The organism is Pseudomonas sp. CCI3.1 (genome assembly GCF_034313985.1).
GTDB lineage: Bacteria > Pseudomonadota > Gammaproteobacteria > Pseudomonadales > Pseudomonadaceae > Aquipseudomonas > Aquipseudomonas psychrophila.
On record NZ_JAVIWO010000001.1, the window covers coordinates 2017173 to 2074142 of the forward strand.

Sequence of the window (56970 nt, forward strand, 5' to 3'; positions counted from 1 at the left end):
AAGCGTTCGTAAAATCTGAACCCGCGGTGTATCAGATTCACCGCGACCACCGATTTACGACGGCTGCGCCGCCGAACGCAGCCTGCGGCAGCTGCTACAGGTTTGGCGGTTACAAACCCACTACATCTTCAGCCTGCAAGCCCTTGTCACCTGTGACCTGGGTGTACTCGACCTGCTGGCCTTCAGCCAGGCTGCGATGGCCTTCACCGCGAATGGCGCGGTAATGCACAAACACATCAGCCCCGTTTTCACACTGAATAAAGCCGTAGCCCTTGGCGTCGTTGAACCATTTCACACTGCCTGTTACGCGCGTTGTCATGGATACTTTCCCCCTTTTTATTATTGATCGGGCTCGTTAATTGGCCCTTTGAGAACTATCGTTTGAACCTGATGCTTCAATACTGGCTCTTGCGCGGTACCGCGAAAGACCTCCGAGTATAAGTCAGGCAAAAAAACACTCAATCAATATTAGTTCGTCGCTTTTTTGCCGATTTTCGGGAGATACGGCACACTACCCGGCCGAGTAAACGCTCGTTTAATCCACTAACGCAGAAGCCGTATGACCCCCTCCCCATTCCGCCGCCTTGTATTTGGTGCCCTGCGTCGCTTGCTGTACCTGTGGGTGCGCTCGGAGACCATTAATCAGTCTTCCCTGACCCTGAACCTGGATCGCAGCCGACCCGTGTTCTATGTACTGCAATCGCCCTCGCTGACCGAACTGGCCGTGGTCGATGCCGAATGCTCAAAGGCCGGCCTGCCGCGCCCGGTATTGCCGGTTGCAGTGGGAGAGATGATTGAGCCTGCCGCCTTCTTCTACCTGACCCCCGAGCCCGACTGGCTGGGTCGTCAGGACAAGCGTGGTGCTCCGCCAACCTTGACTCGTCTGGTCGACGGCCTTACCCACAACCCGGCCGAGGATGCGCAAATCATTCCGGTCAGCGTGTTTTGGGGGCAGTCACCCGACAGCGAATCCAGCCCCTGGAAACTGCTGTTTGCTGACAGCTGGGCTGTCACCGGGCGCTTGCGCCGCCTGCTGCGCATCCTGATTCTGGGCCGCAAAACCCGCGTGCAGTTCTCGGAGCCGATTCACCTGCGCGAACTGGTCGATCTCAACAAGGGTCATGAACGCACCGTGCGCATGGCCCAACGTATTTTGCGCGTGCACTTTCGCAACCTGAAAACCGCCACCATCGGCCCGGATCTGTCGCACCGTCGTAACCTGGTCAAGGGACTGGTCAACGAACCCGCCGTGCGTCAGGCGATCCTTGATGAAGCCGAACGCGAAAACATCTCGCCGGACAAGGCCCGTGCCCAGGCACTGCGCTACGCCAATGAAATTGCCTCGGACTACACCTACACCGCGATCCGTTTTTTTGAAGTGCTCCTGAGCTGGTTCTGGAACAAGATCTACGACGGGGTCAAGGTCAACCATATCGAGAGCGTGCAAAAGGTCGCCCAAGGTCACGAGATCATTTACGTGCCGTGCCACCGTAGCCATATCGACTACTTGCTGCTGTCCTACCTGCTGTTTCGCAACGGCCTGACCCCGCCGCACATCGCCGCCGGGATCAACCTCAACATGCCGGTGCTCGGCCGCCTGCTGCGCCGTGGCGGGGCGTTTTTCATGCGCCGCACGTTCAAGGGCAACCCGCTGTACACCTCGGTGTTCAACGAGTACATGCACACCCTGTTCACCAAGGGCTTCCCGGTGGAGTACTTCGTCGAGGGTGGCCGCTCGCGCACCGGGCGCATGTTGCAACCGAAAACCGGGATGCTGGCCATTACCGTGCGCAGTTTCTTGCGTTCTTCCCGTACGCCGATCGTGTTTGTCCCGGTCTATATCGGTTACGAGCGTGTGCTCGAAGGCCGCACCTACCTGGGCGAACTGCGCGGCGCCAGCAAGAAGAAAGAGTCGATTTTCGACATCTTCAAAGTGATCGGCGCCCTTAAAAAGCAGAAGTTCGGTCAGGTGGCGGTCAACTTTGGTGAACCGATCAAACTCGCCGAGTTTCTTGAACACGAGCAACCGGGCTGGCGCCAGCAGGAGCTTGCGCCACTGTATCGTCCGGACTGGCTGAGCCAGACCACCAATCGCCTGGGCGAAAAAGTTGCCCAGCACCTGAATGAAGCGGCGGCCATCAACCCGGTGAATCTAGTGGCGCTGGCCCTGCTTTCAACCACCCGGCTGGCACTGGACGAACAGGCCATGGCCCGGGTGCTGGATCTGTATCTGGCCCTGTTGCGCCGTGTCCCCTACTCGCCTTACACCACCTTGCCCGAAGGCGATGGCAAGGCGCTGATCAACCATGTAAAGGACATGAACCTGCTTGCCGAGCAAAGTGATGCGCTAGGCAAAATCCTCTATCTGGATGAGCAGAACGCGGTACTTATGACTTACTACCGCAACAACGTGCTGCATATTTTTGCATTGCCTTCATTGCTGGCCAGCTTCTTCCAAAGCGCCTCGCGCATGAGCCGCGAGCAGATCCTGCGCTACACCCACGCGCTGTATCCGTACCTGCAGTCAGAACTGTTTATCCGCTGGTCAGCAGAAGAGCTGGACGGTGTGGTCGATCAGTGGCTCGAATCCTTTGTCGAGCAAGGCTTGTTGCGCCTTGAGAACGGCGTGTACCTGCGCCCTGCGCCGAGTTCGCGACACTTTGTGTTGCTGACGCTGCTGTCCAGAAGCATTGCGCAAACCCTGCAACGCTTCTACATGGCGATTTCTCTGCTGCTCAACAGCGGGCAAAACACCCTGAGCGCCGAGGAACTGGAAGACCTGTGCACCATGATGGCCCAGCGCTTGTCGATTCTGCATGGCCTCAACGCCCCGGAGTTCTTCGACAAGAGCCTGTTCCGCCACTTTATCCAGACCTTGCTCGAAGAAGACGTACTGCGCCGCGATGCCAACGGCAAGTTGAGCTATCACGAACTGCTTGGCGAACTGGCCGAAGGGGCTGCCAAACGTGTGTTACCGGCCGAAATCCGCCTGTCGATACGCCAGGTTGCCTTGCACCGCAGTGAAGACACCCAAGAGCAGCCACCGCTATCGCTCGAAAAGATATCTTGAAGGAGAAACCCATGAAAAAAGTACTTTTACTCAGCCTCACCGCCCTGCTGGGAGCCTGTAGCGCTCTGACCTCGACCCCGCAAGCCTCCCTCGATGGCGAAGTGTTCTACCTGCAACGTATCGCCCTGCCGCCTACAGCTACACTTGAAGTTAGCTTGCAGGATGTCTCGCTGGCCGACGCTCCAGCGGTGACCCTTGCCAAGCAAAGTGGCCAAATCAAGGGCCAGGTGCCGTTGCCGTTTCATCTGACCTACGACCCGGCACAGGTTAAACCTGGCCACACCTACGCGGTGAGTGCGCGCATTGAGCAAGACGGCAAATTGCTGTTTATCACCACTGAGCGCAACAGCGTCGACCTGAATGCAAAAACCCAGCAACCACTACGTTTGCGTGTAGATCAAGTCGCTCATTGATTCCACGCAAACAGGGAGTTCCCCATGCTGCGCCCTTCTCTACGTTTTGCAGGCCTGTGCGCAGGCCTGCTGATTTCGGCTAACACCCTGGCGTTGTCGTTGAGCGATTTATCGCAAAGCGACGCCACAGGGGGTCTTAAAGATGCCCTGACCCAGGGCGCACAAATTGCAGTCAAGCAACTGGGGACTCCTGGTGGTTTCAGCAACAACCCTGAGGTCAAGATCGAGTTGCCGGGCAACCTTGGTAAGGTCGCGAAAACGATGAAGCAGTTCGGCATGGGCGATCAGGTCGAGCAGCTTGAAACCAGCATGAACAAAGCCGCTGAAGCGGCCGTGCCACAGGCGCAGGCGCTGTTGGTCAATGCGGTGAAAAACATGAGCGTGGCAGATGCCAAGGGTATTTTGAGCGGTGGTCAGGACTCTGCCACCCAGTACCTGAACAAAAGCAGCCGAGCGCAGATCCGCGCCAAGTTCCTGCCTATCGTCAAGGCCGCCACGGACAAGGTCGGTCTGGCCCAGCAGTACAACTCTTTCGCCGGGCAAGCCGCCACGCTGGGTGTGGTGGACGCCAAAAGCGCCAACATTGAAAGCTACGTGACCGAAAAAGCCCTGGATGGTTTGTTCGAAATGATCGGCAAACAGGAAGAAACCATTCGCCAGAATCCGGCAGCGGCTGCTACCAGTTTGGCGAAAAAGGTGTTCGGAACGCTGTAACCCTTGTGAAGGCGGGCTTGCCCGCCTCCACAATAATGGGTACCCAGGCCCGGATGATCTGAGCCACACAAACCCTGTGGGAGCCGGGCTTGCCCGCGATGGCATCAGCGCAGTCATCCAGATACACCGCGCCGCCTGCATCGCGAGCAAGCCCGCTCCCACAGGGGCGTCAAGCCTCAGCTGGCTTCTTGACCTTGAACCACGCCGCGTACAGCGCTGGCAAGAACAGCAGGGTCAATGCAGTCGCCACTATCAGCCCACCCATGATGGCAACCGCCATCGGACCGAAGAACACACTGCGTGACAGTGGAATCATCGCCAGCACCGCCGCCAGTGCAGTCAGCACAATCGGGCGAAAACGCCGCACCGTCGCTTCAATAATCGCCCGCCACGGGTCCAGCCCCGCCGCCTTGTCCTGCTCGATCTGATCCACCAGGATCACCGAGTTGCGCATGATCATCCCCGACAACGCAATGGTGCCCAGCATCGCCACAAAGCCGAACGGCTTGCCGAACAGCAGCAGGAACAGCGTCACACCGATCAGCCCCAACGGCGCCGTCAGGAACACCATCACCATGCGCGAGAAACTGCGCAGCTGCACCATCAACAGGGTCAGCACCACCACGATAAATAGCGGTACACCGGCTTTCACCGAGTCCTGGCCACGGGTGGAGTCTTCGACTGTGCCGCCCACGTCCAGCAGATAGCCATCCGGCAGCTCGGCGCGAACACCCTCAAGGGTCGGCAGAATCTGCTCCACCAAGGTCGCCGGTTGCTCCTTGCCATAGATGTCCGCACGTACGGTCACGTTCGGCAGGCGGTTACGGTGCCAAATGATGCCCTCTTCAAAGCCATATTCCAGCGTCGCGATTTGCGACAGGGCAACACTCTGGCCGTTGTCGGTCGGCACTGCCAGGCTAGGCAGCAATGCCAGTTCGGTGCGTTCCTGAGGCGTGCCGCGCAACAGGATTTCGATCAACTCGTTGTCTTCGCGGTACTGGCTGACGGTGGAGCCCAGCAATGTGCTTTGCAAAAAGCGCGACAGGTTGGCCGTGCTCACACCCAAGGCCCGTGCCCGGTCCTGATCGATATTGAGATACACCACCTTGCTCGGTTCTTCCCAGTCCAGGTGCACATTCACCACATGGGGATTGTCGCGGACCTTGGCAGCCACCTTGCGCGCCAGCGCCCGGACCTCTTCGATGTGTTCGCCCGTCACCCGGAACTGCACCGGATAGCCCACAGGTGGACCGTTTTCCAGTCGCGTGACGCGAGAGCGTACTGTCGGGAATTGCTCGTTAAGGGTGTCAATCAACCAGGTGCGCAGGTCTTCCCTGTCCTCAATGGTCTTGGCCAGCACCACAAACTGGGCAAAGCTGGCCGCTGGCAACTGCTGATCCAGTGGCAGGTAATAGCGTGGCGAGCCGGTCCCGGCATAAGCCACATAGTTGGCGATACCCGGGTGATCCTTGAGCAGTGCTTCGAGCTGTTTGACCTGATCGGTGGTATTGCTCAACGAAGCGCCTTCGGCCAGTTTCAAGTCGACCATCAATTCCAGCCGGCTGGATGCCGGAAAGAACTGCTGCGGAACAAACTTGAACAGCACGACCGACCCCAGGAACAGCAACGCGGTGAGTGTTATAACGGTTTTGCGTCGGGTGACACACCACTCCACCAACCGTCGAACCCGCTGATAAAACGGTGTCGCGTAAGGGTCGGGAGCACCCGCGCCCGAACCATGCTTGGCGGCATGAATTTTTGCCAGATCCGGCAGTAACAGCGCGCCCAGATACGGCACAAACACCACCGCCGCAATCCACGACGCCAGCAGGGCAATGGTCACTACCTGGAAGATCGAGCGGGTGTACTCACCCGTGCTCGACTGCGCCATGGCAATCGGCAAAAAGCCTGCGGCCGTGATCAGGGTACCGGTGAGCATCGGGAACGCGGTGCTGGTCCAGGCAAAGCTCGCCGCTTTCAGCCGGTCATAGCCCTGCTCCATCTTGATCGCCATCATTTCCACGGCAATGATCGCGTCATCCACCAACAAGCCCAGCGCCAGCACCAATGCGCCCAGTGAGATCTTGTGCAGGCCAATGCCGAAGTAATGCATGGCAGCAAACGTCATCGCCAACACCAGCGGAATAGTCAGCGCCACCACCATGCCAGTGCGCACACCCAGTGAGAAGAAGCTGACCAACAACACGATAACCAGTGCTTCGACCAGCACTTGAACGAACTCGCCGACACTGGTTTTCACTGCCGCGGGCTGGTCGGAGACCTTGCCCAATTGCATCCCGGCCGGGAGGTTTTTCTGGATTCGTTCGAACTCGGTATCAAGCGCCTTGCCCAGTACCAGGATATCGCCACCGTCCTTCATGGCCACGGCCAGACCAATCGCATCGTGGCCCATAAAGCGCATACGCGGCGCCGGTGGATCATTAAAACCACGACGCACATCAGCCACATCACTGATACGAAAAGTGCGCTCGCCCACGCGGATCGGGAACCGTTCGATCTCCTCTACCGTCTTGAAATTACCGCTGACGCGCAGTTGCACACGCTCTGACGGTGTTTCAAAGAAACCTGCAGTCGAGACCGCGTTTTGTTCCTCAAGGGCTTGTTGCACAGCGGCCAGCGGCAAACCCAGGGTTGCAAGCTTGAGGTTGGACAGCTCGATCCAGATTTTTTCGTCCTGCAGCCCCAACAACTCAACCTTGCCTACATCCTTGACCCGTTGCAGCTGGATCTGGATACGGTCGGCGTAGTCCTTGAGTACCGCGTAGTCGTAACCTTCACCGCTCAGGCTGTAGATATTGCCGAACGTGGTACCGAATTCATCGTTGAAAAACGGCCCCTGAACATCAGGTGGCAAGGTGTGACGGATATCACTGATCTTTTTGCGAACCTGATACCACAGCTCCGGAATCTGATTCGAATGCATCGAGTCGCGGGCCATAAAGGTCACTTGCGACTCGCCAGGGCGCGAGAACGAAACAATGCGCTCGTACTCACCGGTCTCCATCAGCTTTTTTTCAATACGTTCGGTGACCTGGCGAGAGACTTCCTCTGCCGTGGCACCCGGCCACAGGGTCCGAATGACCATGGCCTTGAAGGTGAACGGCGGGTCTTCGCTTTGCCCTAATTTGGTGTAGGAGAGCCCGCCGACAATCGCCAGCAACAGCATCAGGAACAGGACGATCTGGCGATTGCGCAATGCCCAGGCAGAAAGGTTAAAGCCCATGGGGGTTACTCCTTGGCCGAAACATTGATTGCCCGATTGGAGCGATCAATTGGCCGCACCTCCTGCCCGGGATGCAGCACATGCACACCGGCAGCGACGATCCAGTCATCGGCCTTGAGGCCTTCGAGTACCGGCACGCTCTTTTCGCCAAAAGGCCCCACCCGCACCGGCACTTGCTCAAGTTTGTTGTCCTGGCCGACACGCCACACGTAAGCCGAGCCGTTCTCGGCAGTCAAGGCCGACAGAGGCACCGACAGAGCACTCGCGCCTTCACCTTCAATAAAGACCCGGGCACTTTGGCCCAGTTCGGCGGGCACCTTGCCAGAGGTGAACGTGATGCGGGCAGCAAAGGTACGTGACTTCGGATCGGCCGACGGCGACAGCTCGCGGATGCGTCCGCTGAAACGCTGGCCGGGTTGCGACCACAACTCAACCGCTACCGGCAAACCGATCTTGAAGCGGCCAAAATCCTGTTCGGGCAAGCTGATCAAAACTTCACGCTCACCATCGGCAGCCAGGGTGAACACTGTTTGTCCGGCATTGACCACCTGCCCGACTTCGACCTGACGCTGGGCGATTACGCCATCTTGTGGAGCGCGCAGCACCGCATAGCTCGCCTGGTTACTGGCCACATCCTGCTCGGCCTTGAGCTGCTGGAGCTTGGCAACGCCTGAGCGGTAGAGGTTTTCGGCGTTGTCGAACTGCGAACGGCTGACCATCTGGCGATCCAGCAAGGTCTTGTAGCGGTCGCGTTCAGCACGCACCAGATTCAGGTTGGCTTGCCCGGCAGCCACTTGAGCACGGGTAGCGTCCAGTTGCAGACGCACGTCTTGTGGGTCCAGCTCTGCCAAGGGCTGATTGGCCTTGACCCGCTCACCTTCGTCCACCAGACGCCTGGTGACTTTGCCGCCAATACGAAACGCCAGTTGCGGGTCGAAACGTGCACGTACTTCACCCGGATAGCTCTGGCTTGCCAGCGTTGAAGGCTGCGGATGCACCACCATCGCCGGGCTGATGCTGATTTTTGCAGGCTCTTGCTGCCCACACCCAGACAATAAAAAAACCAGACAGACAGGCACAGCGCGGGGCAAGGCATGGCGCAACATGTGGACGACCTTTCGCTAATGGGGCTTGGAATATTTATACTGGCTGCATGTTATTAATACTAAACTCACCAGTCCAGTAATAAACGGATATGTCTGACAATCCTTTACCCCCCAATGCACTCGGCCGCCCCAAGGACCTGGCAAAACGCCAGTCGATCCTTGACGCCGCCAAATCCCTGTTTTTGACCAAGGGCTACGCCAACACCAGCATGGATGCGGTTGCAGGCCTGGCAGGCGTGTCAAAACTCACGGTCTACAGCCACTTCACTGATAAAGAGACGCTGTTTTCTTCGGCGATCATGTCCAAATGCACCGAGCAATTACCGGTTCTTTTTTTTGAATTGCCCGCAGGCAAGCCGATCGAAGCGGTGCTGTTGAATATCGCCCGAGGCTTTCAAGTGCTGATCAACAGCGAAGAATCGCTGAACCTGCACCGCCTGATGGTCACCCTGGGCAGCCAGGACCCGAAGCTGTCGCAGATTTTTCTGGAGGCCGGGCCCGAACGCGTGGTGCACGAGATGGAGGGGCTGCTGCGCAAGATGGACCAGAGCGGCGCGCTGCGGATCGACGATCCTCACTACGCGGCGGAACACTTCTTCTGCATGCTCAAGGGCGCCCCCAACTTTCGCCTGCTGTTTGGCGGCGGTGAACCGCTGGCGCCGCAGGAAAGCGAGGCCCATGCGCAGGAAGTGGTGGGGATGTTCATGCGGGCGTATCGACCTGAGTAAAGCCCCCCATCACCCTGTGGGAGCGGGCTTGCTCGCGATTCAGTCGACGCGGTGTATCTGAACAACCCCGCCGATGCTATCGCGAGCAAGCCCGCTCCCACATGTTCAGGGCTTGAGTGCTTTCTTCGGATAAATATCGTACCGGCTCGATTTCCCGTCCAGCGCATGGCTTGGCTTGGGGCCTGCAATGCAGGGGGCCTTGCGGGGCCGCTTGACCACCACACGGTGGGTCGCCAGCGCCAGCGCGGCCTCAAGCAGGGCCGGGGCATCGTTGTCATCGCCTACTAACGGGCGAAACAGGCGCATTTCTTTTTTCACCAGAGCGGTTTTCTCGCGATGGGGGAACATCGGGTCCAGGTAGATCACTTGCGGCGGCTCGCCCTCCCAATTACGCATCACTTCAATCGAGTTGCCTTTGAGCAAGTGCATGCGCGACACGATCGGTGCCACTTCAAAGTCATCCAGGCCACGGGCCAGTCCGTCTTCGAGCAATGCGCCGATCAGCGGCTGACGTTCGATCAGGCTCATCTCACAGCCCAGGCTTGCCAGCACGAACGCATCCTTGCCCAAGCCTGCCGTGGCATCCAGCACCCGTGGGCGTACGCCTTGTTGAATCCCCACCGCCTTGGCAATCATCTGCCCCGTGCCGCCGCCGAACAAACGGCGATGGGCTGCGCCGCCTTCAACAAAATCAACCCGCACCGGACCTGGCGCGTCTGGCCCCAGTTGCTGCAACTGCAAACCCTGGGCGCTCAATTGCAAGGCGAACTCCGCGTCTGGCTCATCCATTGGCAAACCCAGACGCTCAGCCCATTGCTCGGCCAAGGCCTGGTAGGCCTCGCCCAGCGCCTCGACTTTGATACGACAGCCCGCTGCTTGCTCAATCATCTAAAAACACGCTCAAAAATTTAATGATCGGCAAAGGCTGCCGATAAATGAAATATCCGGCATTTTGCCAGAGCTGGGCGTTAACCGAGAGCTATGTCAGACATTCATTGCGCACCCATCGGCTTTATTACGCCAATTGGCGACTTCGGCCGGCACAATTCGCAGATCACGGGCAGTGTCAATCACCTGTGGAAGGACTTCTACGCCCAGGCGTTGGCAGAACAGTCCGGCGCTGAAGAATGTGCGGCGTTTGATGCAGGGCTGCCCGCCAAAGATGAACATGCCGAACCCCGTGGTGGCAGTGATCTGTTGGTTAATATCGTCACCCAGCGCCACTGCGAGGTTCAGGACACCGAACGGCGCCCGCCCGAAGCCCTGTTTTTGCCCATTGCCGAATTCGAACTGGACCTCCTGCCACCGCCTGCCGTGCCCTTCCCGCCTGAAGACATGATCGAACAACAGCACCAGCAGGACTTCAACAACACGTGGGTGCGCCCGATCGTCATGGCCCAGGGTCACCCCCTGCCCGATCCGGGCCCGGGACCTGAGCCGCGACCTTTGCACCTGCCGATTGCCGAGTTTGAGCTGGACTTGCTGCCTCCGCCCGCCGAGCCGTTCGACGCCATTACATTGATCGAACAACAACGGGCAATGGACTTCGATGTTGGCTGGGCTCGCCCGATCGTTATCAACAACCTGCGCATGGCCGCTTAAAGCAGACCCAGTTGTTCACGAGCCTGGGGTTGATGCAACTCGGGCAATGGGGGCAACCCCGGTAACCGTTCGCTCAATTGATGGTGAAAACGCCGTGCCAGTTCAGGTGCACGGTGATTGTCCGGCGTATGCAAAAACACGTAGGGCGTACGCCCCTCCTCGATCCAGCCCGCGACTTTTTCAATCCAGGGCAACAGATAAGGATCGTTGGCCTCAAGCTCCGGGCGGCCAATAAAACGCACTTGCGGAAATTGAGTAAAGGCTGCAGGGCGTGGCGGCACTTTGGGCTTTTTTGATTGCGCGTGAAGCACCGCAGGATCGGTCGAGTGGCAACTGAACAGTGCCCGTGGATCAAGGCAGATACGCTCGACACCGCGGTCCATCAGCAAGCGATTGAGCAGGCGCTCGGCATCGCCTCTGGCAAAGAACTCCGGGTGACGCACCTCGACGGCCAGCGGGCACTGCAACGTGTCCATGAAGCTCACCAGCTCGCTCAAACGTTGTGGCCCGAAGCTGGCCGGCAGTTGCAGCCAGAACGGTGCTACGCGCGCTCCCAAGGGGCTCAACAAGTGCAGGAAGTCGTCTGCGGCGTGCAACTGCTCGCGTAAATCGCCGCCGTGGCTGATATCCCGTGCAAACTTGGCGGTAAACCTGAAGTGTTCAGGCAGGTTGCGCACCCAGCGCTCCACCGTGGTCGGTGCCGGGCGAGCATAGAACGTGGTGTTGCCTTCGACTGCATTGAAGACCTGCGCATACAGACTCAAAAAATCAGCCGGGCGCGCGTTCTGCGGGTACAGGCCTTCACGCCAGGCGTTTTCACTCCAGGACGGGCAACCGAGGTAGTAAGGGAGGGGCGTGTGAGTCATGGCTCAAATATACAGATCCAGCCCCAGTACTTCCGTTTCCCAATCGACGAAGCCTGCGGTGGTCAGGTAGCTGGCAAGGGCACTGGCCGCGCTTTTGCTCATGGCTCGCTGGAAGATCATGTCCTGGGAGCGAACCGGCAACTGGCTGATGCGCTCACCGGAAGGTGGCGTACGGGCAGCCTGGGGGGTGTTTTCGAACGAGGCTTCATTGTCGTCAACGGACTCATCGACCAGCGGCTGACCTTTACGCGGCTTGCGCTTGATCGGGTAGGACTGGGAAGAAAAGCCGTCAATGCGCATGGCAACAAGCTCGTTAGCGATAGTTACAATTTAGCGGCGCTGGCCAGACTAAGCAAATGGGCCGGCTATTTTGTAGATACTCTGTTGGCGGTCAACCCTGCCTGTGGGAGCGAGCCTGCTCGCGAACTTCACTTCGCGAGCAGGCTCGCTCCCACAGATGACGTTTCTTTTAGACCTTGCGGCTACAACAGCGGATCAAACGCCACGTTCAGCTTTTGTAGCCGCCACCTTGTCGCGCAAGTACACCGGTTGTGCATCATCGGCCCGGATGGCCTCACCACGGGCCCAGGCAAAGCGGGCCAGGGTCAGCAGGTCTTCGGCGTGAGGCAACATGCCCGCGTCCATGGCATAGGGTTTGACGCTCAAACGATCGGCATAACCCCAGCCGGTACCGGCACCAAACCAGTCACCGCTGGCATCCTCCGGCAAAGCGGCGGCTTCAGGTGCAAGCACCGCCTCAGCGCCTTGCAGACGCATCTCCCCCGCCTGTTCGCGGTAGCAGCCCCAATACACTTCGTCCATGCGCGCATCAATGGCCGACACCACTTGGGTCGCACCGTGCTCACGATGGGCGCGCTGGGCCAGTACCGCCAGATTGGAAACCGGCAACACCGGGCGCTCCAGCGCAAAAGCCAAGCCCTGCACCACGCCGATGGCGATGCGCACACCGGTAAAGGCGCCAGGCCCGCGCCCGAAAGCGATGGCATCGACCGCCGACAGCTCGACGCCGGCCGCAGCCAGCAAGTCTTTGATCATCGGCAACAGCTTTTGCGCGTGCAGGCGCGGGATCACCTCGTAGTGGCTAGTAACCTTGCCATCGTGCAACAAGGCAACTGAGCAAGCTTCAGTCGCGGTATCCAGGGCCAGCAAGGTGCTCATCGGTGTTCCCGTCAGAATCAAAATTGGAAAAAGTGCAGCAGTATAAACAACAACAGCCCGCAAGCGGGCTGTTGTGATGACGCAAAATCGACTTATCAGCTCAGCGCTTCAAGCACCTTGGCCGTGATCGATTCTACCGAGCCAACGCCTTCAACGTGGCTGTACTTGGGCTTGCCCTGGGCAGCAGCCAGCTTCTGGTAGAAGTCTACCAGCGGCTTGGTTTGCGAGTGGTAGACCGACAGGCGGTGACGAACGGTTTCTTCGGTGTCGTCCTTGCGCTGTACCAGGTCTTCGCCGGTCACATCGTCCTTGCCTTCCACTTTTGGCGGGTTGTAGACGGTGTGGTAAACGCGGCCCGAAGCTTCGTGTACGCGACGGCCAGCGATACGCTGAACGATCTCTTCGTCTTCAACGGCGATTTCCAGCACGTGGTCCAGTTCAACACCGGCTTTTACCAGGGCTTCAGCTTGCGGAATGGTGCGCGGGAAACCGTCGAACAGGAAACCGTTGACGCAATCTGGTTGAGCAATACGCTCTTTCACCAGGTTGATGATCAGATCGTCAGACACCAGACCACCGCTGTCCATCACGCTTTTAGCGATCAGGCCCAGCTCGGTGCCGGCTTTGACGGCTGCACGCAACATGTCGCCAGTGGAGATTTGCGGGATGCCAAATTTTTCAGTGATGAACTTTGCCTGAGTACCTTTACCGGCCCCGGGAGCTCCCAGCAGAATTACGCGCATCGATGTGCTCCTCAAATTTTTTATTTAAATGACAACAGACTCGCCTCTTTGGGCCAGTCTCAAAATCGGATTATGGCCATCAAAACGGCCAAGGGCTGATCAAGATACACAGCAGGCCCGGCCCACACAAGCCGCCCAAAGTAGGAATAATTACAGGCAAACCGGCCTCTGCGGCCGGGTGTCACAGGTCGCAACCCCACAATAAAGTGTCGCGCCAGCACGGGGATCGGCATCAAGCCTGTCGTTCCCCCGCCCGCCCCGGCGCGACATTCACTGCTCTTTTGCTTTAACCGGTGTTACGCAAGCCTGCCGCGATCCCGGCCACAGTCACCAGCAACGCTTGTTCCAGAGGGCTGTCCTGTGCCGCTTGCTGGCGTCGCGAACGCGCCAGAAGCTCGGCTTGCAATAGATGAAGAGGATCGAGGTAGGTGTTGCGTAAACGGATGAACTCAAGGGTCTCCGGACTGTGCGCCATCAACTGCGCCTGACCGGTCAAGCCCAGCACCACCTCGCACGCCTGCGACAATAAGTCGCGTAAGTGCGCACCCAATGGCAGCAGTTCCGGACTCACCAAACGCTCGTCGTAGAGCCGGGCGATATCGGCATCGGCCTTGGCCAGGACCATTTCCAGCATGTCGATGCGGGTACGGAAGAACGGCCACTGCTCGCGCATTTGTGCCAGCTGCTCGCCTTCACCACGCTCCAGCGCCTGGCTCAGTGCGGTTTCCCAACCCAGCCACGCGGGCAGCATCAGGCGGGTCTGGGTCCAGCCGAAAATCCACGGAATGGCCCGCAAACTTTCAATCCCGCCTGCCCGGCGTTTGGCCGGACGACTTCCCAGCGGCAATCGCCCCAGTTCCTGCTCCGGCGTTGACTGGCGGAAGTACTCCACGAACTGTGGATTGTCACGCACCACCCCACGGTAGGCTTTGACGCCGTCTGCCGCCAATTCGTCCATCAGTACCCGCCAGCCAGGTTCCGGCAGGGGTGGCGGGAGCAAAGTGGCTTCCAGTACGGCCGCCAGGTAGAGATTGAGATTCTGCTCGGCAATGTCCGGCAGGCCGAACTTGAAGCGGATCATTTCGCCCTGCTCCGTGGTACGGAAGCGCCCCGCGACTGAGCCCGGCGGCTGCGACAGAATCGCCGCGTGAGCCGGGCCACCGCCGCGCCCCACAGTGCCGCCCCGACCATGGAACAACAACAATTCAACGCCTTGCTCGCGGCAGATATTGACCAGTGACTCCTGCGCCCGGTACTGCGCCCAGGCCGCCGCCGTGGTGCCTGCATCCTTGGCTGAGTCGGAGTAGCCGATCATCACTTCCTGCGGGCCCTTCAGGTGTGCGCGATAGCCCGGTAACAGCAACAGACGCTCGATCACCGGCCCCGCATTGTCCAAGTCAGCCAGGGTTTCAAACAACGGAACCACACGCATCGGGCGCTCAAGTCCGGCCTCTTTGAGCAACAGTTGCACGGCCAGTACATCAGAGGCGGCACCGGCCATCGAAATCACGTAGGAACCCAGCGATGCCTGCGGTGCGGCCGCCACTTCACGGCAGGTTGCCAGCACTTCGGCGGTGTCGGCATCGGGCTTGAAGTAGCTGGGCAATAACGGGCGCCGGTTGCTTAACTCGCGCATCAGGAAGGTCAAGCGCGCATCTTCGTCCCAGTCTTCGTAGCGGCCAAGCCCCAGGTAGTCGGTGATTTCAGTCATGGCCGAGGCGTGGCGGGCCGCGTCCTGACGCACATCGAGGCGCACCAGAAACAGGCCAAACGTGACGGCCCGACGAAGGAAATCGAGCAATGGCCCGTCAGCGATGACGCCCATGCCGCAGGCGTGCAGGGATTGGTAGCAAAGCTCAAGCGGCTCCAGCAGCTCGCGATTGTCCTGCAACACCTCAGCCGGCGCGTCCTGCGAGCTGTTCAGGGCGCTATGCGCCCAGTTACGGGTCGCCCTCAGGCGCTCACGCAATTGCTTGAGCACAGCGCGATACGGCTCGGCACTTTCCCCGGCGACTGCCAGCAGTTGCGGGGTGGCCTGCTGCATCGACAGGTCGGCGGCCAGTTTGTCGATATCGCGCAGGTACAAGTCCGCCGCCATCCAGCGCGCCAGCAGCAGGACTTCACGGGTCACGTTGGCGGTGACATTGGGGTTGCCATCACGGTCCCCGCCCATCCAGGAAGCAAAGCGAATCGGTGCTGCCTCAAGGGGCAAGTGCAGCCCGGTGGCCGCATGCAGAGCCTTGTCCGCCTTGCGCAACATGTGCGGGACGGCGTGCCACAACGAGTGTTCGATGACTGCAAACCCCCACTTGGCTTCATCGACGGGCGTGGGCCGGGTGCGACGGATTTCTTCGGTGTGCCAGGCTTCAGCGATCAGCCGCTGCAAGCGCTGTTCGATTTCGGATTTTTCCGCGAGGGTCAGGTCACGATGATCCTGTGCAGCCAGTTGCTCAGCAATCGCATCGTATTTTTGAATCAGGGTGCGACGCGTCACCTCGGTAGGGTGTGCGGTGAGCACCAGTTCGATCTCAAGACGGCTGACCTGGCGTGCCAGCGATTCGGCGTCATGCCCTTCGGCCAGCAGTCGTTCGAGCAACTGTGGCAGCACCAACGCTTCGAATGGTTCGGCCTGGCCCTCTTCACGCCGGTGGATCAGTTCGTACTGCTCGGCAATGTTCGCCAGGTTCAAAAACTGGTTGAACGCCCGCGCAACCGGCAGCACTTCATCGTCGCTCAGGGCATCCAGAATCGCACTCAATTCCTCGCCTGTAGTGCCGCGCCGATCGGCTTTGGCCCCTTGGCGAATGCGCTCGATCTTGGCGAGAAAAGCTTCGCCGTATTGGTCACGAATCGTATTACCCAACAGCTCACCCAGCAGGTGAACATCATCGCGCAAGCGTGCATCAATATCGGTCATCAGCGGTTTCTCCAGCAGTATCCGGGGACAGCTCGTTCCCAAGAGTGCTTTGCAACGCCTGCTTTTGACAAGTCATACCCCGGGCAAAACTTAAATGTGCGCCTGACCGATCGGTCAAAAAAATTTTAGGCAATTTGCCATCTTTAATTGAACTATTCAAAAAACGCTTCGGTCACAGCCATTAACCATCACCGCTGGAACTCGTGTTCCAACACTCCGGGTGACGCCACCAGTCGTGATGGAATTAGCTGTTATTAAGGAGTTCCCCAATGGAGTTGAAGACCATGATGACCCGCACTGTCAAAACCACCTCTCCTCGCCTACGCGGGCTAAAACTGGCTGCGCTGGCAATCGGCACCAGCTTCGTTTTGGCCGGTTGTGCTGGCAATCCACCGTCAGAGCAGTACGCAGTGACTCAATCGGCCGTGAATAACGCCGTGAGCGCAGGCGCTACTGAATATGCACCGGTAGAAATGAAGTCGGCTCAGGACAAGCTCAAGCAGGCCGAACTGGCCATGCATGACAAAAAATACGATGAGGCTCGTCGTTTGTCCGAGCAAGCAGAATGGGATGCTCGTGTAGCAGAACGCAAAGCCCAGGCCGCCAAGGCAGAGAAGGCCGTTCAGGATGCTCAGAATGCCGTTCAGCAACTGCGTCAGGAAGGCATGCGCAGCGTTCAATAAACGCTGCCCTTTTTTGACTGCACCTGGCGACACAGCACTCCTAATCGATAGAAAGGACTAAATATCATGCGCAATACAGTAATGATCCCTGCACTGTTAGCTTTGAGCGTTGGCCTGGCAGCGTGCTCGCACCAGCCAAACGTCAACCTGGAAAACGCCAAGACCAACTTCTCGGCCCTGCAAACCAACCCGGAAGCCACCAAGGTTGCAGCGCTTGAAACCAAGGACGCAGGCGACTGGCTGGACAAGGCTGAAAAGGCTTACCTGAACAAGGAAGACGAGTCCAAGGTTGACCAACTGGCTTACCTGACCAATCAGCGTGTTGAAGTGGCCAAGCAAACCATCGCGTTGCGCACCGCTGAAAACAACCTGAAGAACGCAGGCGCAGCCCGTAACCAGGCATTGCTCGATGCCCGTGATGCGCAGATCAAGCAGCTCAAAGGCATGAACTCCAAGCAAACCGAACGCGGCACCTTGGTGACCTTTGGTGATGTGCTGTTCCAGTTCGGCAAGTCCGATCTGCAACCTAACGGCCTGCGGAACATCAACACCTTGGCCAATTACCTGAACCAGAACCCGGATCGCAAGGTGATTGTCGAGGGTTACACCGACAGCGTTGGCTCGGCAGCTTTCAACCAGTCCTTGTCTGAGCGTCGTGCCGAATCGGTGCGTAATGCACTGGTACGCAAAGGCGTAGACCCTACCCGCATCGTGGTTCAGGGCTATGGCAAGGAATACCCGGTCGCAAGCAACAGCACCGACTCGGGCCGTGCCCAAAACCGTCGCGTTGAAGTCACCATCTCCAACGACAACCAACCGGTAGCACCACGCTCCTCGATGCAGTAACCCCCTGTAAAAAAGCCCCGCCTGAGTGATCAGGCGGGGCTTTTTTTGGGCGCAGATAAATCCACAACTGTGGGAGCGGGCTTGCTCGCGATGCAGACAGCGCGGTTCGTCAGGCAAACCGAGGCGATATCATCGCGAGCAAGCCCGCTCCCACAACAGAACGTTACTGCTGCAGTTTTGGTGTTTCCTGGTCCAGGCAACGCACCGCCTGTTTCTTGTTGTTGACCAGTACCCCGGTCAGGCCTTTTTGCTCGGTATCGAACAACACGATGATGCCATCGATGCACTTTGCCACCTGATTGGCCGGCGTCAGCGAGACTTTGTAGTCTTCGCCCGGGATGGTCTTGAGCATGGTGTAGTCACTGAGCAGCAGCGCGTCTTCAGGCTTGGCGAAGTGCAGGTAACCGTAGTACCACAGGGCGCCGACGGTGCCGATAATGCTGCAAATACCGGTAATGATCAGGGGAATGGCGTTGCGTTCTTCACTCATTGTTGGCTCTCGGGTTCAAGTACGGTGTTCGGTGAGGCGGGGTAATTGGCGATTTCGCCCAGTCGCCGCACGCCATTGAAATGTTGCGGGTCATCCAGGTAGCGCAGCATCACCTGACGCCAGGTCGGGTCGGCAAATGTTTGCACGTGACCACCACGGGTCAGTTGCAGCACCTTGGGCGGGGGCGCAGCTTGATACAGGCGCAGGCCATTGGAAAGCGGAACAACCGGGTCATCCAGACTGTGGAAGATCAGCATCGGTACGCCGGCCATTTGCGGCATTGCATAAACGGCGCTGTCGGCATCGGGCACCAGCCACGATAACGGCACTTGCAACGGCCAGGTCAGCCAGGAAGTACTCAAGGCAAACTGCCCCACTTCGCGGTAACTGGCTGGCACGCCATCCAGCACCATGGCCGCGACTCGAGCCCGTTGCTGCGCATGCTCGCTCAGGTAGTGAACCCCCATCGCGCCACCCAGGCTTTGCCCCAGCACAATCAGCGGCAGGCCTTGAGCCTGGGGCTCGTGTTGCAACCAGTCGAAAGCCGCGTCGATGTCCTGATACACACCTGGCAAGCCCGGCGAGCCCTGAGACAGGCCGTAACCGCGATAGTCGAGCATCAGCACTTGATAGCCCTGCGCCGGCAGCCAGGCAGTCGCGCCAAGGTGGTAGGCCAGGTTGCCGCCATTACCGTGCAGATGCAGCACCGTACCCTTGAGCGGCACACCTTTTTTGGCCGGTAGCCACCAGCCACTCAGTCGCGTGCCATCGGCGGCAGTCAACGTCACGTCGCGATACTCCAGACCCGCGGCCGTCGGAGTGATCGGCAGGCCGGGTTCGGGATAGAACAGCAATGAACTGCATCCGCTGAGGGTCAACAGCAGGCAGAGTACAGCCAGGGTTTTCATCAAAACCAATCGCCTGAGTAGGTGTATGGGTGGGAGCGGGCTTGCTCGCGATTGCATCGACGCGATTCAACTGAAACACCACAGCGTCTGCATCGCGAGCAAGCCCGCTCCCACAGGGTTTATAAGATATTCGAGTAATCCGCTTCGATACGGTCAAGGCTCAAATGATTGAGGAAGTTGGAGAAGCACATCCAGGCCGAGAGCGCGTTCATGTCGCGAAACTGATCGGGCAGGTATTTGGGGGCTACCACCAATCCTTCATCCACCAACTGGCGCAAGGTGCGCATGTCTTCCAGCGTGGTTTTGCCACAGAACAGCAGCGGCACTTGTTCCAGCTTGCCTTTACGTACGGCCAGCTGAATGTAGTTGTAAACCATGATGAAGCCCTTGAGGTAGGACAAGTCTTTGGTGAATGGCAGTCCATTTGGCACCGACCCACGGAACACCCGACTCGCATTGCCATAGCTTTCTGGCATCTCAAAGCCTTGCTCGCGGAAGAACTCGTATACCTGCATAAAGTCCGCGCCCTCCTCCACCATGTGAATGGCACGGGTACGGTTAGTCAGTTTGCGCAGACGGCTCGGGTAGGAAGCAAAGGTGATGATCTCCATCAAAATCGCCAGGCCTTCCTGGGTCACGGTAGACGAAGGCGGACCCTTGGACAGAAAGGTGCAGATCGGCTGGTTCTGACCATTGAGCGTGGTGCCCACGTGCACCAGCCCTTCGTGGACTTCCAGCGCCCGCACATCACGCTCGTTGAACATCGCATCGGTGCGGATCTTGATGTAGTCAGCGCCTGCTGCGGCGTCCGCGACGATGCCATCGGACTCGAACACCCGAATGGTGTCTTCGGCTTCACCAAACACCTTGTTCAACCGGGTTTGCAGCAAATTCACAGCATCCTTGGCAGTCAGGGTCTTGGCTTCGTCCTTGAGCGCGCCACGCCCGTCGATGTTGTCCAGATAGTCGGACATCATCAGGCCCAGGTCGGCCAGGGTCGGGTCACCGGCATGGAACGCGTCCGATGCGGCGCCATACAGCTCCTGGGAGATCAGCCCGAAATCTTCAGTGCCACGCGCTTCAAGCATGCGCACCACCATCCGGTACTCCTTGCACATACGACGCATGATCTGCCCGACCGGGTTGAACTGCCCCAGTTGGCGGGTGATATCACGCTCGATGTTCTGGAACTCTGACTTCACCGCCGCCGAATCAAAGGACAACGGCCGTCCAAGGTAATAGTCGCGGGTGACCGCGGGCATTTCCTTGCCTTTGGCCTTTAAAAAGCCCTGGCGGATGCTGTCGTCCCACTTCACCGCATCCAGTACACGGATCGGTGTTTGTGCCAGCACGATGCGGTCAGACAAGGTGCGTATCGTGCGCTGGTAGTCGTCCACCGGCAGCTTCCTTTAATTAAGAGCGTTACTTGGCCACACGTTTATAGCGGGCCGCTTCGACAAATACGTCGGAATTGGCCGGGTCGTCCAGGTAAGCAAAGACCTCAGCCGAAGGGCTTTTGATCAGGGTGCCGGGGCCTTCCGGCGTTTCGACCGGATCACCATTCAACACGGACTGGCCGATGGCCTGTTTGACTTGCTCCAGGTCCAGGTCGTAGATCACCAGCTCACCGTTATCGGTCAGTTCAAAACCGCTCAGGGTGTAATTGCCGCCCAGTTTGGCCGGTATCGCAGCCGAGGCATACCAGCGACTGCCGTGACGGGCAACGATGAACACATACCGCTCACGGGCCTTGGGCTCGCCCTTGGGATAAACCACTGCCTGGTAGCGCGTTTTGTCGATGGCACTGATTTCCAGATTGCGGGCTTGCCCCCAGGCGTCCTTGCTGACCCATTTACCCAGCAGTTGTTTCGGAGCCGGCTGTGGCACAAGCGGCGCCTGGCTAAAGGTCACCAAACATCCGTTCAACGTTAAAAACGACAATGCCATAAGCATCACGCGCCAAGCTTTCATGCCTGCATCCTTCTATAGAGCGGCCAGCACCAAGTGCATATAACGCGTAAGAATAGCCAGCCGGTCGTCATCCGCCTCAGGCTGCGCGCCATCAAGTAGGGCCTGATATTCCATCCGACCGATAATCGCCGTCAAGACTTTGGCATCCTGCTGAGGTTGCCTGGAGCCTAGCACTTCGAAGATCTGACAGGCGCCCTGAAGGAAAATCTGTTGATGGGCGCGTACCAGCACCGCCAACCGGGAGTTGATCAGCGCCGCCTGATGAAAGGCCTGTTCGGCCATCAACTGGTCGCGGCGGGTGAGCATTTGATGGTGAAGGTAATCGGCGGTCATCCTGGCGATATCATCGGCAAGCACCGCTCGCGCCTGCGCGCTGCCATCCCCTTGCGCCATCATCTCGCGCAACTTGCCTTCGGTGCCTTGCCACAGCTTGGCCATGAATGCTGCGCTGCGCTCAACATACTGGGCAAAGGTGTCGTTGATCAGGTCATCGATGTCCTTGAAGTAGTAGGTGGTTGCCGACAGCGGCACCCCTGCTTCAGCCGCCACGGCCCGATGGCGCACGCCGCGTACGCCGTCGCGCACCACAATGCGCATGGCGGCATCGAGGATCAGTTGGCGACGCTGCTCACTGCCATGCCGGCTGGCCTTGCGGCCCTGATACTCAACATTTTGCGCGAGCGCGACCGCGATATTTGCTGCACCTTGAGGGGTCATGACAGATTCCTTCTGAATTGAGCGGCGTTACCGAAACGATGGGAGCGAGCCTGCTCGCGAAGGTGGCTGACGATAGCGCGTGTTTACCGGTGATCGCGCAGCGCCTTAGTCTTTCGCGAGCAGGCTCGCTCCCACAAACTCTCCTGAATGTTCAACTGGCTGCGCGCCAGACAATAAAAAGCCGCCTTAACGGCGGCTTTTTATTTTGCATCGTTACGCTTGTGGGCGCATGTGCGGGAACAGGATCACGTCGCGAATCGACGGCGAGTTGGTCAACAACATCACCAGACGATCGATACCGATACCTTCACCGGCAGTCGGCGGCATGCCGTATTCCAGGGCACGAACGAAGTCTGCGTCGTAGTGCATGGCTTCGTCGTCGCCTGCATCCTTGTCAGCAACCTGTGCCATGAAGCGCTCGGCCTGATCTTCAGCGTCGTTGAGCTCGGAGTAGGCGTTGGCGATTTCACGGCCACCGATAAACAGCTCGAAGCGGTCAGTGACGTTCGGGTTATCGTCGTTACGACGGGCCAGCGGCGACACTTCGAACGGGTACTGGGTGATGAAGTGCGGCTGCTCCAGCTTGTGCTCGACCAGCTCTTCGAAAATCATCACTTGCAGCTTGCCCAGACCTTCGAAGCCCAGCACTTTGGCGCCAGCTTTCTTGGCGATGGCGCGAGCCTTGTCGATGTCGTTCAGGTCGTCAGCGGTCAGCTCAGGGTTGTACTTGAGGATCGAGTCGAACACCGACAGACGCACGAACGGTTCGCCGAAATGGAACACCTTGTCGCCGTAAGGCACGTCGGTGCTGCCCAGAACCAGCTGAGCCAGCTCACGGAACAGCTCTTCGGTCAGGTCCATGTTGTCTTCGTAGTCGGCGTAAGCCTGGTAGAACTCCAACATGGTGAATTCTGGGTTGTGACGAGTCGAAACACCTTCGTTACGGAAGTTGCGGTTGATCTCGAACACTTTTTCAAAACCACCCACCACCAGACGCTTCAGGAACAGCTCCGGCGCGATGCGCAGGTACATGTCCATGTCGAGGGCGTTGTGATGGGTTTCGAACGGTTTGGCTGCCGCACCGCCCGGGATGGTTTGCAGCATCGGCGTTTCCACTTCAAGGAAGTCGCGCGCCATCAGGAAGCTGCGGATATGGGCGATCACTTGCGAACGCACACGGAACGTGTGACGCACGTCTTCGTTGACGATCAGGTCAACGTAACGCTGGCGATAACGCTGTTCGGTGTCGGTCAGACCGTGGTGCTTGTCCGGCAGCGGGCGCAGGGATTTGGTCAGCAGGCGCACGCTGGTCATTTCAACGTACAGGTCGCCTTTACCGGAGCGGGCCAGGGTACCTTCAGCGGCGATGATGTCGCCCAGGTCCCAGGTTTTCACTTCGGCCAGGGTTTCTTCGGGCAGGGTCTTGCGGTTGACGTAGACCTGGATGCGACCGGTCATGTCCTGGATCACCATGAACGAGCCACGGTTAAGCATGATGCGACCAGCAACCTTGACCGGAATGGCGGCTTCAGCCAGCTCTTCCTTGGACGCTTGCGCGTACTCCTTCTGCAGGTTGGCGCAGTAGTTGTCACGGCGGAAGTCGTTCGGGAAGGCATTACCCTTGGCGCGCTCGGCTGCAAGTTTTTCCTTGCGCAGGGCGATCAGGGCGTTTTCTTCCTGTTGCAGGTCTTGCGGATCGAGTTGTTGGTCGCTCATGTCTTAAAAAATTCCATCACAGGTTCGTTGCCCCCGCCTTGCGGCAGGGGGAAGCGGGCTTCAGCGCGCCTTTTGGGCATCGCGCTGGCTTCGCACACGTTTTGTTGCGCGACTTACAGCCCTTGTTTCAGGCTAGCTATCAGGTATTCGTCGATATCGCCGTCGAGTACCTTGTCGCAATCGCTGCGCTCGATATTGGTACGCAAATCCTTGATACGAGAAGCGTCCAGAACGTACGAGCGGATCTGATGACCCCAGCCGATGTCCGACTTGGTATCTTCCAGGGCCTGGGAAGCGGCATTGCGCTTCTGGATTTCCTGCTCGTAAAGACGCGCACGCAACATTTTCATCGCGGTGTCTTTGTTCGCATGCTGCGAACGTTCGTTCTGGCAGCTCACCACGGTGTTGGTCGGTACGTGAGTGATACGTACGGCCGAGTCGGTGGTGTTTACGTGCTGACCACCCGCACCGGAGGAACGATAGGTGTCGATCCGCAGGTCGGAGGGGTTGATGTCGATTTCGATGTTGTCGTCGATTTCCGGCGAAACGAATACAGCCGAGAACGAGGTGTGACGACGGTTGCCCGAGTCGTACGGGCTTTTGCGAACCAGACGATGGACGCCAATCTCTGTACGCAACCAACCAAACGCGTATTCGCCTTTGATGTGTACGGTTGCGCCTTTGATCCCGGCCACTTCACCGGCAGACAGTTCCATGATGGTGGCATCGAAGCCGCGCTTGTCGGCCCAACGCAAATACATCCGCAACAGGATATTGGCCCAGTCTTGCGCTTCGGTGCCACCGGAGCCGGCCTGGATGTCCAGGTAAGCGTTGTTGGCATCCATCTCACCGCTGAACATGCGGCGGAATTCGAGTTTTTCAAGGGCTTCGCGCAGACGTTCCACTTCAGCGGCAACGTCATCTACAGCGGCCTGATCTTCTTCCTCGGCAGACATCAGCAGCAGGTCTTTGGCGTCGGCCAGACCCGAGTGCATCTCATCGAGGGTTTCAACGATCTGCGCCAGCAGGGAGCGCTCGCGCCCCAGCTCCTGGGCGTACGAAGGGTTGTTCCAGACACTCGGATCTTCAAGCTCGCGATTGACTTCAGTCAGACGCTCATGCTTTTGATCGTAGTCAAAGATACCCCCGAATGGTTTCGGAGCGCTCTGACAGGTCCTTGATGCTGTTAAGGATCGGGTTGATTTCCATGGCTGGCGGCACTCGTAGGCGATTTTTACAAAGCCGGGGAGTATACCGTAAACAGAGCGTATCAGCAGCCCGCCTGGCGGGGTTCTGGGCAGGAAAATGCAGATAAACCGCACTGATCCAATCTCGAACGATCTCGCTCACAGATGATTAGGGGTAATAGCTTATTGACGCATTGCGTCAGAGATTTCCTCTTTCCGGTGAAGGCCAGATCATGGAAGTTTGTCTCCGGCCCAGATCTGCTTGCACCTTGGCAAAACGGAGGTTTAGGGTGCGCTCTTCGCTGACCTCTCAGCGGACGGAAGTGGAAGTCCGAAGCTAATCAAGCGCACAGGATGCGCTGGCCCATGTTTCATTGCTTTTGCTCTGCGCGGAACAAACCAGTGATGAAATTACCGAGTTGGGCAGCGGTGTTGAACGCGGCCTGATCTGGTCGATGGTGCACTCGGTCGAAATGGCGCGCGCCGTGGTGGACTCATTGCTGGAACGTGTCGGGTAACGATTGGTTTCGCTCTTAAAAATGCGTCACAGACATCACAGAGCCCTGCGCAAAATCTGTAGCAGCTGACGAGTAGAACGAGGCTGCTACGGTTCGTGCGCAAGCCGCCACATGACAGGCCGGCCGGTTGGCCGCCTCGGCGGGCCTGCTGTTGATCTGCCCGCCCCTTCGGGAGGCCGGAGCGAGGGAACCTGAGCGAAGCGAAGGCCGTACGCTGGGGCGAGGGAACCTGAGCGAAGCGAAGGCCGTACGCTGGGGCGAGGGAACCTGAGCGAAGCGAAGGCCGTACGCTGGGGCGAGGACTTTTTGGTTCCTTTTTGGTCCTTCAAAAAGGGACTCGCTGTAAGAGCGAAACCCATCTTTCAGTTAGACCCAAATGCCGGATATGTACGCCGCGGCACAGTTACCCCCTCCCCCGCACCCAAAAAATCAGAGAGCAATCACTCAATCCCCACCCGATTACGCCCATTCTTCTTGGCCAGATAAAGCCCCTTGTCCGCTGCCGAAATCAACTCACGGCAATTGCTGCTCTGTTGCGGGGTCAGGGTGGCCAGGCCAATGCTGATGGTCAAACTGCTACCAGCAACGGGCGAAATGTGCGGAATCTTCATGGCTTCAACCGACATCCGCAGTTTTTCAGCCACCAGTCGGGCGCCACCCTGGGACGTATTGGGCAGCACGATGGCAAACTCCTCGCCACCGTAACGGGCCGGCAAGTCAGACGGCCGGCTGCTGGCATCACGAATGGCCCCTGCCACTTTGCGCAACGCTTCATCCCCGTCCAGATGGCCAAAGGTGTCGTTGTAGGACTTGAAGTAATCAACATCGATCATCAGCAACGACAACTGTGTTTGCTCGCGCAGGGCACGGCGCCATTCCAGTTCCAGGTACTCATCGAAGTGACGACGATTGGACAGCCCGGTCAGGCCGTCGGAATTCATCAGTCGCTGCAGCACCAGGTTGGTATCCAGCAACTGCTGCTGGCTGACCCGTAGCGCACGGTAGGCGGCATCACGTTGCAACAGTGTCATGTAGGACCGCGAGTGATAGCGGATCCGTGCCACCAGCTCGATGTTGTCCGGCAGTTTCACCAGGTAATCATTGGCCCCCGCCGAAAACGCCGCGCTCTTGATCAGCGGATCTTCTTTGGTGGAAAGCACGATGATCGGGATGTTCTGGGTCGCCGGGTGATTGCGGTACTCGCGCACCAGGCTCAGCCCGTCCAGACCCGGCATCACCAGATCCTGCAAAATCACCGTAGGCTTGATACGGATAGCCTGAGCAATGGCCTGATGCGGGTCCGCACAAAAGTGAAAATCAATATTCTGCTCAAGGGCCAGCCCACGGCGTACGGCTTCACCGATCATTGCCTGATCGTCCACCAGCAACACCATGGCCGCGTTTTCGTCAGTTTTAACGTCGTCCAACTGCAAGTCGCTCATGCGCGTTCACCTGAATTTCTTCCTTCAAGCCAGGCCTGCCAGGTTTTACCAGTCATTTGGCAAATTTCTCCAGCAAGCGTGGCGCAATCTTGTCCAAGGGGCGGATCTCAACTGCTGCGTCGATGGCGGCGGCCGCTTTGGGCATGCCGTACACCGAGCTGCTGTGCTGATCCTGGGCAATGGTGAGGAAACCCTGCTGACGCATGGACTTGAGGCCCTGGGCTCCGTCACGCCCCATGCCGGTCAACAGCACCCCTACCGCATCGCCGCTCCAGTACTGGGCAACACTTTCAAAAAATACATCTATCGAAGGTCGATAAATTTCGTTAACCGGCTCGGCGGTATAGGCCAGCGTGCCGTTTTTCAATAACCGTATGTGGTGGTTGGTCCCTGCCAGCAGGACTGTGCCCACCTGAGGGGTTTCGCCGTCACGAGCCAAACGCACGTCAAGCCCGCACGAGGTGCTCAGCCACTCGGCCATCCCGGCAGCGAAGACCTGATCCACATGCTGGACCAGCACGATGGCCGCACCAAAGTTCCTCGGCAGGCCCTTAAGCAGGGTTTCGAGCGCCGCCGGGCCGCCTGCCGACGAACCGATGGCGACCAGCCCGCCTCGCCCCCCTGGGACACGAGGCTGTGCCGAAACCGGAGTGACCCGCTTTTCGCTTTGGCCCATCAACCAGCCGACATTGAGGATCTTGCGCAGTAAAGGCGCCGAGGCTTCCTTGGGATTGCTGCCGCCCAGCACGGGCGTGTCCACCACATCCAGCGCGCCAAAGCCCATGGCTTCGAACACCCGATGGACATTCTGTTCACGGTCGATGGTAACGATGACGATGGCGCACGGGCTTTCGGCCATGATCCGGCGTGTCGCTTCGACCCCGTCCATGACAGGCATGATCAGGTCCATCAAAATCAGGTCAGGCGTGTTTTCGGCACAGAGGCGCACGGCCTCTTCGCCATCACTGGCGACCCAGACCACCTGGTGCGCAGGCTCGAACGCAAGCGCTCGACGCAGGGCTTCAACCGCCAAGGGCATATCGTTGACGATGGCGATTCTCATGTCTGGGCTCCTCCAATGAGTTCAACTACTGCATCAAGCAGAGCGTCGTCATGGAAACTGGCTTTGGCTAGATAATAGTCGGCTCCTGCATCCAGGCCGCGCCGACGGTCTTCTTCACGATCTTTGTAAGACACCACCATCACCGGCATCGATTGCAATCGACTGTCGCGGCGCAACAGCGTAACCAGCTCGATGCCATCCATGCGCGGCATGTCGATGTCGGTGATCAACAGATCAAAGTGTTCGGCCCGCAAGGCATTCCAGCCGTCCATGCCGTCAACTGCCACGGCCACTTCGTAACCACGATTAAGCAGCAGCTTGCGTTGCAGCTCGCGCACTGTCAGGGAGTCATCCACGACCAGGATACGTTTGCGGGTCAGTTCGGCCGTGTGTCGGTTGCGCCGATCGATACGCTCCAGACGCCCGGTGTTGAGCAGCTTATCGACCGATCGCAGCATGTCTTCAACATCAACGATCAGCACCGGTGAACCATCGTCAAGCAAGGCCCCGGCCGAGATGTCCTGCACCTTGCCCAAACGCGGGTCCAGGGGCAATACCACCAGGGTACGTTCACCGATAAAACGCTCGACGGCCACGCCGTACACCGCGTCGCGCTCGCGAATCACCACGACCTTGAGGGTTTCGTCATCGCTCTGACTGGGCGGGCGTTGCAGCAATTGGCTAGCGGCAACCAGCCCCACATGCCGGCCTTCATGCCAAAAGTGCTGACGCCCCTCAAGCTGTACGATTTCATCCGGATGCACATCGCGCATGCGCTCGATATGCGCCAGCGGGAACGCATAAGCCTCGTCTGCGACCTCCACAACCAGGCTGCGCACCACGGACAAGGTCAACGGAACTTCAAGATGGAAGCGGCTGCCATGCTGCGGGGTGTGCTCCAGCACAATGGCACCGCGCAGCAAGCGCACCATATGCTGAACGGCATCCAGCCCCACGCCACGCCCCGACACTTCGGTCACGGTGTCACGCAGGCTGAAACCCGGTAAAAACAGAAAGGTCAGCAGCTCTTCTTCGCTCAGCTGGGCCACTGTCGGCTCGGTGGACAGCTGACGTTCAACGATGGTGCGGCGCAGACGGTCCAGATCGACACCGGCACCGTCATCGCTCAGTTCCAGCACCAGCAACCCGGCCTGATGGGAGATGCGCAAGCGAATCAAGCCTTCGGCGGGCTTGCCGGCCAGCAATCGCTGCTCGGGGGCTTCAATGCCGTGATCGACCGCATTGCGCAACAAATGGATCAATGGGGCTTCGAGTTTTTCCAGTACATCGCGATCAACCTGGGTTTTCTCGCCTTCGATTTCCAGGCGAATCTGTTTACCCAGGGCGCGGCCCAGATCACGCACCATGCGCTCCTGCCCGACCAGAACATCGGCAAACGGACGCATGCGACACGCCAGGGCCGTGTCGTAGAGCATTTGTGCACGCTGTCCCGCCTGCCAGCAAAACTCGTCGAGTTCGGCGGTCTGTTCGCCAAGCAGATGCTGGGACTCAGCCAGTATTCGTCGAGCATCCATCAGCGCTTCTTCAGCTTCATGGCCAAGCCCCACGACCTTGAGCTGCTCACTGAGGGTATCCATAGCCCGCAGGTTGGTGCTTTGCATGCGTTTAAGCCGCTGCAATGTCACCAGAAATGGCTTTAGACGCTGGTTTTCTACCAGCGATTTGCTGGACAGATCGAGCAGGCTGTTAAGGCGCTGCGCAGTGACGCGCAAGACTCGCTCGCCGCCTTCGGTCAGGCGTTGAGGACGTCGCACGGGCTCTGGCGCCACCTCGGGCTCGACCTGCGGCTCGATCAGCGGCTCCAGCAGAGGTTCTATCTGTGGCGCAGAAGCAGCAGGCGCGGGCGCCAGCAGCAGTTGCGACACGTCGAATTCGGGCGGTGCCACCCGCGTACTCGGGGCTGAAGGGTCCAGCAACTCAGTCATGAGCGCCACATAGGCCTCGATGTCCGCCGGCCCCACGTTTGCACTGCCGGGTGTGGCGATGCGCATCAACAGATCCGTGCCTTGCAGCAAGGCATCGATGTGCTCGGGCTGCAGGTACAAACGGCCTTCCTGAGCACTCACCAGGCAATCTTCCATGACATGGGAGACGCTAACCCCGGCATCAACCCCGACAATCCGTGCCGCGCCCTTGAGCGAGTGGGCGGCACGCATGCAGGCTTCAAGCTGGTCGGCCTGGGTCGGATTGCGTTCCAGCGCCAGCAAACCGGCATTGAGCACCTGGGTTTGCGCCTCGGCCTCAAGACTGAACAGCTCAAGCAACGAGGCGTCGCGCATTTGCTCAGGGGTCATGTAAGGCTCCGGGTGATTGCACTCAGCAGTTGCTCTTCATCCAATAAACGCAGACTGCGGGTTTTCCACTGCAGCACACCCCGGGTGTATTTGGCGCTGGCATGCTCGCCAGAGACTGACGCTGCGTTGATGTCACCCTCGGCGATATTGTGGATGCCATCCACTTCATCCACCGGCAGCACGACCGCCCCGCCGTGGGCAGCCACAATCAACATGCGCGGCATGACCCGCAGCGATGTTGCACCGGGCACGCCAAGGTCGAGCCCCAACAGTTCAACCAGAGACAGACACGGCACCAGCGTTCCGCGCACATTTGCCACACCGCGCAAGGCCCGTGAGCGCTGGTGCGGCAAGGAGTGGATCGACTGCATCGGCGCCACCTCATCCAGACACCGCGTGACCAACGCCAGCCATTCATCGCCCAAACGAAAAATCACCAGCGAACAGGTCGCCACTTTTTGCTCATGGGCCTGCGGGACATAGAGTTCCTGATGCTCCTGCTCAAATGAGTAGCGATCCAGCAACCGGGTCGCGGCACTCGAATAGACAGCACAGTTACGACAATGAATGTGCTGCGCCAGCAACGGGCAGCTCTTGTCACCGTAGATACCCATGCGGTTCCAACAGTCATCAATGGCCTGTGCTTCGGCGTGGATCAAACTCTGTGCTGCTAAAGCGCTCATTGTTTACGCTCACTTTGGACGGAGTGCCCGTTACGGGCAGCGCGCTCGTGCAACCGCCGGGCACCTGCCGCATCACCTTGCGAGGCCAGCAGAGCTGCCAGATGGGCCAATGCTTCTGAATGCTGGGGGTCCAGATACAGCGCCTTGCGATAAAACCCCTGGGCCTGAGAGGTCTGGCCTTGAACATCACTGAGCAAACCCAGCCAGTAAAACACCTCAGCCTGTGGTTCATGACGCTGCAGAAATTGCTCGCAAACTGCACGGGCCTCACTGCTTTTGCCTTCATTGGCCAAGCTGGCTATCTGCTCAAGCAGCCCCTTGGAATCATCGGGTATCGAAACCGTTTTTTGCGCGACAGGGGCTTGAGGTCGCGGGGAAAAAGGCCGGGCAGCCGGTGGTGGTACAGGGACCGTTGGTTGTCTGCGTACGGGCGGTTTGTTTTCAGGCGGCTCAGGATGCGCCAAAGGTAAAGGCTCGTTGCTGTGGCAAAAGGCAAACGACTGTGGCGCACCGATCGAACGCATTCCAAGACGAGCGAGCAAACTGCCCTCGGCCGGGCCGATGAACAGAACGCCGTCATCACGGGTCAGACGCTTGAGCACATCCAGTGCCTGCTGCTGGGTTTTAAGATCAAAGTAGATCAGGAGATTGCGGCAGAACACAAAATCATAAGGCGCATGACTGCCCAGCAGCGCCGGGTCCAGCAAGTTTGCTACGGTGAAGCGGATCTGTTCGCAGACCCGCTCGGACAGTTGATAGCCGTCGCTCTCAAGGCTGAAGTAGCGCTCGCGAAAATCAGTGTGCTGACCACGAAAAGAGTTTTTGCCATACACCGCACTCTGGGCCCTTTGCACCGAAAGCGGACTGACATCCAGCGCTTCGACTTTAAATTGATGTGCCGCAAAACCTGCATCGAACAGCGCCATTGCAATCGAATACGGCTCTTCGCCGGTCGAACATGGCAGGCTCAGGATTCGCAGTGCGCGCCGACTGCCGATTTGGGTCAGGCGTAGTCTGGCCAGGCGACCCAGCGTGGCAAAGGATTCGGGATAACGAAAAAACCAGGTCTCGGGCACGATCACTGACTCGATCAGGGCCTGCTGTTCATCCTGGGAACTGAGCAGGCGCTGCCAGTAACGATCGTTATCGACCATGTTCAGCGCAATGCAACGCTGGCGAACGGCACGCTCGATAATGGCCGGACCGACCGAGGCCACGTCCAGACCGATTCGCTGCTTCAGAAAATCGAAAAAGCGCTGATCGGCACTCATGGGTTCACCTGTTCGCAGGTGTCATCTTCATCTTGGGCAAAGAGCAACGCATATACCGCTGGGCTCAGCAGGTCGTCGATGCTCAACCACTGCAATAGCCCCGCTTCGTCTTGACGTACGGGGCCCAAATAAGGCGCATCGCAGTTATCAATGCCATAGGGCTGAAAATCTGCCGGATCACAACGCAGCGTATCGCTGGCTTGTTCAAGCAACAGCCCGAGCAATTGCCCGCGATACTTGACCAGCACCAGCCGGGTGCTGGTGCGGGCCACGGCTTCGGTGCCAAAGGTCATGGCGCTGATATCGATCACAGGAATCATTCGGTCACGATGAGCGAACACCCCGGCCACCCACGAGGGTGCATGGGCAATGGGCTTGAGTGGCAAGCGCGGCAGCACCTCGACGACGTCGGTGGCGGCCAGCGCATAGCGCTCATTACCAATGTAAAACACCAGAAACAGGCGTTGCTTGGGCACCTTCACGCCCGCGTGCTTGGCTAGAAGCTCGCTCATCAGACTTTAAAACGCGAAACGCCGCTACGCAGCCCAACGGCAACCTGACTGAGTTCGTCGATCGCAAAGCTGGCCTGACGCAAGGACTCGACGGTCTGGCTGCTGGCATCTCCCAGTTGTACCAGCGCAAGGTTGATCTGCTCGGCGCCCGTGGCCTGAGCCTGCATGCCTTCATTGACCATCAGCACTCGCGGCGCCAGGGCCTGGACCTGATGAATGATCTGCGACAGCTGCTCGCCCACCTGCTGCACCTCGGACATGCCACGACGCACCTCTTCGGAGAACTTGTCCATGCCCATCACGCCTGCGGAGACCGCCGACTGAATCTCGCGCACCATCTGCTCGATATCGTAAGTGGCCACAGCCGTCTGGTCGGCCAGGCGCCGGACTTCAGTGGCGACCACGGCGAAACCACGGCCGTACTCACCGGCCTTTTCAGCTTCGATGGCGGCGTTGAGCGACAGCAGGTTGGTCTGGTCCGCCACTTTAACGATGGTCACCACCACCTGATTAATGTTGCCGGCCTTCTCGTTGAGAATGGCCAGCTTGGCATTGACCAGATCCGCAGCGCCCATCACCGAGTGCATGGTTTCTTCCATGCGGGCCAGGCCTTGCTGCCCGGAACCGGCCAGTATCGAAGCCTGATCCGCTGCCGAAGTCACTTCGGTCATGGTGCGCACCAGGTCACGGGAGGTGGCTGCAATTTCACGGGACGTGGCGCCGATCTCGGTAGTGGTAGCAGCGGTCTCAGTGGCCGTGGCCTGTTGCTGCTTGGACGTGGCGGCGATTTCAGTGACCGAGGTGGTGACTTGTACCGAAGAGCGCTGGGCCTGGGACACCAGCGTTGTCAGCTCCGCCATCATGTCGTTGAAGCCGGTCTCCACCGCGCCAAACTCGTCCTTGCGTTCCAGGTTCAGGCGCGAGCTCAAGTCACCGGAACGCATCACTTCCAGAATCGAAACGATGCGCTGCATCGGCGACATGATCGCCCGCAACAACAGGAAGCCACACAGCGCCGCCGCCAGTACAGCAATAACCAGCGAAACAATCATGCTGATCTTGGCGGTCATAACCGCTTGGGCAATGTTGTCCGTTGCAAGAACGGCAGACTCGCGATTGCCTTCGATAATATCGTTGAGCGCCTTGCGTCCAGCCATCCAGGCCGGAGTCAGCTCCGCGCCAAGCACCTGGTGCGCTTGTGCATAATCCTTGTTTTGATACAGGTCCAGCACCTTCGACAACACCAGGCCGTATTCTTTGTGAATACGTTCAAAGTCCTCAAAGTGAGCGTTGTCATTGCCTTCAAAAATAGTGCTTCGATAGTTTTGCAGCTCTTTGTTAAGGCGGTCTTCGTAACTGGCGTACAGCTTGCGATCTTCGTTGTTCAGATCGCGCTGGTTGATCGAACCCACCAGTTCCAGAGTCAAGACATAGCTGTCGACCCAGGCACTGCGAATCATCGAACTGTAGTAAACCCCGGGGATCGAGTCGGTCTGCACCTTCTCTTCGCTGCTCTCGATTGAAAGCAGGCGCGAGTAAGACGCCACAACCATCAGCAGCATAATGGCGATGATTACAGCAAAGCTCGCCAAGATGCGTTGGCGTAACGTCCAGTTCTTCACAGTCGATCCTCGGGAGCCATTCAAATGAAGGCGAGTATAGCCGAGGGTACGCAATGATTCGTACAGACGTTGAGACAGATCTCACAGCAACAAACAAAAAAGCCTACGCATAAAACAGACTAAATAAGTAGGAGATTGCAAATTGTGCTCAATCTGTGGGAGCGGGCTTGCTCGCGATTCAGGCGACGCGGTGGATCTGGCAGACCGCGTTGCTTTCATCGCGAGCAAGCCCGCTCCCACAGGTCAGGTGTCACTCATACAATCCGGGGGTTGCCAGTCAAAACATCAGAGCATTGGTCAAATCGCCCATTGGCGCCTGCCCTCGCGCTTTCATGGCGTCATCGCGCTGCCTGATGCCATCCAGCGTTTCCAACTGATGCACCCGGGTAATCAGCCGCAGGATCGAGGCGGTGTCATACACCGTGTGATCCACTGTGCCCTTGCGGGCAAAGGGCGATACCACCAGCGCCGGAATTCGCGTGCCAGGCCCCCAGCGATCGCCTTTTGGAGGTGCAACGTGATCCCACCAGCCGCCGTTCTCGTCCACCGTGAGCACGACCACCATGTTTTCCCATTGCGGGCTGTTACGCAGCACCTTGAGTGTGCGGTCGAGGTGTCGGTCACCGGCGGCCACGTCGGCATAGCCCGCGTGCAGGTTGAGGTTGCCTTGGGGCTTGTAAAAGCTCACTGCGGGCAATTTTCCGGCTTCGGCGTCGGCCAGAAAGCGATTGGTCGCAGTCTCATCGCCCAGACCACCGTCGCGCAGGCGCTTGCTGCGCTCAGTCGGGTTCTGCGGGCCTTGGCGCTCGAAGTAGTTGAATGGCTGATGATGGTACTGGAAGTTAGGGATTCGGGGGATGCTCTCAGAACCTTTGTACTGCTCCAGCGTGGCCTGCCAGGCACCCGCGTACCAGGCCCAGTCGATGTTCTTTTTACTCAGCTTGTCGCCGATATGCTCGTGGCTTTGCGGCACCAGCACACTGGGTAAGTCGGGTTTGGCGTAGTCCGGTCGTTCGGGGTCGCGAATCCAGGTCGGCCAGTAAGGCGGGGCCATGGTGTTCACGGCAAAACCGTCCGGAGTCAGGGCACTGGGGCCGAACTGGGGTGCACCGGTCATGGCACTGGCCGGGGATTTAGCCAAGGGCTTAAGGCGCGTGCCGGTGGGGTCGTCACCTTGCAACACAGCAATCTGGGCCTCAGCCACAGAGGTATTGGCGTTCGGATAGAACGGCACAGTGGCGCTGATCAGATACTGGTGGTTGAGAAACGAGCCGCCGAAGGCGCCCTGAAAGAAGTTGTCACACAGCACGAATTCACGGGCAACGTCCCACAGGCGCAGCGAATACTGCGACTGGGCGTAATAACCCATGGTGAAACCTCCGGAGTCTCCCCAGGCGACAAACTGGTCATTCTTGCCGTCGTTGATCTGCATCTGGTTTTGATAGAACACGTGCCACAAGTCCCGGGTGATCTGGTTAAGCGGCAGGTCTTCCTGATTCGGCCCCTTGAGGGCAAAGGGTGCGTTGGGCAGGTTTTCCTGGAACTGCATACCCGGGGCATAGGTCACCCCATCGACCGTCTGCGGCCCCACTTGCAACACCCCGCCCCAGGCAGGGGGCAAGGTTTGCAACAGACTGCCATCGCGGTCGCGCTGCTGGTAGTCACTGGGCTTGAGCGCCGACAGCGGTTGTTCTACGCCAGGGAAATTGGCGAACAGATTATTGAAACTCCGGTTCTCGGCATAGATCACCACGATGGTCTTGACCTGTTCGTGGAGCTTTTTGTCCAGCTCGGACGGGGTAAGTGACGGCGACATAACCGGGCTTTCATGTTCAAAACCGCCACAAGCGCTTAAGGTCGCGGCCCCTGCGCCCAGTGCTGCAGCACCGGCGAGGAAGCGGCGGCGACTGCTATCGATTTGGGGGGCCTTGTCTTTCTCGTCACTCATTACATAGTCCTGATCATACGTAACAAAATATTTCTTGCGGGCAAGCTAGCAGGGCATTATGACAATGAAGCGGACAAAAGAGCCCTCAGTGAGCACGAGGCTTTATTTAAACGAAAAAAAACCCCGGGCCATTTCGGACCGGGGCGCTGAACTTAGGTACATCGTAGGGCCTGTTCCCACGGGTCTGCAGAGGCGTTTTAGTTGCTCGCCTGCTTGACCTGAGCTTCGAGCTCAAGCTTGAGGCCCGGGTCGAGTTTGAGCTGTTTAGCCAATTCTTCGAGGTAAGCGCGCTCCATAAAGTGCTCTTCATCCACCAGGATCAAACTGGCGATATACATTTCGGCGGCTATTTCGGGGGTGCTGGCCGCGCTGGCCACTTCCGCAGGGTCCAGCGGCTTGTTCAGCTCAGCCTGTAGCCATTGCCGCAGCGCAGGGTCGCCGTTGAGTTTACCGAGTTCGCCTTCGATCAATTGGCGCTCGCGCTCATCCACATGGCCATCTGCCTTGGCGGCCGCTACCAGGGCTTTAAGAATCGCCTGGCTGTGCTGCTCGACCTGTGGCGCCGATACACGGTCAATGGTTTGCGGTTCGGTTTGCGGCGCAGTGCCCTGACTGGCCTGCCAGTTGCCGTAGGCTTTGTAGGCCAGCACGCCCAAAGCGGCCAGGCCGCCGTAGGTCAGTGCTTGCCCGCCATATTTGCGCGCACTCTTGTTACCCAGCAGCAAGCCCAGCGCACTGGCCGCCAGTGCGCCGCCACCGGCACCTGAAAGCAAACCGCCCAGCCCACCGGAACCACCCAGCAGGCCGCCCAAACCACCTTTACCGGCACCCGAAGCGTTGCCTTGGGCACCGGTTTTTTTCTCCAGCATTTGCTGGCCGGACTTTAGTAATTGATCAAGCAATCCACGGGTACTCATAAGCAGCCTCTCGCAACAGGGTTAAGGGAGCCAATCAGGCCCGCTCCCACACAGATACCGCTCACTCAAGAGCCGGTTGAATCAGTCACGCAAATCAGACTCATGAATCGGTTGGTCACGGTGGGTAGCACGCTGGTACTGGGCAGGCCACGTAGCCTTTTTACCGCCCAGGTCATCGTCTGCGTGCAACGGCCAATACGGATCACGCAACAGCTCGCGGGCCAGCAAAATCAGATTTGCCTGACCGGTGCGCAGAATATGCTCGGCCTGAGCAGGCTCGGTGATCATTCCGACGGTGCCAGTGGCGATGCACGCCTCTTTACGCACGCGCTCGGCAAAACGGGTCTGGTAACCCGGCCCCACCGGGATCTCGGCATTGGCCGCGGTCCCACCTGAAGACACATCAATCAGATCGACACCCAACGCTTTCAGGCGTCGGGCCAGCTCAACGGTTTCGTCCGGGTTCCAACCATCTTCTACCCAGTCGGTGGCCGAAACCCGCACAAACAGCGGTAATTCTTGTGGCCAAACCCCGCGCACGGCCTCGGTGACTTCCAGCACCAGACGAATACGGTTCTCGAAGGACCCGCCGTACTGATCTCGCCGCTGATTGCTCAGTGGCGAAAGGAATTGATGCAGCAGGTAACCGTGAGCGGCGTGCACCTCAACCACGGAAAACCCTGCCTCCAGCGCCCGCTTGGCGGCATCAACGAAGGCCTGGATCACATCGTGTATCTGAGCTTCGTCCAATTGTGTCGGCGCGGTGTGTTGCGGATCGAACGCAATCGGTGACGGCCCGACCGGGACCCAGCCGCCCTCCTCCACTTTGACGCTGCCATGCTTGCCTAACCAGGGGCGATGGGTGCTGGCCTTGCGTCCGGCATGTGCCAGTTGAATACCGGCCACGGCACCTTGAGCCCGAATAAAACGGGTGATGCGCTGCAGGGGTTCGATCTGTTCGTCGTTCCACAAGCCAAGGTCCTGGGCGGTGATACGCCCCTCAGGACTTACGGCGGTGGCCTCGGTAAAAATCAGCCCGGCGCCGCCTACGGCACGGCTGCCTAGATGTACTAAATGCCAGTCATTGGCCAGCCCGTCGACGCTGGAGTACTGGCACATAGGCGAGACCGCAATGCGGTTAATGAGGGTCAGTTGTCGCAGGGTGTAGGGCTCGAGCAGCAGACTCATGGGTCACCTCTAATTCCAGTGGGTAGGCTCCAAGTACTTCTAGAGCCTAGTCGACAACACTGGGTGAGGGCGAGTTCAAATCGCACAGGGCAGGAGTAAATTTCCTGTGCGAGTAACCCGTTTTTTTGTGGGAGCGGGCTTGCTCGCGATACAAGCGCCGCGACCTGTCAGACAAACCGGGGGGATGTAATCGCGAGCAAGCCCGCTCCCACAGTGGGGGGGACTGGAGGTATTAACGCGGTTCGATATGAGCAATCATCAGTTGCACGGTTTCGTTGCCGCGAAACTCGTTGAGGTCGAGTTTATAGGCCAGTTCAACCCAGCGAATGGTCGGGTTAGGCCACACTTCGCGGTCAATCCCGAAGGCGATGCCATCGAGTTTTACGCTGCCGCATTCGGTTTTGAGCACCACTTTCAAATGCCGCTCACCCACGATGCGTTGCTCAACCAACTGGAACACCCCGTGAAACAACGGCTCCGGGAAGTGCTGCCCCCACGGCCCGGCATTGCGCAGGGCTCGCGCCAGCTCCAGATGAAACTCTTCAACTGCCAGACTGCCGTCGGACAGCATGCGCCCAGTAAGGTCTTCTTCACGGAGTTGACGTCGGACTTCGGCATCAAATGCCTGGGAAAACAGCGTGAAGTTGGCCTCAGGCAAGGTCAAGCCGGCTGCCATGGCATGGCCGCCGTACTTGCTGATCAATTCCGGATGCTGGGCAGCAACCACGCTGAGCGCGTCCCGGATATGAAAACCCGGCACCGAACGCCCGGACCCCTTGAGCATGCCATCGCCCGCATCGGCAAACGCGAAGGTCGGGCGGAAGTAACGCTCCTTGAGTCGCGAAGCCAGAATCCCGATCACCCCCTGATGCCACTCCGGGTCGAACAGGCACAGGCCAAACGGCATGCTCTCTAGCGCCAGGTCCTTGAGCTGGGCCAGCGCTTCACGTTGCATGCCCTGCTCAATGGATTTGCGGTCCTGATTCATCTCGTCCAGCTGCACGGCCATTGCCTGCGCCGCATTGGCGTCATCGGTCAGCAGGCATTCGATACCCAGACTCATGTCGTCCAGTCGCCCGGCAGCGTTTAGGCGCGGCCCCAGAATGAATCCCAGATCGGTCGAGGTGATTTTTGAGTGGTCACGCTTGGCCACCTCCAAAATGGCCTTTAGCCCCGGGCGGGCGCGCCCGGCACGGATTCGCTCAAGCCCCTGATGTACCAGAATGCGATTGTTGGCATCCAGCGGCACCACGTCCGCCACACTGCCCAGCGCCACCAGGTCCAGTAGCTCGGCGATGTTCGGCGCCTTACTGTTCTGGTACCAGCCCAGGCTGTTCAAGCGCGCCCGCAAGGCGATCAGAACGTAAAAGATGACCCCTACCCCCGCCAGCGCCTTGCTCGGAAATTCGCAGCCGGGCTGGTTGGGATTGACGATGGCGTCCGCTGCCGGCAATTCGTTGCCCGGCAAGTGGTGATCCGTAACCAGCACGCTCAACCCGGCTTTTTTTGCCGCGGCCACGCCTTCAATACTGGAGATCCCGTTGTCGACCGTGATCAGCAACTGCGGGGTCCGCGTCAGCGCGACTTCGACGATTTCCGGGGTCAGGCCGTAGCCGTATTCAAAGCGGTTGGGCACCAGATAATCGACATGGGCCGCCCCCAGCAAGCGCAAACCCAGCATGCCAACCGTACTCGCCGTCGCGCCGTCGGCGTCAAAGTCGCCCACGATCAAGATGCGCTGGCGCTGTTCAAGCGCCACCACCAGCAAATCCACGGCCGCATCGATGCCCTTGAGCTGCTGATACGGGATAAGTCGCGCCAGGCTCTTGTCCAGCTCAGCTTGCGACTGCACACCCCGTGCCGCGTATAGACGCGTCAGCAGGGTTGGCATTTCGCCCAAAAAAGGCAGGGTTTCAGGCAGTGGACGAGGTTCGATGCGCATAAGCGGGTGAAGAGTCTCTTGGTCGTAAAAAAGTGGAGTGGCTTAGCCGCGTTCGCCTTGCAGCCACTGCAACTGCACTTCGTGCTGGCCGCGATCATCGGTCACGAAAATGGTGCCTTCGCTGATCATCACGTCCCACTTGATAACGCGCGGCATGTCTTTGGCCAGCACTTCAAGAATCTCTTGCGGGACGGCAGCAATATTGACGTTTTTCAGGTTTTTGATCGCCGGGATCACCTTGCCTTCCCAAACCCGCAAGCTGCCATAGGCCAGTAAGCTGGTGCGCTCGGTACGACGCGAGCACCAGGTCAGACGGTCGGCGTCAGGCTGGCCAACTTCAATCCAGTGCAGAACACGGTCATCCAGGCTTTTTTCCCACAGAGCTGGTTCGTCTACATCAGACAGACCGCGACCAAAAGACAGATGCTCGTTGTACCAAAAGGCGTAGGCAAGAAGGCGCACGGTCATGCGTTCTTCGGTTTCCGAAGGATGACGGGCGATGGTCTGCTTGACGCTTTCATAGACCCCGCGATCGAGGTCGGTCAGGTTGAGTTCAAACTTGTAGGTCGTGGACGGCTGTGCCATGAACGGGCTTCTTGATACTGAGAAAGGCGGCAAGTCTAACCGATACGCTGTGATTGAACGAATCGACCCGCTTCTTGCCAGCGACCAGCTATGTTAAAAGGCTGTACTCGCTCGCCCCCAGGACAAGGATTCCCCATGCCGCTTGCCACCAAACCCCTTTCAGGCCTTAAAGTCGTCGAATTGGGCACACTGATCGCAGGGCCATTTGCATCGCGCATTTGCGCCGAGTTTGGTGCACAGGTGATCAAGGTCGAGTCCCCGGACGGTGGAGATCCCCTGAGAAAATGGCGCAAGTTGTACGAAGGCACGTCACTGTGGTGGTTCGTCCAGGCGCGCAACAAAAAGTCCCTGACCCTGAACCTCAAGCACCCCGATGGCCTGAGCATCCTCAAAGAGTTACTGGCCGACGCCGATATCCTGATAGAAAACTTTCGCCCCGGCGTGCTGGAAAAGCTCGGCCTGGGCTGGGAGGTACTGCACGCCCTGAACCCGAAGTTGGTAATGGTGCGCCTGTCCGGTTTTGGTCAGACCGGTCCGATGAAAGACCAGCCGGGCTTTGGCGCGGTGGGCGAGTCAATGGGCGGCCTGCGTTACATCACCGGTTTTGAAGACCGACCGCCGGTTAGAACCGGCATCTCGATCGGCGACTCGATTGCCGCGTTGTGGGGGGTCATTGGCGCCTTGATGGCATTGCGTCATCGCGAGGTCAATGGCGGACAAGGCCAGGTGGTGGACGTGGCGCTCTACGAGGCCATTTTTGCCATGATGGAAAGTATGGTCCCCGAGTTCGATGTGTTCGGTTTTATTCGCGAACGTACCGGCAACATCATGCCCGGCATCACCCCCTCTTCGATTCATACCAGCCTGGATGGCAAACACATTCAGATCGGCGCCAATGGCGACGCTATCTTCAAGCGCTTCATGCACATCATCGGCCGTGACGATCTGGCCAATGATCCGGCACTTGCCAGCAACGATGGCCGTGATACCCGTCGCGATGAACTCTATGGCGTGATTGACCGCTGGGTCGGCTCATTACCGCTTGAAACAGTGCTTGAGCAACTGAGCACGGCGCAAGTACCCGCCAGCCGCATCTTCTCGGCAGAAGACATGTTCACTGACCCGCAATTTCTGGCCCGTGAAATGTTTCTGCAGGCCAAGCTGCCTGATGGCAAAGACTTCAAGATGCCTGGCATCGTGCCCAGGCTGTCCGAGACCCCAGGCTCCGCAGATTGGGTCGGGCCTGAGTTGGGCGCCCATAATCATGAGCTGCTGAGCGCTCTGGGTTACGACGCAGCAGCCATCGCCAACCTCAAGCAAGCTGGCGCCATTTAGGCCAGTTGCCACTTTAAGTGGCCCCGAAGGAGATCAGCACGATGACTCATCGCTTGAAGTGGCGAAGCCTTTGGGCAGGCCTGATAACTTCGCTGCTTCTGGTTTGGGCCACAGGCAGTCAGGCTGCACCGACGCTCATCTGGCTGTTGCGCGATCTACCGCCGCTCACGGTGTTTCACGGGCAGCAAAAAGGTCAGGGGGTAATCGATCAAATGATGCCCGTGCTGATCGAAAGCATGCCGCAATACCAACACGTCATCATGCGGGTTAACCGGGCGCGGGCGCTGCAGATGCTAGGTGAACGGGCGCTGGCCTGCGATCCGGCCTTGATCTGGAACCCCGCTCGCGCGCAGTCGATTGTCTATTCGTCACCTGTTGCTGTTTTGCACAGCAACGGCATGGCGACTCTGCGTGCGAACCAGCAACTGATCGAACCCTTTATCCAGAACGACAAGGTGGACCTGCCAGGACTGCTAAAGGCTCAAACCATGAAGCTTGGGGTAATCGCCAAGCGCAGTTACGGTGAGTGGATTGATTCCCAGCTCACACAAGGGCCTGCTAGCCAAATCGTCATGCATTACGGCAACGATCCGCTGAGCAGCCTGCTGCAAATGCAGCAGGCTGGCCGCATGCCGGCACTGTTGGGCTATTGGCCAGAAATTCAGGCCAAGGCCAGCGAACAAGGTTTGTCGCCCGACTCACTGATGTTTTACCCGATTCAGGGCGCCCCCGAGTTTCAGTCCATTTACATCGGGTGCTCGGCCACACCGGAAGGTCGCGAGGTTATCCGCAGCGTCAATAAGCTACTCAACACATTGGGCCCTCCACCCGTGTCGAGCCTGGATTCGCGCTGACCAAAAAAAGAGCAAAAAAAACCCGAGCAGTGGGGAGGCTACTCGGGTTTTAACAAGGTCATGACGACCCGCTCAACAGGCTACAAGCATCGGAGCAATAGACTTGCTCCTGTTGATGAAAAATCTGACACACCAGACCTGCCTGAAGTTCCCCGACACCAGCAATTAATTCCCATTAGCACCGTCACCGTTTGAGCACGTGCGCTCATATGACTCCAGTAATTGACCCAAGCCGCCCAGGCTCACGGGTTTAGGCAGACAACCCAACACCTTGAGGCCTTGCTTGCGGGCCATCAGAGCTGCCATTTCAATCACCGGAGGCGCAGCCGAGCTCAAAATGATCACCGCCCTCGCGCTACGCTGGCGGGCCAGTTCGTTGATCAGTTCAAACCCTGACGGGCCGTCCATGTAGAGATCACAAATCGCGACATCGATAGCCCCGCTCTTGAGCAGGGACTCGCGCGCCGAGTCCACGCTTTGAGCCGTCAGCACGTCGAAAATCCGGAACGCGTTCAACATCTGGTGCAACACCATTAACTGAAATGGGTTGTCTTCAAGAATCAATACTTTCAGAGATCGCATCTTGGGCCTTCAGGGCATAGACCTACTGTTTCCGAGGGAATGAACTTTAGTAGGCCCAACGACCAGAAAACATAGGATATTTCTGAATCCACTACGAGATCTGTCCAGTGCCCGAATTTACTGTTCAATCGGGCTTGCTAGTTCCACTTCCGGCTCTCGGAGGTATCAAACCACCCACCTACCAGCCCTTCCAGCCGTCCGGAGACTGAGTAAAACGGGACGGTCCATTGATAGATTTCCATGCCTCCCGCTTTGAACTCCACCCACCGTTTTTTGTAGCATGGCTTGCGGCTGTGAATCATGCACATAAGCTCTTGCTGAAACTGCTCGGCCACTTCCTCGGGGAATAAATTGACGTCCGTGACCTTCAATCCGCGTATCTGCTCCAGCTGCACCGACAAGCGCTCTTCATAGCTTTTATTGCAGGTGAGCAACTCACCCTCCAGGCCCACCACGAAGATCGGGCTGGGGATGCCATCCAAAAAACGCCGATTGCGCTCCACCTCCTCACGCAAGGATTGCTCAAACTGGCGCCCGATCCCGAGCTGCCTGCGCAGCAAACGGTTCCATGTAAACAGCATGAGACCTGCGGCGAACAATGCGCCAATTGCCCAGTACAGCCAGGCTGAATGGTACAAGCCCCTCTCGATAACGAGGGGTTGACCAACGCCTCCCAACCATCGGGCTCTCAAGGTTCGAAACTCGGCCACCGGTATGGCCTCCAGCGCCTTGTTCATGATGCCAAGCAGCTCAGGGTATCGGGTCGATACCGAAAAACTGGCAGCGGTCCATCGCCCATCCACACTGCGCCCGACCTTTAGACGCCCCGGCGGATAGAGGTGAGCTTGTGTCTCGCTCTGAATCGTTGCATCCGCATCACCCGTAGCAACTGCGTGACGTGCCTGGGCGTAGGTATCCACCAGCAGCAAGGTGATCGCGGGGTACTCACGTCGAATCAAGTCTTCGAGGGCGTGCCTGGCGGGAAGCACCAGTACCTTACCCGCCAACTGGTCCAGCGAACCCAGCCGGGAATCATTGACGCGCACCACAAATACCCAGGGTGCCCCTCCGTAGGAATAAGTGAAATCCAGAAAAGCCGTACGCTCACGGTTTCGGGAGAGGCTGGAGTTCATTTGCGCCTCGCCACTTTTGAGCATGTCCAGAATGTTCACCGTTGAAAACGCTTCCTTGTGCACAAACTGCAGCCCGGTCATTCGAGATATACGCGCCAGAATGTCAACACTCAGCCCCACCCAGCGACCGTCTCCAGCCCTGAACGCGTACAACGGGAACTGTTGGGTGGCGAGGGTCACGACCGGGTGACGCTTGATCCACTCCTGCTCGTCGGGCAACAGGTCGATGGGCTGCTGCCCGCTGCTCCCTTCAAGCCCGGTCGTCCAGCGAGCAAGGACCATCTGCCTCGTTGCGTCATCAATGCTGTCGAATGCCTTTTCAATCAACGCAGCTAGCTGGGGCTCGGAGCGGCGAGTGGCAAAAGCAAACCCGTCAGTTGGCAAAACGCTGTCACCCATAATGCGCACCCCTGAATACGGCCGGACATTTTTGAATGCCTGCACCATGAGTTCATTACCGATGAATGCATCGATATCCCCTTCAGCCAGCGCCTCCATAGCACTTTGCAAATGGGGGGTGAGGATGATCTCGCTGTCGGGGTAAAACCCATGGGCGGTCTGTACATCGACATAACCATCGACAAAGCCGATCTTTTTGCCCGCCCAGCGCGTAATCGGCTCGAAGTCACTGGCACGCCCGACTATTACGCCTTGATCAACCATGTAGCTGCGGGAAAAAGCGATGCCTTCAATCCCCCGTTCAAAACCGCTGGCACTGGTCAGGATGTCGATTTTCCCGGCCAGCAGTTCGGCAACTGCCTGGTCGCGTTTTTTGTAGCCCAGAAGCTCGATAGACACTCCCAGCCTGTCACGCACGAGCCCCAGGTAATCGGCGCTGAGGCCCTGGTAGTAGTCGCGATCATTGGTGATATCGACAGGTTCGTAATCGCCGAGGGCGATACCCACACGCAACGTTGGGTGACTGGCCAGCCATTGCCGTTCAGAGGCATCCAGTTGCAGCGGCTTGAACTCGATAAAGCTTGTTGCAAGCCTGAAGGGCAAACCATGGCTGGCAATAGCCGGTTGCATACAGGTCAGGAGAACCATCGCCAGCAATAGGCGCGCCCCTGATTCAAATGCCTGGTGAAGTGGTGACATGACAGCATCCTTGGCCGCAAACCCGTCAACATGCGGGGGCGAAAAGCGGCCAAGTTTGCCATGCACAAACAAAAAAGCCCGTCAGATGACGGGCTTCAAAACGCGTAAGACAAATGCCTTTAAAGAGGCTTGCCTCGATTGCCATGCTGGCTGACAAAGGCTTGAACTGCCTTGAGATCATTTGCCAACACGGTGTAGCGCTCTTCTCGCTCAAACAGGTCGGAAAGGTGCGACGGCAGCTCCTGCGCTTTTCCTATGCCTGCTTTTTCAACTGCTTCCGGGAACTTGACCGGGTGTGCCGTGCCCAGGATAACCATAGGAATATCCAGGCTGCGACGGCATTCGCGAGCGGCACGCACCCCAATGGCTGTGTGCGGATCGAGCACTTCACCGCTCTCGGCAAACACCTGGGCGATGGTTTCGCACGTTTGCTCATCATCAACCGCCAGCGAGTCGAACAGGCGACGCGCTTCAGTCCAGCGATCATCTTCAACGCTGAAGTTGCCCGTTTGCTTGAAGGTGTCCATCAGGCCGGCAACTGCCGCGCCATTGCGACCGTGAAGATCGAACAGCAAACGTTCGAAGTTCGATGACACCATGATGTCCATCGACGGCGACAGGGTCGCGTGCAGGGTGTCCTTGGCGTACTGATTGCCGCTCATGAAGCGATGCAGGATGTCGTTGCGGTTGGTGGCAACGATCAACTGGTTGACCGGCAAGCCCATGTTGCGCGCCAGATAACCTGCAAAGATGTCGCCAAAGTTGCCGGTAGGCACCGAGAACGACACGGATCGGTGCGGTCCGCCCAGTTGCAGGGCTGCATGGAAGTAGTAAACGATCTGGGCCATGATCCGCGCCCAGTTGATCGAGTTCACGGCTACCAGGCGTGTGCCCTTGAGGAAGTCCTGGTCGGCAAAGCTGGCTTTGACCATTTCCTGGCAGTCATCGAAGTTGCCTTCGATGGCGATGTTGTGAATGTTGTCACCGAACAGCGTCGTCATTTGACGACGTTGAACTTCCGACACCCGGTTATTGGGGTGCAGGATGAAAATGTCGACATTTTCGCAATGCTTGCAGCCTTCAATCGCAGCCGAGCCGGTATCACCGGAGGTCGCTCCGACAATCACTACACGCTCGCCACGTTTTGCCAGCACGTAGTCGAGCAGGCGGCCGAGCAATTGCAAGGCGAAATCCTTGAACGCCAGGGTCGGGCCGTGGAAAAGCTCAAGCACCCATTCGTTGCCATTGAGCTGACGCAGTGGCGCGACAGCCGCGTGGGAAAACGCGCCGTAGGTTTCTTCGAGAATCTTTTTGAAGTCTGCGTCCGGAATACTGCCGGTAACAAACGGGCGCATGACCCGAAATGCCAACTCGTGGTACGGCAAACCTGCCCAGGAAGCGATTTCTTCTTGGGTAAAGCGCGGCAGGTTTTCCGGCACATACAAACCGCCATCGCTGGCCAGCCCGGCCAACAACACGTCTTCAAAATTCAGGGCCGGTGCCTGGCCACGGGTGCTGATATAGCGCATGTCTTCAAACCTTCGGCTTGAGCGCCAAGCGGTGTGGAATCTGCCGCTTGGCGCGATCAATTAAATTAGATGTTCAACGCGGATACGAACCACTGGGCCCACTACGCCCTGTAACGTTTCTAGCGCGGTAATCGCATCGTTCATGTGCTGCTCGATAACCCGATGGGTCAGCAGAATCATTGGCACCAGACCATCGTGCTCTTCGACTTCTTTCTGCATGATCGATTCGATGTTGATGCCACGCTCGGACAGGATACTGGCCACTTGAGCCAATACACCCGGGTGATCCTTGGCCTGGATACGCAAGTAGTAGGCGCTTTCGCATGCGTCGATCGGCAGGATCGGGTGATCGGACAACAGGTCTGGCTGGAAGGCCAGGTGCGGCACACGGTTTTCAGGGTCGCTGGTCATGGCACGCACCACGTCCACCAGGTCGGCAATCACGGACGAAGCCGTTGGCTCCATGCCTGCGCCCGCTCCGTAGAACAGGGTCGAACCAGCAGCGTCACCGTTGACCATGACTGCGTTCATTACGCCATTGACGTTGGCAAGCAGTCGATCCGCCGGAATCAGCGTCGGGTGAACCCGCAACTCGATACCGTTGGCCGTGCTGCGTGCAACGCCCAGGTGCTTGATGCGATAACCCAGGGCTTCAGCGTAATTGACGTCAGCGGTTGTCAGCTTGGTGATGCCTTCGGTGTAGGCCTTGTCGAATTGCAGCGGGATACCAAAGGCAATCGACGCCAGAATCGTCAGTTTGTGTGCTGCATCGATACCTTCAACGTCGAACGTCGGGTCAGCTTCGGCATAACCCAGAGCTTGCGCTTCAGCCAGTACGTCTTCGAATGTACGGCCTTTTTCGCGCATCTCGGTGAGGATGAAGTTACCGGTACCGTTGATGATGCCGGCAACCCAGTTGATGCGGTTGGCCGACAGGCCTTCACGAATGGCCTTGATCACCGGGATGCCGCCTGCAACGGCTGCTTCGAACGCAACGATCACGCCCTTTTCCTGGGCCTTGGCGAAGATTTCGTTACCGTGAACGGCAATCAGCGCCTTGTTCGCAGTGACCACATGCTTGCCGTTTTCAATGGCTTTGAGCACCAGCTCACGGGCGATGGTGTAACCGCCGATCAGCTCGATAACGATGTCGATTTCAGGGTTGGTCGCAACAGCGAATACATCGTTGGTAATGGGGGTACCGGTAATGTCGCACTGAGGGTTTGGCGTACGCATTGCAATTTGCGCAACCTGGATACCACGCCCGGCACGGCGCGCGATCTCCTCGGCGTTACGCTTTAGTACGTTGAAGGTGCCGCCACCGACGGTCCCGAGCCCACAGATACCTACTTTGACCGGATTCACGCTGAACTCCCCATAAAACGGCCGACTCAAGGTCGGCCGTGGAAAACAACCGTGGATTGCCACGGTTCTCTATTAATAGCCGGGCAGTAGGACTGCCCCGCCATGATCGTCAAAGGCTTACCGTGACGACGCAGGATTATTTAACACTGAGTGCCAGCTTGCCAACCTGTGCAGCAGGCTGATAACCCGGAATTACCTGACCGTCAGCCAAAACAATGGCTGGCGTGCCATTTACACCGATGGATTGGCCCATCGCGAACTGCTTGGCTACCGGGTTGGCGCATTTTGGCGCCTCGACCGTTTTGCCATCAGTCATTTTGTCCATCGCGCTTTTTTTGTCCTTGGAACACCAGACCGCTTGCAGTTGCTGGTCACCTGCAGAGCCAAGGCCCTGACGCGGGAATGCAACGTAGCGCACTTCAATCCCCATTTTGTTCAGCTCAGGGACTTCGGCATGCAATTTGTGGCAATACGGGCAGGTAGTATCGGTAAAGACAGTGATGTGCGACTTGGTTTCGCCGATTGCAGGGTAAACGACGGTTTCAGCAACCGGAATACCATTGATCAATTTGGCGACGCCAACACGCTCTGCCTGCTCGGTCAGATTGACCGGTTTACCGTCCTTGAGCTGAAACATATAGCCTTGAACGATGAACTGTCCATCAGCACTGGCATACAGCACGCGGCTGCCCTTGAGTTTGACTTCATACAGACCGGCCATCGGGCTTGCGCTGATGCTCTCGACCGGAACATCCAGCTGCAGCGTTTCGAGGCTCTTGCGAATAGCTTGCTCGGCGCCGGTGTCGGCGAACGAAAACGTACTGACCAACGCAAAGGCTGCGGCGGCAAAAATTTGGGTCACGCGCATGGGAACTCCTGAAGACGGACAAAGCGGCCAACCCGCACACCCGTCATGAAACTTCGAGTTGAGGCGGCGCGCTTTCTGAACCGGCAAAGCCTACCACAGATGGCTTGCATGACCGACTACGACTAGCCACGCGGGTGATGGCGGGCATGCAGGTCTTGCAGGCGGGCACGGGCTACATGAGTGTAAATCTGGGTCGTGGACAGGTCGCTGTGCCCCAGCAGCATTTGCACCACACGCAAGTCGGCGCCGTGATTGAGCAAATGGGTGGCGAAGGCGTGTCGCAAGGTATGAGGCGATAGTGATTTGTCGATGCCCGCGACTTTGGCTTGATGCTTGATGCGGTGCCAGAAGGTCTGGCGCGTCATTTGCTCACCCCGCTGGCTGGGAAACATCACATCACTGGGCCGCCCGCTGAGCAGCTCATGCCTGGCATCGCGCATGTAGCGCTCAACCCACACAATGGCCTCCTCCCCCATCGGCACCAACCGCTCCTTGCTGCCCTTGCCCATCACCCGCAACACCCCCTGACGCAGATTGACCTGCTCCAGGGTCAGGCTGATCAACTCTGTCACCCGCAGGCCACAGGCGTACAGCACTTCGAGCATGGCCCGGTCACGCTGACCGATGGCATCACTCAGATCCGGGGCCGCGAGCAGCGCCTCTACGTCGGCTTCCGACAAAGACTTGGGCAACGGCCTGCCCAACTGCGGCATGTCGACCTGCAACGTCGGGTCGACAGCAATCAGCTTTTCTCGCAGCAAGTAACGATAAAACCCCCTTGAGCCCGACAGAAAGCGCGCCGTTGAGCGGGGCTTGTAGCCCTGCTCCAGACGCCAGGCCAAATGATCGAGGATCAGTTCGCGCCCGGCATTGATCAACGCAATATCGCGCTCGAGCAACCAGCCATTGAACAAGGCCAAATCACTGCGATAAGCACCGCGCGTGTTGTCCGACAGGCCTTTTTCCAGCCACAGGGCATCCAGAAAACGGTCGATAAGTGGGTCGTCTATAGCAGGCATTGGCTCTCGAAATGCATGGGCTGGGGTCTGCGTACAAATAAAAAGTGAACGGCAAAAGTGACCGCTAGTCTTTCATAGCCGGCGCACGCCATAAACCATAAGTTCTTACAGGATCACCTTATGACCGAACAACAGATTCTGCTGTCTTTCGGCGGTATCGGCATCGCAGCCCTGGGCTCCCAATGGCTGGCCTGGAGGCTGAAATTGCCGGCCATTCTGTTTTTGCTGTTGACCGGAATTTTAGTGGGTCCCGTGCTGGGCTGGCTTAACCCTCAAGAACTGTTCGGCCCCTTGCTGATGCCGCTGGTTTCCCTGGCTGTGGCGTTGATTCTGTTTGAGGGCAGCCTGACCCTGCACCTGTCCGAGTGGCGCGAAATCGGCACTGTTGTGCATCGGCTAGTCACCATCGGAGCGCTCTCGACCTGGGCGGTTATCACCCTGGCGACCCATTGGCTGCTGGGCTTTGACTGGCTGCTGGCCTTGCTGTTCGGCACCCTGACGCTGGTCACCGGGCCAACAGTGATTGTGCCGATGCTTCGTGTTGTACGGCCCAAGGCATCAATTGCCAATATCCTGCGCTGGGAAGGCATCGTCATCGATCCGATTGGTGCCCTCCTCGCGGTCGTGGTCTACAGCTTTATCATCGCCAGTGCCACGGGCGAGGGTCTGAGCCACAGCTTGCTGACCTTTGGCGGGGTGATTATGTGCGGCAGCCTGTTCGGTATCGTGGGCGGCTGGATCATGGGGCACATCGTGCGTCGCCAATGGCTGCCGGAGTATTTGCAAAGCCTCGCCACACTGGCTTCTGTACTGGGCGTTTTTATTGCCGCCAATGAGGTCATGCATGAATCCGGCTTGCTGGCGGTCACGCTGATGGGCATGTGGATGGCCAATATGAAAGGCGTGGATGTGCGCAACATCCTGCACTTCAAGGAGAACCTAAGCATTTTCCTGATCTCGGGGCTGTTCATTCTGCTCGCTGCGCGCCTGGACTTGAACGCCATGATCGGTCTCGGGCCTGTGGTGCTGGTGTTGCTGCTGATCATTCAGTTCATTGCTCGCCCACTGAACGTCGTCCTCTCTACGTTTGGCTCAAAACTGAACTGGCGTGAACGCGCACTGCTGGCCTGGATCGCTCCACGCGGGATTGTCGCTGCGGCCGTTTCTGCGATTTTTGCCATCCGGCTGGATGAAGCTGGCCACGAGGGTGCCCTGCTGCTGGTGCCGCTCACATTTGCGGTGATCATTGGCACCGTGGTACTGCAAAGTGCCACGGCGCGCCCTCTGGCCCGCCTGCTGAAAGTAGCCGAGCCCGCGCCCAGCGGCTTTTTGATCGTCGGCGCCAATGGCCCCGCACGGATCATCGGCAAGGCACTTCAGCAACTGGGCAGCCGGGTTTTGCTGACTGACTCAAATTGGGAAAACATTCGTTCAACGCGCATGGAAAACTTGCCTACCTACTTTGGTAATCCAGCATCAGAGCACGCCGAATCCCATCTTGACCTGGTGGGCTTGGGGTATTTACTCGCGCTATCGCCGTCTGGCGAGCTGAACACCTTGGCCGCCGTTCGCTTTCACCACGAGTTCGGCCCTCAACGCGTGTTTGCCTTGACCAATGGCCAGGAAAGCCGCCGTAGCGATAAACACCGCGCCAGTCATGAGTATCGCGGGCAACCGCTAGGCAGCCCCGCGCTGACCTATGGCCAACTGGCCAGCGAACTTAGCCAGGGGGCCGAGCTGTACAGCACGAACCTGACCGACAACTTTACCTGGGAGGACTACCAGAACCTGCACGGTAAGCGCATCACCCTGCTGTTCGCCCGAGATGGCAATGGCTGGGTTCATGTGGTGACACCCGATAGCGAATTGAAACCGGGAACCGGGTGGACACTGCTGGCACTGATCAGGCAGCAGAGCTGAAGCCTCACCTCCCTTGTGGGAGGGGGCTTGCTCGCGATGGCATCCCTGCGGTGTGCCAGCCAGGCCGCGGCGCTTGCATCGCAGGCAAGCCAGCTACCACAACGAATGTGCTGTTCTCGAAACTGCGCAATGCTGTTTTACGAGGCAAACCCTGGCAATACCGACACTGGACGCTTGTCATCATCGATGGCAACAAAACTGAACAAGCCCTGGATGGCCAATTCGCGACCGTCGCAACTCATGCTTTCGACATACACCTCGACTTCAACCTTGAGGCTGGTGTTGCCAACTTTGACCACGCGCCCCACCAGCTCAACGATGCAGCCCGCTGCAATGGGGTGGTTGAAGTCAATGCGGTCTGTAGACACGGTCACCAACGGCAGGCGACAAAAACGGGTGGCGGCGATAAACGATACTTCGTCCATCCAGGCCAGCGCAGTGCCGCCGAACAGGGTGTTGTGGTGATTGGTGGTCGATGGGAAAACCGCCTTGGTAATACGGGTAACGGACAATTCAGTACGACGTTGAATCTCTTGCTCACGCAAAGTCATGCTTTTACTACCTACAACTGGACAAAGGTATGACAAATCTCAGGCAACAAAAAAGCAGCCCGAAGGCTGCTTTTTTCTGCATCGGGAAGCTGGACTTAAGCCAGTTTTTCCTTGATGCGAGCTGCTTTACCGGACAGGTCACGCAGGTAGTACAGCTTGGCTTTACGAACGTCACCGCGACGTTTCACTGCCATGCTGTCGATTTGCGGGCTGTAGGTCTGGAAAGTACGCTCTACGCCAACACCGTTGGAGATTTTACGAACAGTGAAAGCACTGTTCACGCCACGGTTACGCTTGGCAATCACTACACCTTCGAAAGCTTGCAGACGCGAACGATCGCCTTCCTTCACTTTCACCTGAACGACAATGGTGTCGCCCGGGGCAAAAGGAGGGATCTCTTTGGTCATCTGCTCTGCTTCGAGTGCAAGGATGATTTTGTTAGTCATGCTGTGCTCCTAAGGTAGATCAACTGATCTACCATCGATACGTTGTTAACTATCGTCCCGCTCGCGGATATATTCCTCGAGCAGCTTCTTCTCTTCTCCAGAAAGCGAGCGGCTTTCCAGAAGATCGGCGCGTCGTTCAAAGGTCCGCCCAAGGGACTGCTGTAAACGCCAACGCCGGATGTGTGCATGATTGCCACTAAGCAATACGTCGGGAACACGCTGATCCGCATACACCTCCGGTCGGGTGTAGTGCGGGCAATCCAGCAAACCATCCGTGAAGGAATCTTCCTCCGCGGAGTCCGCATGCCCTAAAGCTCCAGGCAGCAGTCGTGTAACCGCATCAATCAGAACCATCGCCGGTAGCTCGCCACCAGAGAGTACATAGTCGCCAATCGACCACTCTTCATCGACATAAGCGTCTATAAAACGCTCGTCAATGCCTTCATAACGACCTGCAATGAGGATTAATGCTTCCTCATTCGCCAGTTCGCGTACCGCCGACTGATTCAGTTGACGGCCTTGGGGCGACAGGTAAATAACCTTCGCCGCCTCTCCGGCTGCTTCTCTGGCCTGAACCAGTGCATCTTCCAGAGGCTTGATCTTCATCACCATGCCCGGACCACCGCCAAATGGGCGATCGTCCACAGTGTGATGTCGGTCCGTTGTGTAGTCTCGCGGATTCCAACAAGTCAGCTGCAAGAGCCCTTGTTTCACCGCACGACTAGTGATGCCGTAGTCGCTGATGGCGGAAAACATTTCGGGAAACAAACTGATCACTTCTACGCGCAATTTAGCCACGCTTAGAAGTCCGCATCCCAATCCACCTTCATCTCGCCAGCTTGCAGGTCGACGCTCAACACGCATTGCTCTGTATAGGGCAACAAGCGATCACGATCATCCAGGCTACCTGGGCAAGGTTTGACTTCCATGACATCGTTCGAGCCAGTTTCCATCAGGTCAACAATCTTGCCGAGCAATTGCCCTTCAAGGTTGGTCACTTTCAGTCCCTGCAGCTGGTACCAGTAGTACTCGCCGTCGGTCAGTTCAGGAAACAGGTTACGCGGCACGCAGATTTCGAATTCGCGAAGAAGACCAGCTTCATCACGGTCATCAAGACCCTTGAGCTTTACAACCAGAAACTTGCCGTTATGAGAACGACCACTGACCAGCTCTGCCTGTCGCACATCATTACCGCGCCGAAGCGTCAGCTTTTTGTAGTCCAACAGGTTATCAATTGGATCCGTAAAGGAATAAACCTTCACTTCGCCGCGCACGCCGTGAATCGAGTAGATTTTGCCGATAACGATCAAATCATCAGCAGTTTCAGGCGTCACGCTCATATTGCTCAGGCCGCAGCCTTAGCGTTTTCTTTAACCAGCTGAGCAACACGCTCAGACAGTTGAGCACCAACGCTCAGCCAGTAGGCGAGGCGGTCTTCTTTAACGGAGAAACGGACTTCTTGACCACGGGCAACCGGGTTGAAGAAACCAATTTGTTCCTTGTGGGAACCGTCGCGTGGGTTACGGCTGTCGGTAACGGTCAAGTGGTAAAACGGGCGCTTTTTGGAGCCGCCAAGGGCAAGACGGATTGTTAGCATGTGAACATCGTTCCTGTAGTCGGTGCTGCAAATCTAAAGGCACAGCGGGCATAGGTGCCCGAAAGGCCGCATATTCTAAGGAATATCCGGACTTTTGCAAATGTCTTTTTCTGGCGCCTATCGGCATGCCGTACAGACTTGCAACGAGATCACCACGAATGGTGACAGGTCAGCTCCCGCACAGTGCGGGTTTGCCGGGTGTCTCGCATTGCTGCGAGTTGCCCGAACGCAAGCGTTCAGGCGGGTAAATTACATTTTTGGCATGCCGCCGCCGGGCATCATTGAGCCCATGCCGCGCATCATTTTGGCCATTCCACCTTTGGTGGAGAACTTCTTCATCATCTTTTGCATCTGCTTGTGCTGCTTGATCAAGCGACCGATGTCCTGCACCTGAGTGCCGGAACCCATGGCGATACGGCGTTTGCGCGAACCGCTGATCAGCTCAGGGTCGCGGCGCTCGGCCGGGGTCATGGAGTTGATGATGGCTTCCATCTGCTTGAATTGCTTTTCTGCTGCGCCCTGGGCATTGCCCATTTGCGCCAGATTGACGCCACCCATGTTTGGCAGCTTGTCCATGAGACCGCCAAGGCCGCCCATGTTCTTCATCTGTTGCAGTTGGTCGCGGAAGTCTTCGAGGTCGAAGCCTTTACCTTTTTTAAGCTTTTTAGCCAGTTTGTCGGCTTTGTCTTTATCGAGGGTCTGTTCGGCCTGCTCGATCAGGCTGAGCACATCGCCCATGCCCAGGATGCGTGAAGCAATACGATCCGGGTGGAAAGGCTCAAGAGCATCGCTCTTCTCGCCCATACCGATAAACTTGATCGGCTTGCCGGTGATCGCGCGCACGGACAACGCCGCACCGCCACGGGCATCACCGTCGACCTTGGTCAGGATTACACCGGTCAGTGGCAATGCGTCGCCAAAGGCCTTGGCCGTGTTGGCGGCGTCTTGCCCAGTCATCGCGTCGACGACGAACAGGGTTTCTGCTGGTTTGACCGCTGCGTGCAGCTCCTGAATCTCGGCCATCATCTCGGCGTCGATGTGCAGGCGACCCGCGGTATCGAGAATCACCACGTCGATAAACTTCAGCTTGGCTTCAGCAATGGCTGCGCGCGCGATGTCTACCGGCTTCTGGGTCAAATCGGAGGGAAAGAACGTAACGCCCACTTCAGCAGCCAGGGTTTCCAGCTGCTTGATCGCGGCCGGACGGTACACGTCAGCCGAAACCACCATCACGGTTTTCTTTTTGCGCTCTTTAAGGAAGCGCGCCAGCTTGCCGGCGGTGGTGGTTTTACCCGCACCCTGCAAACCGGCCATCAATACAACGGCTGGCGGCGTGACATTGAGGACCAGATCCTCGTTGGCAGCGCCCATCAGGCTTTCAAGCTCAGCCTGCACAATCTTCACAAACGCCTGGCCAGGCGTCAGGCTGCGGGACACTTCAGTGCCCACAGCGCGCTCTTTGACCGCGTTGACGAAGTCTTTGACGACCGGCAAAGCCACGTCGGCTTCCAGCAACGCCATGCGTACTTCACGCAGGGTGTCTTTAATATTGTCCTCGGTCAGCTTG

Annotated in this window: 51 protein-coding genes (1 of these 51 cut by a window edge); 11 read left to right on the forward strand and 40 right to left on the reverse strand. The window is 58.1% G+C overall.

The features are described from left to right. Nucleotides 1-109 precede the first annotated feature (109 nt). A complete protein-coding gene (locus tag RGV06_RS09235) occupies nucleotides 110-319 on the reverse strand; it encodes a cold-shock protein (RefSeq protein WP_019822157.1) in 210 nt (69 codons plus the stop codon). Between the two features lie 240 nt (nucleotides 320-559). Between RGV06_RS09235 and plsB the strand changes: the two genes are divergently transcribed. The 3 genes from plsB to RGV06_RS09250 are packed head-to-tail and all read left to right on the forward strand — an operon-like array spanning nucleotide 560 to nucleotide 4197. After that, nucleotides 560-3070 carry a glycerol-3-phosphate 1-O-acyltransferase PlsB gene (plsB, locus tag RGV06_RS09240; RefSeq protein ID WP_019822155.1) on the forward strand — a complete coding sequence of 837 codons (2511 nt, stop codon included), beginning with the start codon at nucleotides 560-562 and terminating at the stop codon, nucleotides 3068-3070. Between the two features lie 11 nt (nucleotides 3071-3081). Beyond that, nucleotides 3082-3483: a YbaY family lipoprotein gene (locus tag RGV06_RS09245; protein ID WP_322149855.1), complete on the forward strand. Its 402-nt coding sequence runs from the start codon at nucleotides 3082-3084 to the stop codon at nucleotides 3481-3483. A gap of 24 nt (nucleotides 3484-3507) precedes the next feature. Further along, on the forward strand, nucleotides 3508-4197 hold the full coding sequence (locus RGV06_RS09250; RefSeq protein ID WP_048351374.1) for a DUF4197 domain-containing protein: 690 nt from the start codon (nucleotides 3508-3510) through the stop codon (nucleotides 4195-4197). 169 nt (nucleotides 4198-4366) lie between these two features. Here RGV06_RS09250 and RGV06_RS09255 read toward each other — a convergent pair whose 3' ends face one another. Both RGV06_RS09255 and RGV06_RS09260 read right to left on the reverse strand, forming a co-directional pair. After that, entirely contained in the window at nucleotides 4367-7441 is a 3075-nt protein-coding gene (locus RGV06_RS09255; RefSeq protein WP_322149856.1) for an efflux RND transporter permease subunit, read from the reverse strand. Between the two features lie 5 nt (nucleotides 7442-7446). Further along, entirely contained in the window at nucleotides 7447-8547 is a 1101-nt protein-coding gene (locus tag RGV06_RS09260) for an efflux RND transporter periplasmic adaptor subunit (RefSeq protein WP_046809700.1), read from the reverse strand. Between the two features lie 89 nt (nucleotides 8548-8636). On the opposite strand from RGV06_RS09260, the gene RGV06_RS09265 reads away from it, so the two are divergent. Next, nucleotides 8637-9275 carry a TetR/AcrR family transcriptional regulator gene (locus RGV06_RS09265; RefSeq protein ID WP_019822146.1) on the forward strand — a complete coding sequence of 213 codons (639 nt, stop codon included), beginning with the start codon at nucleotides 8637-8639 and terminating at the stop codon, nucleotides 9273-9275. Nucleotides 9276-9380: 105 nt separating this feature from the next. Here the strand turns inward: RGV06_RS09265 and RGV06_RS09270 are convergent, their stop codons facing one another. Further along, nucleotides 9381-10163 (reverse strand): class I SAM-dependent methyltransferase, encoded by a 783-nt coding sequence (locus tag RGV06_RS09270; RefSeq protein WP_322149857.1) that lies wholly within the window; start codon nucleotides 10161-10163, stop codon nucleotides 9381-9383. Nucleotides 10164-10256: 93 nt separating this feature from the next. Here RGV06_RS09270 and RGV06_RS09275 point away from each other — a divergent pair, with 93 nt between their 5' ends. Then, nucleotides 10257-10877: an energy transducer TonB gene (locus RGV06_RS09275; RefSeq protein WP_198821902.1), complete on the forward strand. Its 621-nt coding sequence runs from the start codon at nucleotides 10257-10259 to the stop codon at nucleotides 10875-10877. Here the strand turns inward: RGV06_RS09275 and RGV06_RS09280 are convergent. The 5 genes from RGV06_RS09280 to ppc all read right to left on the reverse strand — a co-directional run bounded on the left by RGV06_RS09280 (nucleotide 10874) and on the right by ppc (nucleotide 16582). Next, entirely contained in the window at nucleotides 10874-11743 is an 870-nt protein-coding gene (locus RGV06_RS09280; RefSeq protein ID WP_322149858.1) for a DUF72 domain-containing protein, read from the reverse strand. The genes RGV06_RS09275 and RGV06_RS09280 overlap by 4 nt on opposite strands. 3 nt (nucleotides 11744-11746) lie before the next feature. Continuing rightward, nucleotides 11747-12043, reverse strand: coding sequence for a hypothetical protein (locus RGV06_RS09285; protein ID WP_019822138.1), 297 nt, complete (start codon nucleotides 12041-12043; stop codon nucleotides 11747-11749). A 195-nt stretch (nucleotides 12044-12238) separates the two neighbouring features. Continuing rightward, nucleotides 12239-12922 (reverse strand): tRNA (adenosine(37)-N6)-threonylcarbamoyltransferase complex dimerization subunit type 1 TsaB, encoded by a 684-nt coding sequence (gene tsaB / locus RGV06_RS09290; protein WP_322149859.1) that lies wholly within the window; start codon nucleotides 12920-12922, stop codon nucleotides 12239-12241. Nucleotides 12923-13017: 95 nt separating this feature from the next. After that, a complete protein-coding gene (adk, locus tag RGV06_RS09295) occupies nucleotides 13018-13665 on the reverse strand; it encodes an adenylate kinase (RefSeq protein WP_019822134.1) in 648 nt (215 codons plus the stop codon). Between the two features lie 286 nt (nucleotides 13666-13951). Further along, the gene (ppc, locus tag RGV06_RS09300; RefSeq protein ID WP_046809328.1) at nucleotides 13952-16582 is read right to left on the reverse strand and encodes a phosphoenolpyruvate carboxylase; all 2631 of its coding nucleotides are present in this window, start codon (nucleotides 16580-16582) and stop codon (nucleotides 13952-13954) included. 269 nt (nucleotides 16583-16851) lie between these two features. Between ppc and RGV06_RS09305 the strand changes: the two genes are divergently transcribed. Together RGV06_RS09305 and RGV06_RS09310 are read left to right on the forward strand one after the other, a co-directional pair. Then, nucleotides 16852-17265, forward strand: coding sequence for a DUF4398 domain-containing protein (locus RGV06_RS09305; RefSeq protein WP_019822131.1), 414 nt, complete (start codon nucleotides 16852-16854; stop codon nucleotides 17263-17265). 66 nt (nucleotides 17266-17331) lie between these two features. After that, nucleotides 17332-18111 (forward strand): OmpA family protein, encoded by a 780-nt coding sequence (locus tag RGV06_RS09310; RefSeq protein WP_019822130.1) that lies wholly within the window; start codon nucleotides 17332-17334, stop codon nucleotides 18109-18111. A 163-nt stretch (nucleotides 18112-18274) separates the two neighbouring features. Here RGV06_RS09310 and RGV06_RS09315 read toward each other — a convergent pair whose 3' ends face one another. From RGV06_RS09315 to prfB, 7 genes are all read right to left on the reverse strand, one after another. Next, nucleotides 18275-18601, reverse strand: coding sequence for a hypothetical protein (locus RGV06_RS09315; protein WP_019822129.1), 327 nt, complete (start codon nucleotides 18599-18601; stop codon nucleotides 18275-18277). Then, entirely contained in the window at nucleotides 18598-19509 is a 912-nt protein-coding gene (locus tag RGV06_RS09320) for an alpha/beta hydrolase (protein WP_019822128.1), read from the reverse strand. Before RGV06_RS09320 ends, RGV06_RS09315 begins: the two co-directional genes overlap by 4 nt. Nucleotides 19510-19628: 119 nt before the next feature. Further along, nucleotides 19629-20906, reverse strand: a complete 1278-nt coding sequence (locus RGV06_RS09325; protein ID WP_019822127.1) for a flavohemoglobin expression-modulating QEGLA motif protein — start codon at nucleotides 20904-20906, stop codon at nucleotides 19629-19631. Nucleotides 20907-20931: 25 nt separating this feature from the next. Next, nucleotides 20932-21480, reverse strand: a complete 549-nt coding sequence (locus RGV06_RS09330; protein ID WP_046809330.1) for a hypothetical protein — start codon at nucleotides 21478-21480, stop codon at nucleotides 20932-20934. 12 nt (nucleotides 21481-21492) lie between these two features. Further along, complete coding sequence (locus RGV06_RS09335) at nucleotides 21493-22197, reverse strand: TetR/AcrR family transcriptional regulator (RefSeq protein WP_019822124.1); 705 nt, start codon at nucleotides 22195-22197, stop codon at nucleotides 21493-21495. A gap of 213 nt (nucleotides 22198-22410) precedes the next feature. Beyond that, nucleotides 22411-23913, reverse strand: a complete 1503-nt coding sequence (lysS, locus tag RGV06_RS09340; protein ID WP_019822123.1) for a lysine--tRNA ligase — start codon at nucleotides 23911-23913, stop codon at nucleotides 22411-22413. A 113-nt stretch (nucleotides 23914-24026) separates the two neighbouring features. Next, nucleotides 24027-25122 (reverse strand): peptide chain release factor 2 gene (gene prfB, locus RGV06_RS09345; RefSeq protein ID WP_108912622.1). Its coding sequence is split into 2 segments (ribosomal slippage): nucleotides 24027-25049 and nucleotides 25051-25122, totalling 1095 coding nucleotides; the frame shifts between segments, so codons are not numbered across the junction. 352 nt (nucleotides 25123-25474) lie between these two features. On the opposite strand from prfB, the gene RGV06_RS09350 reads away from it, so the two are divergent. Beyond that, nucleotides 25475-25618 (forward strand): hypothetical protein, encoded by a 144-nt coding sequence (locus RGV06_RS09350; protein ID WP_322149862.1) that lies wholly within the window; start codon nucleotides 25475-25477, stop codon nucleotides 25616-25618. A gap of 440 nt (nucleotides 25619-26058) precedes the next feature. Here the strand turns inward: RGV06_RS09350 and RGV06_RS09355 are convergent, their stop codons facing one another. The 12 genes from RGV06_RS09355 to RGV06_RS09410 form a co-directional block, all read right to left on the reverse strand. After that, on the reverse strand, nucleotides 26059-27060 hold the full coding sequence (locus RGV06_RS09355; protein WP_019822117.1) for a response regulator: 1002 nt from the start codon (nucleotides 27058-27060) through the stop codon (nucleotides 26059-26061). A gap of 52 nt (nucleotides 27061-27112) precedes the next feature. Next, on the reverse strand, nucleotides 27113-28123 hold the full coding sequence (locus RGV06_RS09360; protein WP_019822116.1) for a chemotaxis response regulator protein-glutamate methylesterase: 1011 nt from the start codon (nucleotides 28121-28123) through the stop codon (nucleotides 27113-27115). After that, nucleotides 28120-30438 (reverse strand): hybrid sensor histidine kinase/response regulator, encoded by a 2319-nt coding sequence (locus RGV06_RS09365; protein WP_322149864.1) that lies wholly within the window; start codon nucleotides 30436-30438, stop codon nucleotides 28120-28122. The genes RGV06_RS09360 and RGV06_RS09365 overlap by 4 nt, the downstream gene beginning before the upstream one ends. Further along, nucleotides 30435-31121, reverse strand: coding sequence for a chemotaxis protein CheW (locus tag RGV06_RS09370; RefSeq protein WP_046809599.1), 687 nt, complete (start codon nucleotides 31119-31121; stop codon nucleotides 30435-30437). Before RGV06_RS09370 ends, RGV06_RS09365 begins: the two co-directional genes overlap by 4 nt. Next, complete coding sequence (locus tag RGV06_RS09375) at nucleotides 31118-32392, reverse strand: CheR family methyltransferase (RefSeq protein ID WP_019822111.1); 1275 nt, start codon at nucleotides 32390-32392, stop codon at nucleotides 31118-31120. The genes RGV06_RS09370 and RGV06_RS09375 overlap by 4 nt, the downstream gene beginning before the upstream one ends. Next, complete coding sequence (locus RGV06_RS09380; protein ID WP_046809601.1) at nucleotides 32389-32904, reverse strand: chemotaxis protein CheW; 516 nt, start codon at nucleotides 32902-32904, stop codon at nucleotides 32389-32391. The genes RGV06_RS09375 and RGV06_RS09380 overlap by 4 nt, the downstream gene beginning before the upstream one ends. Beyond that, nucleotides 32904-34526, reverse strand: a complete 1623-nt coding sequence (locus RGV06_RS09385) for a methyl-accepting chemotaxis protein (protein ID WP_019822109.1) — start codon at nucleotides 34524-34526, stop codon at nucleotides 32904-32906. The genes RGV06_RS09380 and RGV06_RS09385 overlap by 1 nt, the downstream gene beginning before the upstream one ends. Nucleotides 34527-34803: 277 nt before the next feature. Beyond that, nucleotides 34804-36474, reverse strand: a complete 1671-nt coding sequence (locus RGV06_RS09390; protein WP_322149866.1) for an acid phosphatase — start codon at nucleotides 36472-36474, stop codon at nucleotides 34804-34806. 197 nt (nucleotides 36475-36671) lie between these two features. Next, the gene (locus tag RGV06_RS09395; protein ID WP_019822105.1) at nucleotides 36672-37391 is read right to left on the reverse strand and encodes a tellurite resistance TerB family protein; all 720 of its coding nucleotides are present in this window, start codon (nucleotides 37389-37391) and stop codon (nucleotides 36672-36674) included. 81 nt (nucleotides 37392-37472) lie between these two features. Beyond that, entirely contained in the window at nucleotides 37473-38579 is a 1107-nt protein-coding gene (locus RGV06_RS09400; protein ID WP_322149867.1) for an NADH:flavin oxidoreductase/NADH oxidase, read from the reverse strand. A gap of 232 nt (nucleotides 38580-38811) precedes the next feature. Further along, nucleotides 38812-40521, reverse strand: coding sequence for a single-stranded-DNA-specific exonuclease RecJ (gene recJ / locus RGV06_RS09405; RefSeq protein WP_019822103.1), 1710 nt, complete (start codon nucleotides 40519-40521; stop codon nucleotides 38812-38814). Nucleotides 40522-40563: 42 nt separating this feature from the next. Next, nucleotides 40564-41106: a YaeQ family protein gene (locus RGV06_RS09410; protein WP_019822101.1), complete on the reverse strand. Its 543-nt coding sequence runs from the start codon at nucleotides 41104-41106 to the stop codon at nucleotides 40564-40566. Between the two features lie 135 nt (nucleotides 41107-41241). Here RGV06_RS09410 and RGV06_RS09415 point away from each other — a divergent pair, with 135 nt between their 5' ends. Both RGV06_RS09415 and RGV06_RS09420 read left to right on the forward strand, forming a co-directional pair. Then, nucleotides 41242-42441, forward strand: coding sequence for a CaiB/BaiF CoA transferase family protein (locus tag RGV06_RS09415; protein ID WP_019822099.1), 1200 nt, complete (start codon nucleotides 41242-41244; stop codon nucleotides 42439-42441). A 41-nt stretch (nucleotides 42442-42482) separates the two neighbouring features. After that, complete coding sequence (locus RGV06_RS09420; protein ID WP_322149868.1) at nucleotides 42483-43295, forward strand: TIGR02285 family protein; 813 nt, start codon at nucleotides 42483-42485, stop codon at nucleotides 43293-43295. A 165-nt stretch (nucleotides 43296-43460) separates the two neighbouring features. Here RGV06_RS09420 and RGV06_RS09425 read toward each other — a convergent pair whose 3' ends face one another. The 6 genes from RGV06_RS09425 to xerD all read right to left on the reverse strand — a co-directional run bounded on the left by RGV06_RS09425 (nucleotide 43461) and on the right by xerD (nucleotide 50889). Next, complete coding sequence (locus RGV06_RS09425) at nucleotides 43461-43877, reverse strand: response regulator (RefSeq protein WP_019822096.1); 417 nt, start codon at nucleotides 43875-43877, stop codon at nucleotides 43461-43463. 137 nt (nucleotides 43878-44014) lie between these two features. Beyond that, complete coding sequence (locus RGV06_RS09430) at nucleotides 44015-46108, reverse strand: transporter substrate-binding domain-containing protein (RefSeq protein WP_052750692.1); 2094 nt, start codon at nucleotides 46106-46108, stop codon at nucleotides 44015-44017. Nucleotides 46109-46227: 119 nt separating this feature from the next. Then, nucleotides 46228-47637, reverse strand: a complete 1410-nt coding sequence (thrC, locus tag RGV06_RS09435; RefSeq protein ID WP_322149870.1) for a threonine synthase — start codon at nucleotides 47635-47637, stop codon at nucleotides 46228-46230. 60 nt (nucleotides 47638-47697) lie between these two features. Beyond that, nucleotides 47698-49002, reverse strand: coding sequence for a homoserine dehydrogenase (locus tag RGV06_RS09440; RefSeq protein ID WP_046809607.1), 1305 nt, complete (start codon nucleotides 49000-49002; stop codon nucleotides 47698-47700). 136 nt (nucleotides 49003-49138) lie between these two features. After that, a complete protein-coding gene (locus tag RGV06_RS09445) occupies nucleotides 49139-49870 on the reverse strand; it encodes a DsbC family protein (protein ID WP_019822090.1) in 732 nt (243 codons plus the stop codon). A 122-nt stretch (nucleotides 49871-49992) separates the two neighbouring features. Continuing rightward, a complete protein-coding gene (gene xerD / locus RGV06_RS09450) occupies nucleotides 49993-50889 on the reverse strand; it encodes a site-specific tyrosine recombinase XerD (protein ID WP_046809608.1) in 897 nt (298 codons plus the stop codon). Nucleotides 50890-51009: 120 nt separating this feature from the next. Here xerD and RGV06_RS09455 point away from each other — a divergent pair, with 120 nt between their 5' ends. Then, nucleotides 51010-52809: a cation:proton antiporter gene (locus RGV06_RS09455; protein ID WP_046809609.1), complete on the forward strand. Its 1800-nt coding sequence runs from the start codon at nucleotides 51010-51012 to the stop codon at nucleotides 52807-52809. 137 nt (nucleotides 52810-52946) lie between these two features. Here the strand turns inward: RGV06_RS09455 and RGV06_RS09460 are convergent, their stop codons facing one another. From RGV06_RS09460 to ffh, 6 genes are all read right to left on the reverse strand, one after another. Beyond that, nucleotides 52947-53360, reverse strand: coding sequence for an acyl-CoA thioesterase (locus RGV06_RS09460; RefSeq protein WP_322149872.1), 414 nt, complete (start codon nucleotides 53358-53360; stop codon nucleotides 52947-52949). Nucleotides 53361-53455: 95 nt separating this feature from the next. Beyond that, nucleotides 53456-53806: a 50S ribosomal protein L19 gene (gene rplS, locus RGV06_RS09465; RefSeq protein WP_003440273.1), complete on the reverse strand. Its 351-nt coding sequence runs from the start codon at nucleotides 53804-53806 to the stop codon at nucleotides 53456-53458. 45 nt (nucleotides 53807-53851) lie between these two features. Then, nucleotides 53852-54604: a tRNA (guanosine(37)-N1)-methyltransferase TrmD gene (trmD, locus tag RGV06_RS09470; RefSeq protein WP_003440270.1), complete on the reverse strand. Its 753-nt coding sequence runs from the start codon at nucleotides 54602-54604 to the stop codon at nucleotides 53852-53854. Between the two features lie 2 nt (nucleotides 54605-54606). Beyond that, a complete protein-coding gene (gene rimM / locus RGV06_RS09475; RefSeq protein WP_046809610.1) occupies nucleotides 54607-55146 on the reverse strand; it encodes a ribosome maturation factor RimM in 540 nt (179 codons plus the stop codon). A 5-nt stretch (nucleotides 55147-55151) separates the two neighbouring features. Next, a complete protein-coding gene (rpsP, locus tag RGV06_RS09480; RefSeq protein ID WP_019411651.1) occupies nucleotides 55152-55403 on the reverse strand; it encodes a 30S ribosomal protein S16 in 252 nt (83 codons plus the stop codon). A gap of 249 nt (nucleotides 55404-55652) precedes the next feature. Further along, nucleotides 55653-56970, reverse strand: the 3' portion of a protein-coding gene (gene ffh, locus RGV06_RS09485) for a signal recognition particle protein (protein ID WP_019822075.1). It continues 59 nt past the right edge of the window; only the last 1318 of its 1377 coding nucleotides appear in the window; its start codon lies beyond the right edge, outside the window; it ends in the stop codon at nucleotides 55653-55655.

What these genes read in the sequence shown, in the direction of transcription:
- RGV06_RS09235 (WP_019822157.1), bottom strand. Translation starts at nt 319, where the DNA reads ATGACAACGCGCGTAACAGGCAGTGTGAAATGGTTCAACGACGCCAAG.
- plsB (WP_019822155.1), top strand. Translation starts at nt 560, where the DNA reads ATGACCCCCTCCCCATTCCGCCGCCTTGTATTTGGTGCCCTGCGTCGC.
- RGV06_RS09245 (WP_322149855.1), top strand. Translation starts at nt 3,082, where the DNA reads ATGAAAAAAGTACTTTTACTCAGCCTCACCGCCCTGCTGGGAGCCTGT.
- RGV06_RS09250 (WP_048351374.1), top strand. Translation starts at nt 3,508, where the DNA reads ATGCTGCGCCCTTCTCTACGTTTTGCAGGCCTGTGCGCAGGCCTGCTG.
- RGV06_RS09255 (WP_322149856.1), bottom strand. Translation starts at nt 7,441, where the DNA reads ATGGGCTTTAACCTTTCTGCCTGGGCATTGCGCAATCGCCAGATCGTC.
- RGV06_RS09260 (WP_046809700.1), bottom strand. Translation starts at nt 8,547, where the DNA reads ATGTTGCGCCATGCCTTGCCCCGCGCTGTGCCTGTCTGTCTGGTTTTT.
- RGV06_RS09265 (WP_019822146.1), top strand. Translation starts at nt 8,637, where the DNA reads ATGTCTGACAATCCTTTACCCCCCAATGCACTCGGCCGCCCCAAGGAC.
- RGV06_RS09270 (WP_322149857.1), bottom strand. Translation starts at nt 10,163, where the DNA reads ATGATTGAGCAAGCAGCGGGCTGTCGTATCAAAGTCGAGGCGCTGGGC.
- RGV06_RS09275 (WP_198821902.1), top strand. Translation starts at nt 10,257, where the DNA reads ATGTCAGACATTCATTGCGCACCCATCGGCTTTATTACGCCAATTGGC.
- RGV06_RS09280 (WP_322149858.1), bottom strand. Translation starts at nt 11,743, where the DNA reads ATGACTCACACGCCCCTCCCTTACTACCTCGGTTGCCCGTCCTGGAGT.
- RGV06_RS09285 (WP_019822138.1), bottom strand. Translation starts at nt 12,043, where the DNA reads ATGCGCATTGACGGCTTTTCTTCCCAGTCCTACCCGATCAAGCGCAAG.
- tsaB (WP_322149859.1), bottom strand. Translation starts at nt 12,922, where the DNA reads ATGAGCACCTTGCTGGCCCTGGATACCGCGACTGAAGCTTGCTCAGTT.
- adk (WP_019822134.1), bottom strand. Translation starts at nt 13,665, where the DNA reads ATGCGCGTAATTCTGCTGGGAGCTCCCGGGGCCGGTAAAGGTACTCAG.
- ppc (WP_046809328.1), bottom strand. Translation starts at nt 16,582, where the DNA reads ATGACCGATATTGATGCACGCTTGCGCGATGATGTTCACCTGCTGGGT.
- RGV06_RS09305 (WP_019822131.1), top strand. Translation starts at nt 16,852, where the DNA reads ATGGAGTTGAAGACCATGATGACCCGCACTGTCAAAACCACCTCTCCT.
- RGV06_RS09310 (WP_019822130.1), top strand. Translation starts at nt 17,332, where the DNA reads ATGCGCAATACAGTAATGATCCCTGCACTGTTAGCTTTGAGCGTTGGC.
- RGV06_RS09315 (WP_019822129.1), bottom strand. Translation starts at nt 18,601, where the DNA reads ATGAGTGAAGAACGCAACGCCATTCCCCTGATCATTACCGGTATTTGC.
- RGV06_RS09320 (WP_019822128.1), bottom strand. Translation starts at nt 19,509, where the DNA reads ATGAAAACCCTGGCTGTACTCTGCCTGCTGTTGACCCTCAGCGGATGC.
- RGV06_RS09330 (WP_046809330.1), bottom strand. Translation starts at nt 21,480, where the DNA reads ATGAAAGCTTGGCGCGTGATGCTTATGGCATTGTCGTTTTTAACGTTG.
- RGV06_RS09335 (WP_019822124.1), bottom strand. Translation starts at nt 22,197, where the DNA reads ATGACCCCTCAAGGTGCAGCAAATATCGCGGTCGCGCTCGCGCAAAAT.
- lysS (WP_019822123.1), bottom strand. Translation starts at nt 23,913, where the DNA reads ATGAGCGACCAACAACTCGATCCGCAAGACCTGCAACAGGAAGAAAAC.
- RGV06_RS09355 (WP_019822117.1), bottom strand. Translation starts at nt 27,060, where the DNA reads ATGAGCGACTTGCAGTTGGACGACGTTAAAACTGACGAAAACGCGGCC.
- RGV06_RS09360 (WP_019822116.1), bottom strand. Translation starts at nt 28,123, where the DNA reads ATGAGAATCGCCATCGTCAACGATATGCCCTTGGCGGTTGAAGCCCTG.
- RGV06_RS09365 (WP_322149864.1), bottom strand. Translation starts at nt 30,438, where the DNA reads ATGACCCCTGAGCAAATGCGCGACGCCTCGTTGCTTGAGCTGTTCAGT.
- RGV06_RS09370 (WP_046809599.1), bottom strand. Translation starts at nt 31,121, where the DNA reads ATGAGCGCTTTAGCAGCACAGAGTTTGATCCACGCCGAAGCACAGGCC.
- RGV06_RS09375 (WP_019822111.1), bottom strand. Translation starts at nt 32,392, where the DNA reads ATGAGTGCCGATCAGCGCTTTTTCGATTTTCTGAAGCAGCGAATCGGT.
- RGV06_RS09380 (WP_046809601.1), bottom strand. Translation starts at nt 32,904, where the DNA reads ATGAGCGAGCTTCTAGCCAAGCACGCGGGCGTGAAGGTGCCCAAGCAA.
- RGV06_RS09390 (WP_322149866.1), bottom strand. Translation starts at nt 36,474, where the DNA reads ATGAGTGACGAGAAAGACAAGGCCCCCCAAATCGATAGCAGTCGCCGC.
- RGV06_RS09395 (WP_019822105.1), bottom strand. Translation starts at nt 37,391, where the DNA reads ATGAGTACCCGTGGATTGCTTGATCAATTACTAAAGTCCGGCCAGCAA.
- RGV06_RS09400 (WP_322149867.1), bottom strand. Translation starts at nt 38,579, where the DNA reads ATGAGTCTGCTGCTCGAGCCCTACACCCTGCGACAACTGACCCTCATT.
- recJ (WP_019822103.1), bottom strand. Translation starts at nt 40,521, where the DNA reads ATGCGCATCGAACCTCGTCCACTGCCTGAAACCCTGCCTTTTTTGGGC.
- RGV06_RS09410 (WP_019822101.1), bottom strand. Translation starts at nt 41,106, where the DNA reads ATGGCACAGCCGTCCACGACCTACAAGTTTGAACTCAACCTGACCGAC.
- RGV06_RS09415 (WP_019822099.1), top strand. Translation starts at nt 41,242, where the DNA reads ATGCCGCTTGCCACCAAACCCCTTTCAGGCCTTAAAGTCGTCGAATTG.
- RGV06_RS09420 (WP_322149868.1), top strand. Translation starts at nt 42,483, where the DNA reads ATGACTCATCGCTTGAAGTGGCGAAGCCTTTGGGCAGGCCTGATAACT.
- RGV06_RS09425 (WP_019822096.1), bottom strand. Translation starts at nt 43,877, where the DNA reads ATGCGATCTCTGAAAGTATTGATTCTTGAAGACAACCCATTTCAGTTA.
- RGV06_RS09430 (WP_052750692.1), bottom strand. Translation starts at nt 46,108, where the DNA reads ATGTCACCACTTCACCAGGCATTTGAATCAGGGGCGCGCCTATTGCTG.
- thrC (WP_322149870.1), bottom strand. Translation starts at nt 47,637, where the DNA reads ATGCGCTATATCAGCACCCGTGGCCAGGCACCGGCCCTGAATTTTGAA.
- RGV06_RS09445 (WP_019822090.1), bottom strand. Translation starts at nt 49,870, where the DNA reads ATGCGCGTGACCCAAATTTTTGCCGCCGCAGCCTTTGCGTTGGTCAGT.
- xerD (WP_046809608.1), bottom strand. Translation starts at nt 50,889, where the DNA reads ATGCCTGCTATAGACGACCCACTTATCGACCGTTTTCTGGATGCCCTG.
- RGV06_RS09455 (WP_046809609.1), top strand. Translation starts at nt 51,010, where the DNA reads ATGACCGAACAACAGATTCTGCTGTCTTTCGGCGGTATCGGCATCGCA.
- RGV06_RS09460 (WP_322149872.1), bottom strand. Translation starts at nt 53,360, where the DNA reads ATGACTTTGCGTGAGCAAGAGATTCAACGTCGTACTGAATTGTCCGTT.
- rplS (WP_003440273.1), bottom strand. Translation starts at nt 53,806, where the DNA reads ATGACTAACAAAATCATCCTTGCACTCGAAGCAGAGCAGATGACCAAA.
- rimM (WP_046809610.1), bottom strand. Translation starts at nt 55,146, where the DNA reads ATGAGCGTGACGCCTGAAACTGCTGATGATTTGATCGTTATCGGCAAA.
- rpsP (WP_019411651.1), bottom strand. Translation starts at nt 55,403, where the DNA reads ATGCTAACAATCCGTCTTGCCCTTGGCGGCTCCAAAAAGCGCCCGTTT.